This is a genomic window from Collinsella sp. AM40-7AC, from assembly GCF_003468125.1.
Classification (GTDB): Bacteria; Actinomycetota; Coriobacteriia; order Coriobacteriales; family Coriobacteriaceae; genus Collinsella; species Collinsella aerofaciens_O.
Genome location: NZ_QSGK01000006.1, coordinates 115344 through 170235, shown reverse-complemented (window position 1 = coordinate 170235; position 54892 = coordinate 115344). Strand labels below are relative to the sequence as shown.

Here is a 54892-nt window from a genome sequence, read left to right as displayed (position 1 = left end):
CATGCAGCAGGGGCTCTCAATGTTTTTATGTCCTGCTCATATCGTCTGGTAGGTAGAATAACCCATAAGGTAAGTATGTTTCTGAGTTATTTCGTGTTGACCCATTTGAGCGCGATAGGGTATAACTCTACTCAACCGCTAGGGATTTTATTGAGAAAGGTGTTCTACCATGAGCAAAAACCTCTCCCAGCAGGTCGTTCTCGACCGCCGCGGCTTCGTCGCCGCCACCTTCGCAACCGTCGCCGGCCTTGGTCTTGCCGGCTGCTCCGACACCAGCGCCGAAGCCGACAAGGGTTCCGCCGCCGGCTCCTCCAAGAGCTCCGAAGATACCGAGGCTTCCACCATACTCGATGCCAAGGCATTCGACAAACTCGTCGACAACGGCCCCAAGGCCGATGACGACGCCATCGCCGCCAGCACCTGGGCCACGGCCGTCAAGGACGCCGGTGTCTTTAAGATCGGTGGCGTTCAGACCTCCACACTTTTCTCCCTCCTCAACGAGAAAGACGGTCAGACCCGCGGCTTCGACGCCGGTATCGCACAGCTCCTGTCCAACTACATCCTGGGCGAGAACAAGGTCGAGATCACCCAGGTGACCTCGGACACGCGCGAGTCCGTCCTGCAGAACGGCCAGGTTGACGCCGTCTTTGCCACCTACACCATCACCGATGAGCGCAAGAAGCTCGTCTCCTTCGCCGGTCCCTACTACTACACCCAGCAGGCTATCCTGGTGCTCGCCGACAACGACGACATCAAGGGCGTCGACGACCTGGCCGACAAGAACGTCGCCGTCCAGTCCGGCTCCAACGGCCCCGCCATCCTGGAGGAGTTCGCCCCCAAGGCCAGCCAGCAGGAGTTCAAGACCGACGAGGAGGCACGTCAGGCACTCCAGCAGGGCCGCGTCGATGCCTACGTCATCGACAACAACATGCAGCAGAGCGCCCTGGTCCGCGAGCCCGGCAAGTACAAGATTGCCGGCAAGCCCTTCGGCAGCAAGGAGCCCTACGGCATCGGCCTGCCGCTCGATTCCGACGGTGTCGCCTTTGTCAACGACTTCCTTAAGAAGATCGAGGATGACGGCACCTGGACCGAGCTGTGGCAGATCTGCATTGGCGACCGTACGGGCGACACCAATGTTCCCGAGCTGCCCGAGATCGGCGCCTAGGCAGCGAGCCTAGTAACGGCCGCTACGAAACCATACGGAAACGCACGATGCGCTTTATTGCGCTAAACTGTTTCCTCACTGAGTTGTCGGGGCTTCCGTACACACGGGAGCCCCTTTCCTTACCGGCGGGAGGTCCGCATGAGTCTCTCCGAGCTCTGGTCGCTCTATGGCCAGAACTATATCGACGCGCTGCTAGCAACCTGGGGCATGACGCTTGAGTCGTTTGCCATCGCCATGGTGCTGGCCGTCGCCGTCACCGTGATGCGCGTGTCGCCGCTCAAGCCGCTGCGCGTCTTTGGCGACCTGTATGTCCAGGTCTTCCGTAACATCCCCGGCATCGCGCTGCTCATTATCGTCGTCTACGCGCTGCCGCCGCTCAAGGTCGTCCTGCCCTACCGCACCTGCGTCATCGTCGCCACAGTGCTCTTGGGTTCTGCCTTTGGCTCCGAGAACTTTATGAGCGGCATCAACACCGTCGGTGTCGGCCAGGTGGAAGCCGCCCGCTCGCTGGGCATGAGCTTCAGCCGTATCCTCGCCAAGATCGTGATTCCGCAGGCGCTGCGCTCGAGCGTGCTGCCCATGACCAACCTCTTTATCGCCGTCATGCTCACCACCGCGCTCGGCAGTCAGGTGCCGCTTAAACCGCAGGAGCTCACCGGCGTGGTGAGCTACATCAACACGCGCTCGCTCGGCGGCGTCGCCGCGTTCTTTATCTCGGCGCTCGGCTACCTGGGCACGGCCTTTGTGGTGAGCCACATTGGCAACTATATCGATAAGAAGGTGAGAATCCTCCGATGAGCAAGCACTCCACCTCCGCGCTCACCATGCGCGATGCGCTCTACGAGGCTCCCGGCCCCAAGATGCGCGCCAAGATTCGCGTCGGCACCGCCATCTCACTTGTTGCCGTGGCCGCGCTCATCGCTCTGGTACTGCAGCGCTTTTATGTGACCAGCCAGCTTTCGGTCCATTACTGGTACTTCTTTACGCACCTCACCACCTGGAAGTTCCTGCTTGCCGGTTTTGAGGGCACGGTAAAGGTCGCGCTCACCGCCGGCGCCATCGCGCTGGTACTGGGCTTAGCCCTCATGCTCGGCCGTACCAGCGACATCAAGCCGCTGCAGCTGGTCTGCCGCGTGCTCACCGATTTCTTCCGTGGCGTACCGAGCCTGCTGTTCATCTACTTCTTCTTTTTGGTGCTGCCTCAGTACAAGATTTCACTGCCGTCGTTTTGGATGCTCACGCTTCCCGTCGCGCTCGCCGCAGCCGGTGTACTGGCCGAGATCTTCCGCGCAGGCGTCAACGCCGTGCCGCGTGGTCAGGTCGAGGCAGCCCAGGCGCTCGGTCTCTCCAAGGCCAAAATCACCTTTAAAATCGTATTGCCCCAGGCGATTCGGTTTATCATTCCGTCGTTGATTTCGCAGCTCGTGGTCGTAGTCAAAGACACCACCGTCGCCTACGTGGTGAGCTACCCCGACCTCATGCAAAATGCCCGCGTGCTCATTACCAACTACGACGCCCTCGTGTCGGTCTACCTGGTTATCGCGGTCATCTACATCCTCATCAACGTCGCGATCAACAAGGCCGCTGTCTACGTTTCGCACAAGACCGGCGCGACCATCATTCGCTAACGATTTACCATTTCGAGTCATAAGGAGCCGAGCACCATGGCACAGAGCACTTCTTCTACCGGTAATCAGCCGCTGATCGAGCTCAAGCACGTCGATAAGCACTATGGCGATCTGCACGTCCTCAACGACATCAATCTCTCGGTCGACCGCGGCGAAGTCGTCGTCGTGATCGGCCCCTCGGGCTCGGGCAAGTCGACCATGTGCCGAACCATCAACCGCCTGGAAACCATCGACTCGGGCGAGATCCTCATCGAGGGCGAGCCTCTGCCGCAGGAAGGCAAGGATCTTGCCCGCATGCGCGCCGAGCTGGGCATGGTGTTTCAGCAGTTCAACCTGTTCGCGCATATGACGGTGCTGCAGAACGTCATGCTGGGGCCGGTCGACGTGCTGGGCGTGTCCAAGGAGGAAGCTCGTGAGCGCGCCATGGACCTGCTGAGCCGCGTGGGCGTTGCCGAACAGGCCGACAAGGTGCCCGCTCAGCTCTCGGGCGGCCAGCAGCAGCGCGTGGCCATTGCCCGCTCGCTCGTCATGCAGCCCAAGGCCATGCTCTTCGACGAGCCCACGAGTGCCCTTGACCCCGAGATGATCAACGAGGTGCTCGAGGTCATGGTCCGTCTGGCCCAGCAGGGCATGACGATGATCGTGATTACGCACGAGATGAACTTTGCCCGCCGCGTTGCCGACCGCGTCGTGTTTATGGCCGACGGCCAGATCGTGGAAACCGGCACGCCCGACGAGTTCTTCGACCATCCCCAGACCAAGCGCGCCCAAGACTTCCTCAACTCCATCAAGGGCCACTAGCCCAATTGCCATATCCGCTCGCCATGACCATCCAAACTCGAAAGCAACACCTATGATCGGAACTCGCACTTCATCGTCATACACCCCGCACGTCAACGTCGACCCCGCCGACCGTCCGCTCATCCTGGTGGCGCCGCGCTGGGAAGAGGCGAAGCCATTTTTTAGCGAAACGCTCTCCCCCAACGAGGAAATCGCAAGTGTCTTTGTCGATGCCATCCTTGCCGCCGGCGGCCTGCCGCTGCAGATGTCCATCACCGAGGACATTGAGGTCATCCGTCATTACGTCGATATCGCCGACGGCATCGCCATTCCCGGCGGCCCCGATGTCAACCCCAAACGTTGGGGCGATGATCGACCCTACGACCCCACCCTCTGCTGCGAGATCCGCGATAGCTTTGAGTTTAAGCTGGTCGGCGAGGTACTCCGCGCCAAAAAGCCGCTCTTTACCACCTGCCGCGGCACGCAGTTGCTCAATGTCGCCACTGGCGGCACCCTGTGCATGGACGTGCCGAGCCTGGGCGCTCGCGAGGGCCGCACGCAGTGGCGCCATACCCACGTGCTCAACGACCCCGTGCATCCCGTCGAGGTCGTGCCGGGCTCGCTGTTGGAGCGCGCGCTTGGCGGGCACAGGCTGATCCAGACCAACTCCGCACACCACTGCTGCGTCGATCGTCTGGGTAAGAGCACGCGTTTGGTCGCCAAGGCAACCGACGGCGTTCCCGAGTGCATCGAGGTCGAAGGCCAGCCATTCTGCTTGGGCGTGCAATGGCACCCTGAGTACACGTGGAAGACGCTCGAGACCGACTTTAACCTGTGGAAGTCGTTTGTCGAAGCAGCGGCCAAGGTAAAGCAGGCCCGCTAGCTCGCGAACCACTCAGGTTAAAGCCTCCTAAGCCAGGGGGGCGGACACCAGCTACGGTGCCCGCCCCCCCTGTATTTGATATGCTCGGTATAATTATCCCTCACAAACAATCAGAGAAATCTCGACCGCAATCGGTCGACAGTAAAGCAAATGGCAACAACGCTTACTACGTTTATGAGACAGTCAATTAAAATCGAAATGCATTGACCATTCCCCAACGGGGTCACGCCGCAAATCCACATGAGCATCGAGGCTGGAAGCGGAAGCATGGAATTGGCCCCGATCTGTATGTAGATCGCTACGACGTTGACAAGCAGCAGCATGCCAATCGGACCGAAGCCGGACCCAAAATAGGAAACAACGATTACGCAAGAAACCACGTATGCAAGGCAGGCAGCGGCAGCAAGAACAAGTCGATAGCAAAATACATGCAGGTTGAAATACTGCTGAGCATCCGAAACGATTGCGCAGTTAAGACAGTACAAAACGACACTCGACAGGACAAACGCGCCCAAAAGGGCAAAAGAAGATAGCACCACTCGCGCAACGATAGCGCACACACGCTTCCCTCCCCGAGCCTCCGACAACCCCCACGGTTCCTCAATAAAGCCCGAACTGACAAAGCGCGGCACAATGCAAGCCGCGATGAACGGAAAGAACAATGCATGGGCCAACGGGGCTACGTTGAACAGCAGACCGCGAAAAACCTCTGCATTGCCAAATAGAAGGACATCCTCCGCCGATAGCCGAAGCGTCGGGTCTGGGAAAAAACCCAAGAAACTGTTCTCACGGAGGCTACAGAACCACATCGGGAAAGAATTAAGCTGCAATATCACCATGTACGCATAAATTACCAGGATTAAGGCGTACGCCCATTTGCTCACATGCTTCAATTCTGACTGGAGAAGTCTTTTAATCTGACGAGCCATTGAGCACACCCCCAGCGCGAAAGCTCAAGAGAGCGTAAATCAATACCGATAGACAGCTGGCTGCCACGCCATATCCCAGAAGCGTCAGCTGCCCCATATCGCTATACCCAAGGGCACATCCGACTCCAAGGTACGGCCCCGGAAGAAAGAAAATCCATCGCAAGGACGGTATGGGCGTCTGAAGGTAAGTTCCGTAGAGCGTCAAGCTCATGACAAATCCGATTATTACCACAGCCCCGCTCAATACAGCGCTGCTTGTAATCCGATAGATGGTCACCGTCTCCAACGCAACTGATATCACCAATACGGCGTTGATTATCATCGCAGGCAAAAATGCAGCCAGTATGTCGTGCGCACAGCTTTGCCCACCACGTATTATGGCTATTGAAAAAAGAAGAAGGCAAAGCGCACTATATGCTGCGCCGATTATTAAAGCAGACGAAAGTACATGTGCCAGAGCCCCGTTAAAGCGGGCAAGACCTCTTGCTGAAGAAATTCGGCATCCCTCTTCATAGCCGCGCTCCTGTAAAATCGCCAGGCAAACGATGAGTGGAACGAACAGGGAGGTACCGGCAAAAGCACTGCGCACAAGGGACTCATCAGGCGCAGTAGGATCGATTACATTCCAGCAGAAGCCAATATCCTCCCCAAAAACGCTATTGCCAAAGGCGAGCAACGTTGTTCCGTTTTTCAGAAAGATGCCGAAGAGAAGACCGGACGCCAGCATAAGCGCAAGACCAAACTTCGCCGGAAATATCCTGTGCAAACGCATCATATCTGCCTTTATGGGATGGATCGCCCGCTTCATAGCGAGACCGCCTTCATCAAGCACCTGTAATACTCTTTTAGGGACGACGCCTCATCCCTTATGACGTCCATCGATTCCTTTTTCAGCAGTTCGCCGTCATGAATAAACAGGCAGCTTGTTGCAACCGATGCCAGCTCATCCAAATCATGACTAGAGATGAGCATGGTCTTACCCTGCTCTCGATTCAATCGGCCGATAAGGGTCCATATGCTCTCAATGCCCAACGGATCCAATCCATTTGCCGGCTCATCGAAAATCAGCAAGTCGATGTCGCCCAACAAAGCCGTAGCTATATCCAATCGCCGTTTCATTCCCAGAGAAAAACTGCTCACGCTCTTTTTCTCATCGGCATCCAGCCCGACTAGGCTCAAAACGCGAGGAATCTCACGCTTCTCATCGAGCCCCCATTCCACACATCGGATTTGAAGATTCTCAACCGCACTGAGGGATTGGTATGCTCCGCAGGAATCTGGCACATAGCCGACACGCGTCCGCATCAGGCTCAGCTCTTTTTTCGACTTGCCTCCAAAGAGCTCCACGCTCCCCGACGATGGCTCACAGAGGCCCAATACGATTTTAATAAGCGTGCTTTTGCCCGCCCCGTTTGCACCAACAAGGGCGCAGAGCTCAGACTGATGTACCTCGAAGGAAACGTCATGCAAAACGCGGCGCCTCCCATAGCGCTTTGACACCCTTGATAGCCTTATCGTTGATACGTTCATTGGCCTCCCGTTCCGCTTGATAGCAAAACCGCTCATATCGTTCCTTCTTTACTTTATCGTTTTCCATAGTTGTTATTGTTTTTCGATAACTCATATTTGTCAAGATAATCTAAAAGAAAGAACCTGTGTTAGACACGGGTCCCTTCACGCTGATATTTCGTTTTAGTTGTTCGCCTTAAGCTACTCGTCGCTCAAATCGACAGCAAAGACTGATGTCGGAAGCGACGCCTCATTGCCTCCGCCGTCCCGCATCTGCCTCACAACGTTTTTTGCACGCTCAACAATAAGCTCCTCAAGCTCTTTCTCACTCACGCGCTGAATAATATCTCCCGGTTGACAATCAAGCTCATCACAGATATCGAGGAGCGTCTTTAGGCGAATAGCTTTTATCTTTCCGTTTCTAAGCTTTGAAATATTAGCCGGAGTATGCCCCGTCGCTCGAATCAGATCAGCACTGGTCTTTCCGGTCTTAAGCAGCTGCGTCTCAAGCTCGATGATGAGATAGCTCATGTTTCCTCCTACACAAGCTCGTCAGACTGCTCTTGGAGCAGCGAGGCATAACTCCAGATCGCCGAGATAAACAGACAGACAACTGCGCCGATAAACGACCCCGCATCAAAGGTAGCGCCTTGGCAAATCTCAATAACGAAGGAATGAGGCACGATGTAAAGCTCCAGTCCGCCAATGGTGAGATTGACCGATCCATAGGCACCAACAAGCGAAACCGCGGCGTTAACAGCAAAGGCAAGCGCGAGAACACGGATAAGCCGCACATGCGTCTTGGTAAAGGGCGAGACGCCCCGAGAGATGTTATGGCTGATTCCGCACAAAACGACAAGCGAAACACCCACGACGAGTGCCAGGCACAGCCCGCTTGGGATAACGATGCTCCCGCCATCGAGAAGCGTCACGACACCGAAAGAATCGACAGAAACAACGTTTGCAACCGCATACCAGATCACGTAAACAACCAACGCGGCAAAAGCGACGAGCATTCCCGCAAAAACGACCGCCATGCAAAAGCCAAGCTTCCTTACAGTCTCGCCCGCCTTGGCCATACGCTGAACGCTGTTGGACATACACTCACCCTCATCGAATCTATCGTTATCCGAATAGTTTATCGAACAACGATATGGATTGCATGCGGAAAGCCCCGCCAGTGCGCATAGGCCATTCACCAATCAGAAGGGGTGAGAGTGGATTTTTGGACACGTATCGAACGAGAGTGGATAATCTCCCACTTTGAGGTCGCCACCGGGCCTAAAACGGGAGATTATCCACTCTCATAGCCATCAAAGCTCGCGAGCTCTTACTCGGCCACCTCGCGCAGGGCCGACATCGTAGCCGCATATTGCTGCTGCAACGCATGCATTCCCGCGCGAGCGCCGTCAACGGCATCGGCGCCGCGCAGCGCCTCGGTCACCACGACCGCCGGCTCGTACAGATTATCGAATCCCAGGTTCTGGCTCACGCCCTTGAGCGTGTGAGCTGCCATAAACGCTTCCTTGGCGTCTCCTGCCGCCATGGCGGCCTCCAGCTTGTCCATGCTCTCGTCATCCAAAAACTTGAGGGCAAAGCGGGCAAGCATCTCCTCGCCCATCAGCCGAGTGCAAGCGTCATCATAATTGGCGCCGATCTTCTCATACGCTTCACGCATGGAAATCATGGATTCAAACTCCTTTGGTCAAACTAAATCGTAGGAAGCGCAACGACCTCGGCAGGGCGCGCCAATGTTTCGGCAATACGGTCTTGCACCTCGAGCAGACAGTCGAGCAGCAGCTGGTTAAAGGTGCCGCACTTACCGTCCAGGATCATCTGGATCGCCTCCTCGTGCGGGATGGCATCCTTGTACACGCGCACGCTCGTCAGCGCATCGTATACGTCGGCCACCGAAACCACCTGTGCGGCGATGGGGATATCGTCGCCCTTAAGGCCATCGGGATAACCCTTGCCGTCCCAGCGCTCGTGGTGCCAACGCGCAATCTGGTACGCATATTCCATAAGCGCATTACCGGCGTGATGGCTACCCAGCTCAAGCAGCATGTCGGCGCCGATCGTGGTATGCGTCTTCATAATCTCGAACTCATCGGGCGTAAGGCGTCCGGGCTTGTTGAGGATCGCATCGTCAATCGACATCTTGCCGATATCGTGCAGCGCCGAAGCCAGGGCGATCGTGGAGCGTTCCTCATTGTCGAGGGAGATCGTGCCGCTACGCTGGACCAGATAGCCAAGCAGCAGCTCGGTCAGCTTTTCGATGTTCGTAACGTGCCTGCCGCTCTCGCCGTTGCGAAGCTCCATGACGCCGGCCATGATGTCGATGAGCATGCGACTGTTCTTGACGCGCTCGTTGTACTGTTGGGACAGCAGGTTCGTCAGGCGGCGCTGTTTGGCGTACAGGCGGATGGTGTTGCTTACGCGGCGGCGCACGACACGGGAGTCAAACGGGCGGTTGATATAGTCCGAGGCGCCCAGCTCGTACGCGCGCAGAACCGCATCATCGGAATCTTCGCTCGAAATCATGATGACAGGCAGATTATCGATACCCGATCGGCGCGACAGATCGGCCAGCACCTCAAAGCCGCTTATGCCCGGCATCACAATGTCCAACAGCACGAGCGACAACTCATCGCCATAGCGGTCGACCATGTCGAGCGCCGCACGACCGTTATCGGCCTCGAGGATGCAATGCTCGTCCTTGAGCATCTCGCTGAGAATGGCTCGGTTCATCTCGGAGTCATCGGCGATAAGCACCAAAGGCTTTTCGCTTTGGAAGGCCTCGATGGAATCGGCATCGGTCACGACCGTACCGGCTTTTGCCTTAGCGCGGCTCAGTAACTGGGCAGCGCGGCCAACGCCCTCATCGACCGTCTCGCCATGAATGCGAACGCCACCAACACATGCCGTCAAGCTCACGTACTCATGGCCCGGAATAATCGTGGAATGAACGGCATCGGACACCTGATGCAGGCGACGGGTGAAGTCATCGGAGGGAATATTGGGCATGACAACCACAAACTTGTCGCAGCCATAGCGCACAAGCTCGTCAGTCGAACGAATTCCGCTGCGTATGGCTGTCGCCACAGCACCGAGCGCAAGGTCGCCGGCATGACGGCCACACGTATCGTTGAAGGCCCTAAAATCATCAACGTCGATCATCGCAACGCCGGCATTCATGCGGGCGCTGCGAAGCTTTTCCTCGTAATATCGGCGATTGCGCACGCTCGTCAGCACGTCGGTGTAGACAAGGTCCTCTTCCGCGGCCTCTTGCTCATCAATCGGACGCACCATCAGCAAGACGTGAGGCTCGCCCTCGACCTTCAGAGGGCGTAGACGGGCGCGGTACTCAGTGCCATCATTGAGCAGTTGCTCCGACACCTCATCGGAGTCTGCCAAAGCCTCAAGACTCGACTGACGCAGACAAGGGCAGCGATCGCCGGCGAGCAAGCAGTTAGGCTCGCTCTTAATCTGATCGGCCGACAGCAAACGCACCACGGGGTAGTTCTTCGCGACACGGGCGACCTCAGCGGCAGCCTCCTCGTCGGTTAGATTGACCTCGTGATTATTGAGCATATGGGGCCCTTTCGATAGTTTCGCATGGTAGCGGTGGGTTCCAAATGCTACAAGGTTAACACCTTGTCGATGCAGGTAAGTACGTGAATGCTGTTACATTTTTATGAGTTGGCAGGCGGCGCGATTGAAGTCGCAGACGTGAGGTTTTGAGCACATTTGTTAACACGGCCGAAACGTTTGCGGGTGAAGCCTGCTTTGGCCATTGCGGGTGTTAGAGCCCCAGGATGCCACGGACAGCCCGGGCAGCCGCTGCCGGGCGATCGCGCAGACCGTTATGCGCGCCCGGGATCGTCACGAGAGGGCAATCGAGATATTCGGCAGCCGCTCGCGTGCCAGCCTCGCGGGGCGTGCCAATCGAGAGCTCGCCCAGGAGCACGGCGGCCACCGTTTTTGACGCGCGAACGCTATCCCAATCGGGAACGCAGGTCATAGTAATCCCGTATTCATTGGCCATGAAGCAACGACCATTGCGCAGGGCATGTTTGGCTTCCGCTTCGGTCGTTCCAGGAGCCTCGGGGTCCAAGTCGCCGAGGGCTCCCAAGAAAAGCCGGAGCGCCCTTGAAACCTTTCCAGCCGCAATCATATCGAGCAAAACCGGGGCTGCGCCCATGCCGACGCCTTCGGCCGACACAGCCGGCTCATGCAGAATCGCACGGGCGACGAGATGGGGTTCGGTACGAAGAAGCTCCAGCGCCACCAACGTACCGGCGCTGTGCGCAAGCACATTTGTCGGAGCGCCAACGTGTTCGATCACGGCTTGCAGATCGGCGGCCTGAGCGGCAAGATCATAGCTGCCGTCTGCCGCATCGCTGCTGCCACCACAGCCGCGGCGGTCGTAGGCAATTACGCGGTAGTTGCGACTGAGCTCACAAGCGATGCCGTCGAAAAATGTGCCGTCGACACAAGCGCCGTGCACGCACACCAAGGCAGGAGCATCAGGCGACACATCCGGGTCGGCATATTCGCGACAGGCAATCGTGGTGCCCGCATTCTCGACCGTAAAATCCATGTTGTGCCCCCATCATCAATGCTCATCCAGTTGCACGTCAGCACGGTTGGATGGACCCGCATTGCTTTACACCTTGTTAACAGATTAACTTTACCCGACCCGAGGCTTTTCATGGCACGGCATCATGAGCGACGTGAAAAAACGAAACTTGTAAAGCAAGAGCCCACACCTTGCTTTGGAGCCGATGCTATGCTTAGGCACAATTGTCTTGAGGAGCATATGCCTATGTCTACGTTTTTGAATGCCAGCCCCATCTTTGGGCCCGTTCGCAGCCGTCGCCTTGGTCTCTCGCTCGGCGTCAACATGATGCCGGCCAGCGGCAAAATCTGCACGTTCGACTGCATTTACTGCGAAAACGGCCTCAACGCCGAGCGCCCCTGCCACGAGCCGTATAACACGGCTGCCGTGGTGCTCGATGCACTCGAGGCAAAGCTGCGCGAGATGGCAGCCGAGGGCGAGCTCCCCGATGTGATCACCTTCGCAGGCAACGGCGAGCCCACCGCCGCACCGGAGTTTCCGCAGGCCATTGCCGGCGCCGTCGCGCTGCGCGACGAGCTTGCCCCAAACTCCAAGATCGCCGTGCTCTCCAACGGCACGCGCGCCGACCGCCCCGAGGTGCACGACGCGCTCATGATGGTCGACGACAACATTCTTAAGCTCGATACCGTCGACCCGGCGTTTATCCAGCTGCTCGACCAGCCCGTTGGCCCCTACGACGTCAAGCACCAGATTGAGACGTTCGCAAGCTTTAACGGTCACGTTATTATCCAGACGATGTTTTTGAGCGGTGAGTACCGGGGCAAGCCCATCGACAACACCGGCGAGGAGTACGTTGCCCCCTGGCTCGCGGCGCTTGAGCGCATTCGCCCGCAGGAGGCGACCATCTACACGGTGGCGCGCGAAACACCGATCGCCGGCCTTGCCAAAGCAGTGCCCGAGGTACTCGACGCCATTGCCGCGCGCGTGCGCGCCCTCGGTATTCCCTGCCAGGTGAGCTACTAGCGCGGCCGCCCGCCAGCAGCTAAATTAGCCCCATCCCAAATGAGCTGGTCTGCGGGTGGGCTATACTAGCTGCGGATGAAAGGAAGTTAGCCATGTATGACAAAGGACCCGTGCCCGGCCGCAACGACGCTTGCTGGTGCGGCAGCGGCAAGAAATACAAGAAATGCCATAGCGCCTTTGATGAGCGCCTCGAGCGCTTGTGGGAAGAAGGCTGGGAGGTTCTGCCTCGCACGCTCTACAAGACTCCCGCCGATATCGAGGGCATCAAGCGCTCGGCAGCCATCAACGTGGGCGTGCTCGATTATGTGGGCGAGCATATCGCCGCAGGCATGACCACCAACCAGATCGACCAGATGATCTACGACTACACCGTCGAGCACGGTGGCACGCCGGCCGACCTCAACTACGAGGGCTACCCCAAGAGCGTGTGCACCTCGATCAATGATGTGGTCTGCCACGGCATTCCCTGCGATACGGACGTGCTGCACGAGGGCGACATCATCAACGTGGACTGTTCCACGATCCTAGACGGCTACTTTAGCGACTCGAGCCGCATGTTCTGCATCGGCGAGGTCTCGGCCGAGCGCCAGCGCCTAGTCGACGTGACCCGCGCCAGCGTGGAAGCGGGCCTGGCCGCCGTCAAGCCGTGGCTGCCGCTCTCTGTTATGGCCGAGGCCGTGCAAAAGACGGTCGAGGACGCCGGTTTTAGCGTGGTGTGCGAGTACGGCGGACACGGCATTGGCAAGGAGTTCCACGAGGACCCGTTTGTAGGCTTTACCACCGAGGCGCCCGATGTGGACACCATCATGGCTCCGGGCATGGTCTTTACCATCGAGCCCATGGTCAATGCCGGAGCGCCCGACATCAAGATTAGCAAGGGTGACGGTTGGTGCGTGCGCACCAAGGACGGCAGCGATTCGGCCCAGTGCGAGGTACAGCTCGTGGTGACCGAGGACGGCTACGAGCTGCTGAGCTGGTAGCCGTGGATGCGCCGGATGCTGACGGGCACGCTCGTCTAGCATCCGGCGTTTTTGTTTGAACGTTTTGCCTGATAAAACCCGCCAAAATAAACCTGTCCCTTTTTGGCGGGTCAAGCGGAAAGGACTGCTTGTGAACATCTTGGTTTTGCTGCCCGTCAACGACCACCATCGCGCAATTCTTGAGTCGAGCGCTCCGGGCGAGGACTTTATCTACACGAGCGCCGACGCTATCACGCGCGAACAAGTCGCCAACGCTGACGTGATCTTGGGCAACATAGACCCTGCCCTGCTTACCGCATGCGAGCACCTCCAGCTGCTGCAACTACAGACCGCGGGCTATGACGATTACTTGGCCGCCGGCACAGTGCCAGCCGACGCCAAACTGTCTTGCTCGGTGGGCGCCTACGGCCAGGCCGTGAGCGAGCACATGTTTGCCATGGTCCTTTCCATGATGAAGCGTCTGCCTGGCTATCACGACTTGCAGCGCGAGCATCGCTGGGAGGATTTGGGGCCGGTCACTTCGCTCAAAAATGCCAATGTGCTCGTGCTGGGCGCGGGCGATATCGGCGGCCACTTCGCCACGCTCTGCCGCAGCATGGGTGCACACGTCCGCGGCATCAAGCGCCATCCGCTCGTCTACCCCATCGTGTTTGAGGACATGGACGGCATGGACGCCCTACCCGAGCGCCTGGCCGAGGCCGACATCGTCGCATCCTTTATGCCCAGCACGCCCGAGACCCGCGGTCTGGCGAACGCCGAGTTCTTCGCCGCGATGAAGCCGGGCGCCTTCTTTGCCAACGGCGGCCGCGGCGACCTTGTGGTTGCCGACGACTTAGTTGCGGCACTCGAGTCCGGGCACCTTGCCGGTGCCGCGGTCGACGTCATCGACCCCGAGCCGCTGCCCGCGACAAGCCCGCTGTGGGATGTGCCCAACATGCTCATCACGCCGCACGTCTCCGGCTGGTTCCACCTGGCAGCCACGCTCAACAACGTCGTCGACATCGCCGCGGAGAATCTGCGTCACCTGCAGGCCGGCGAGACGCTACATTGTTGGATTGAGCACTAAGAATTACGCCGTTTTACAAACGGCGTAATGAGCCGACGCTGCGACTGGGGAGGCCGGGGCTATCCGTCTTCTTGCTGCGGGTGCCTGGGGCGGGGTTTGGCGTGCATTTTTGGGAATATTCAGTGCCCGAGGGGGCTGCATACCGGATTCTGGGCGAAAGGCAGGCGCCGCGGGCAGCAACCTGTGGAAAATGAGCGGTCCTCGGGGCGTTGGGGGTGCGAAATCGGGACATTCGGCGCGGTTTCGCGCGCCCGTTCTTGCGCCTGTGGGCCCCGGATGCTGAATATTCCGGAATTTGCACGGCGCCCCCAGGGGTACCTGTGGGCGGAAAGCGACCGACCCACCGAAATATGCAATCGGCGGGTCGGTTTATGCATATATCCGATTGCGGACGCGTCGGCAGCACCTCAGAACCTGAATCCCTAAACATGTCCCTTCTTGATAGGTTTTAGAGCTCCACGCTTTCGGCGCCGTTGATGGTTAGGTTGCGCTCGTAGAAGGCGGTGAGGGCGCGGATGGCGTACATCACGTCGCGCACGCCGCCGGTCTCGTAGCTCGAGTGCATGGCAAGCTGCGGCAGGCCCACGTCCACGGCATGCATGCTCGCCTGCATGTTCGACAGGTTGCCGAGCGTGGAGCCACCCGCCATATCGCTCTTGTTTGCGAAGGCCTGCGTGGGCACGTCGGCGTCATCGCAGATGGCCTGGAACACCGCGCGACTAAAGGCATCGGTGCAGTAGTGCTGGTTGGCGGCCTCCTTGATGACGATGCCGCCGTTGAGCACAACCTGGTTGCGGGCGTCGCACTTCTCGGCGTGGTTGGGGTGCACGGCATGCGCGTTGTCGCAGCTCACGAGCATCGAAGCGGCAAGCGCACGGTGGTACGACTCGTCGTCAAAGCCCAGCGAGCCGTTAATGCGGCGCAGTGCATCGGCCAAGAACGTCGACATGGCGCCCTGCTTGGTCTCGGAGCCAACCTCCTCATTATCAAAGCAGCAGAAGACCGAAACGTCGTGCGCGTTCTCGGCACCCAAAAATGCCTGCAGCGAGGTGTAGGCGCAGGCCAGGTCGTCGAGCTTGGGCGTCGAGATAAACTCGTCGGCCCAGCCCCAAATGCGCGCATCCTGACGATTGACCAGGAACAGATCGCGGCCCAAAATTTGCTCGGGCTCAACGTCCAGTTCGTCGGCGATCAGGGCGTCAAAATCTCCCTGCTTAAGGTCACCGGCGCTGATGAGCGGGCACAGGTCGACGGCGCGATTGGGAGCAAAGCCCTCGTTAACGCCGCGGTTCATATGGATAGCAAGGCTCGGGATAATAGCGACCTCGCGCTCGGTGGCAAGCAGACGACTCTCGATACGGTCGCCCTCGCGTACCAACACGCGGCCCGCGAGTGCCAGCGGACGATCGAACCAGGTGTAGTCGATCATGCCGCCGTAGGCCTCGGTGTTCAGGCGCAGCGTCTCGCCCGCGCCGTCAAGCTCAGGCACGGCCTTGACCTTAAACGTCGGCGAATCGCTGTGCGACGCCGTGAGCTGAAAATGATAGTCGCCGGCAACGCCGTCCTCGCCCCACGTAGCAGCCAGGTCCTCGCCCACCTTAAAGGCAACAACGCTCGAGGTATTGCGCTGCGTGTAATAACGCCCGCCTGGTTCGATGTCCCACGCCGCATTCTCGGGCAGGTAGGTAAAGCCCGCCTCGTCGAGCTCGGCCATAATGGTCGCCGCCGTATGGAACATGCTGGGGCATGCCTCGATAAAGTCGATAAGGTCGTTGGCGGCCTCGATATCATCGGCCGTCACATGCGCGCGCTCGGGCGTTTCCTGATCCGTCATGCTCTCCCCTTTCGCTGGGTTGATGGTCCCCTCCAGCATACCCCGCCGCGCCAGTGCCGTGCCTTTCATTCCATGTTTAATCCCGCGCCGCTCGCCAAGTTGAGCCATCATGCCCGCACTCCTTTTGCGACAATTACGCTAACAGGACGAAAGGAGCCGTCATGAAGCCACGTAACATTGCCATCGCCTGCGGTGTCGCGGGAGTCGCCGTCGGCCTTGCCGCTGCCACCGGCACCGTTTATCACAAACAAATCAAGTCCGCCGCGTCACTCAAACGCTTGACCGGCTACACGGATGGCTATGACCTGTACGCAATCGACATCGCCTACGACTACGATCTTGATCGCATCATCGCCGCTGGCGTGCGCGATGACCGGGCCTACATCGATGCCGTGGTGGCGCAGGTGCTGCCCGGTGTGCCGGCACATGTCCAGGCGCCCCAGTTTGCCTGCAGCGCTTTTGTCGCCGTAGATGCCGAAGGCCGCGTGCGTACCGGTCGCAATTACGACTTTAAGGACGACACCTCGGCGCTGCTGGTGCGCAATCACCCACGCGGCGGCTATGCCTCCATCGGGTTTGCCGCCCTTAACAACCTGGGCGATAACACTCCGCTTGACTCCGTCGCCGGACGCGCCGCCGCACTCATGGGCCCGTTTGCCCAGCTCGACGGCGTCAACGAATGTGGCGTGTCCATTGCCGTGCTCACCCTGGATTCCAAACCCTGTGACCAGGACACGCAGCGCCCCGTCATCAATACCTCGCTCGCCATCCGTCTGGTGCTCGACCGTGCCGCCACCACGCAAGAAGCTGTCGACCTGCTTTCCGCCTACGACATGCACGCCATGGCAGGACGCGATTACCACTTCTTTATAAACGACGCCGCCGGTGACGCGCGCGTAGTAGAGTGGGATCCGCGCGATCCGGACCGCGCTTTCAAAGCGACTCCTGTAACCCAGGTTACGAACTTCTACGCCTGCTATGGCGACGAAGTGCTGCCTAACCAAAAGAATGGCGAGCTAGGCCATGGTAAAGAGCGCGCCGCCGCAATCGCCGATGTCCTCGACGCCCATACCGGCGCCCAAGACGAGGCAGTCGCTTGGAAGGCCCTACGCGCTGCAGCGCAAGAGCCCAATCCGGAAGACATCACCAGCAACACGCAGTGGTCGGTCGTCTTTGACAACACCGAGCCTGCTGCCGCCATCACGCTGCGCCGCCACTGGGGCGACATCGACGCATTCGCACTGTAAGGAGCCAGGCCCGTCGACTTTACGCTCGCCTGGCGTTGTTTACATTTCTATACGCTTGAGCTAACACGTTTTACCCCCGTATCAACAGTGTGCGGGGGTAAACTTATGCGCATGTTATAACTTGCCCGGAAGGATTCATCATGCTTAGGATCGGTCTTCTTACCAGTGGCGGCGACTGTCAAGCGCTCAACGCCACCATGCGCGGCATTGTCAAAACGCTTATGACCAATAGCGAAGAGCCTATTGAGATCTATGGTTTTGAGGACGGCTACCAGGGCCTTATCTACAGCAGGTTCCGCGTCATGACGCCCGCCGATTTTAGCGGCATCCTCACCCGCGGCGGCACCATCCTGGGCACGAGCCGCACGCCGTTCAAGCGCCTGGACATTCCCGAGGCCGACGGCGTCGAGAAGGTGCCCGCAATGGTCCACACCTATCATAAGCTGCAGCTCGACTGCCTGTTTATGCTGGGCGGTAACGGCTCCACCAAGACCGCCAACCGCCTGCGCGAAGAGGGCCTCAACGTTATCGCCCTGCCCAAGACCATCGATAACGACACCTGGGGCACCGAGCTGACGTTTGGCTTTACGAGCGCCATCGACGTCGCCACCAAGTGCATCGACGACATCCACACCACTGCCTCGAGTCACGGCCGCGTGTTTGTCATCGAGATCATGGGCCACAAGGTCGGTTGGATTCCGCTGTATGCCGGCGTCGCGGGCGGCGCGGACGTCATCCTGATTCCCGAGATCCCCTACGACATGGATAACGTCATCAAGACCATCGAGCATCGCATGGAGACCGGCAGCCGCTTTACCATCGTAGCCGTCGCCGAGGGCGCCATCTCCAAGGAGGACGCGGCACTGTCCAAGAAGGAGTACAAGAAGAAGCTCGCCGAGCGCACGAGCCCGTCAATCGTGTACGACATCGCCAAGGAGATCGAGGCCAAGACCGGTCGCGAGACCCGCGTCGCCATCCCCGGTCACACGCAGCGCGGCGGCCAGCCCGACGCCCAGGACCGCATCTTTGCGACCCAGTGCGGCGTCGAGGCAGCGCTTGGCTGCCTACGCGGCGAGTTTGGCTACATGATTGCCCTGCGTGACGGCAAGATGTGCCACATGCCGCTCGAGGAGGTCGCCGGCAAGCTCAAGTTTGTCGACCCCCAGAGCGATCTGGTACGCGAGGCCAAGGCGTTGGGCATCAGCTTCGGCGACGAATAGCCTCGGCTGGAATCCACCCCATCGGGCCCTCCGACCCCGCCCGACGTATTTCGATTTGGCTCCTCCCTTGACTCCGTCAAAGGTCGCCAATCGAAATCGTCGGGCGGGGTCGGAGGGTCCTGCGTTTACATACTCGCCGGGGCTATTCGTCTTCTTGCTGCGGGTGCCTGGGCTGGAATTGAGTTGCGGTGAAATAGTTCCTGCTTAGTCCACAAATGGCTGAATCCAAAAACTATTCCACCGCAACTTACTGAGTGGGGGCTCTTGGCTGCTACTTGCACTGACATTTGTCCTGAAATGGCTGGTCGTTAGGGATTGCTACCGGTAGTTGCGGTAGGGTTGGGGCAGATTCTAACTAGAAATGGTGGTCGCTACCGGTTGTTCTCGGCATACTCGGCTCATTCGATTCGACCATCAAACGAAAGGAACCACCATGGATCTTGCGATGGCGCAGCGGCTCGTTGATCGCCGCAAGGCTGCCGGGCTTTCTCAGGAGGCGCTTGCCGCCCAGCTGGGTGTGAGTCGTCAGGCTGTCAGTAAATGGGAGCGCAGCGAATCCTCGCCCGATACCGATAACCTTATTGCGCTCGCCGCGCTGTATGGCGTGTCGCTGGATGAGCTGCTGTATGGGGAGGCGGTGGCTAGCGCTGATGACTCACAGGCTGATGATGAGGCGCAGAACAGCAACGCCGGCACCAAAGCTTCAGATAAGGCTGAAGAGGCTGAGGCTTCTACTGAGCACGCTGATTGCAGCGATAAGCCACTTGTCGATATTTCCCTCGCGCGCGGTATCCACGTCATTGATCCCAATAAAGGCGAGGAAGTCCATGTTGGTTGGAGCGGCATCCATGTGACCAACGAGCGCAAGGGCGAAGAGGTGCATGTGGGGCCGGACGGCGTGCATATCGATACGCTTGAGGACGATGGACATAGCGTACGCACCAATGACGACGGCACCGTCACCATCGACGGCGAGACGTTTTCCAGCTGGAAGGAAGCACACGACAAGCTCGACCATCATGGCAAGCATTTCCACACCAAGGTCGGACGTGCATGGAACAAATTCCCCTTCCCCGCACTTGTCACTCTCGCCTATCTGGTGCTCGGCATTGTCTACGGCACATGGGGCATGGGGCTTTTCCTCGTCTTTCTGGTTCCCGTCTACTACGCGATTGGTGACTTTATCGATCGGCGCCACCTGTCTAAGCTGATCGAGGCCATCTACCCGGCAGCCGCCATCGCTTGGTTCCTCTACATGTGGCTCTGTTTGGGACAGCCCCATCCTGCATGGATCATCCTCATCACGATTCCCGTCATAAAGGCGCTCATGCGCTGGTGCCGCAAACAATGGAAGCACCGCAAACAGGCCTAACACGCTCCGACCCACCAGCACCCAACCGCCCCCGCCCTTCTCCTAAGTTGCGGTGAGATAGGGACTGTTTTGAAGCTCCAAAGCGCCAAACAGTCCGTATATCACCGCAACTTACAAACAACTGGGTCAGTTCCGGCACGGAGATTAGCATTGAGCTGACCGCGCGCCAAGAAAAGGGCCTATTTACTACGTTTAACTCGAGAGGGCCGACCATACCCGCCTTTTCCGAAAACTGGCAAGCCATCTACCTGCGGTTTTAATTTCATAATCTTTGTCACGGTCGAGGGTGTGGTAGCAAACGTAGTAGATAGGCCCATTTTGTGGCATACGACCCATACAAGCCCAATCTCGAAGGCCAAAGAGAGTCTCTCATCCACGCCTGCGAGCGAAAACCAAATAGAATGAAAGGCAAATGGAAAGCCCGTTTGACGGGGCAAACGCCGGGCCACCTAATGGTTGTCCGGCGTTTGCCCCGATAAAACCTGCCAAAATAAACCTGTCCCTTTTTGGCAGGCTACTCGGCGCTCTTGAGGGCGCCGACCATGTCGATCTTATTGAGGGTGCGATTGGTAGCGAGGTTGACGATGATCGTAAAGCCGAAGGAAAGCACCACGGCAAGCACGTAGCTCAGCGGCTCGACTTCGACGTCAAAGTACAATGACGGCATCTGCAAGATGTACGTAAAGCTCTCGGCCAGCGCACCACCCAGCGGTACGCCCAGCGCGGCGCCAATCGCCGTGAGGATCAGCGTCTCCTTGTTAACGTAGTGGTGTACCTCACCACGACGGAAGCCCAGCACCTTGATAGTCGCCAGCTCGCGTTCGCGCTCCGAGATGTTGGTGTTAGACAACGTGAATACCACCACAAACGACAGGCACGCCGCCATAAAGGTCACAAGCACCACGACCGAATTGATAATCGTAAAGTTTGCCTCATAGTTTTCCCAATGCTCGGCGGTACTCGACAGCGTAATCCAACCATCGCTCTTAAGACGGTTGGTAAACGCAATCTGATCGGCCGACGAACCCTTAAGCAGCGCAAGGATGCCGTTGAGGCGCGCGCTTCGACCGAATGCGCGCTCATAGGTGCTCTGCGTCATGTAAAGCGTGTTGCCCAGATAGTTGAGCGAAATGTCGCTGACCTTGACCTTGGCAACATTGAGCGACGAATCCTGGACGTGTGCCGTATCGCCCGGCTTGATCCCCAGCACCAGCTGAGAGCTCTTGCTCAAATACACATCTCCGCCACGCAGGGCGAGCAGTTCTTTGGACTCGTCCTCGAGACACACGTAGTCGTCCAGGTCGTTCGCGCGGTCATCGGGCACCACGATCAGTTGCACGGTCTCGCTCTTGCCGCCAAATGTAAAGGTGACGTTGTCGGTCATAATCGGCAGCGTCGAAGTCACGGTCACGTCGGAATCCTTGGCTGCGCTTCGCTCGTCGAGCGCCGCGCACGTCTGCGAAAAATCGTCGGGATTGGCGACCGCCAGCAGGTCGTAGCGCGTGATATGCCCGTACTGCTTGGGCGAAAGCGCCACCGACGTATCGCGGATGCCCATACCGCAGATCACGAGCGCCGTGCAGCCAGCGATACCGAAGATGGTCATAAAGGCGCGCTTTTTGTAGCGGAACAGGTTGCGTGCAGCGACCTTGTTCAAAAAGCCCATGCGGTGCCAGATAAAGCCAATGCGCTCGAGCAGAATGCGCGAGCCGGCGCGCGGAGCCTTGGGGCGCATGAGCGAGGCAGGGGTCTCGGCCATCTCGTGGCGGCAGGCGATAATCGTGGCTCCCACCACGCCCACGGCAAACAGCGCCACCGAAACGATCGAGGACACGATGTCGTACGAAAGCAGCATCTGGGGCAGCGAGTACATGTCGTCGAACACCGTAAACAGGAACAGCGGCAGGCCCACAAATCCGATGATGTTGCCAAGCACGCCGCCGATCAGACACGCCCACAGCGAGTAGTCCACGTATTTGGACAGGATACGCCCACGTGAATAGCCGAGCGCCTTGTACAGGCCAATAAGTGTACGCTCCTCCTCAACCATGCGCGTGGCGGTGGTGAGGCTGATGAGCACAGCGACGACAAAGAAGATAAATGGGAACACCGTGGCGATGGCCTCGATCGAAGAACTGTCGCTCTCGACGCTCGAGTAGCTTGCGATGTTACCGCGGTCCTGGATGTACCAGGAGCATTCGCCCAGATCGGAAAGCTCGGCGCGGGCATCGGCAAAATGCTGGTCAGCGGCGGCGCGGCGCTGGTCCAACTCGGCCTGAGCCTGGACGCGCTCCTCGCTGCCCTCGGCCATGCGATTGATGTTGCCCTGTTCAATCCCAAAGAGCATATTCGCCTCGCGCTCGGCCGTATCCAAGCTTGCCGGCGTGTCGACCATCAGCTCCTGAGCACGCGCCTTCTCACGCTCCTCACGGATTTTCTCGATATTGCCCTTGACCTCATTGATCTTTGCCGCGTAGGCATCCGAATAGGAGTTGAGACTCTTGGCTCCCTCGACGATCACGTGGACCGCGGAGTAGGAAGAAGATGTCGCGGCGTCCTCGCTCACATAGAACTTATAGTCCGCCGCCGAAGCAGCGCGAAAGGCGTTGACTGTCGAGTCGGAGCTCACATCAGTGGGATCGAGGACCTCGGCCGTAATGGTGTAATCGCCCGCGGCAAACTGATCCTTGGCGCTTTGGTTCGATGAACTTGCGTCATTGGCGGCAAAACTCACCGTATCGCCGAGCTTTTTGCCCGAAGCCTTCAGGAACTTCGAAGTCACCGCAACCTCATCGGCGCTCTCGGGCAAATCGCCGCTCACCAGCACCGGCTGATCGATGTTCTCCTTGGAGAGACTCTGCACGACCACGCGCTCGCGCGTTGTGCCCACGGCGGTGTAGGCGGTCTCGGTGTAGATACCCTCGGCCGTCTCGACGCCGTCGACCTCTTGGATGGCCGCGAGATCGTCGCGCGTAAGGCCATAGGTCGACTGCACGTTAATGTCATAGACATTCTGCTGGTCAAAATAGGCGTCGACCGAATCGCGCAGGTCCTCGCAGCCCGCCTTAAGGCCGCACATCACGCTCACGCCGAGCGCGGTGATGACCACGATGGACAAAAAGCGCTTAAGACTGCCTCGGATTGTGCGGTAGATGCCGCGGCGAAAAACCGTCGGCACCATATCGTTTGAGCTTTGAGCGGTACGGTAGGTCGTAAAATCCTGCTCGCGCTCCGTATTCTGCGCGTCGTGGCGTAGGCTGTTTTGGCGATCTTGGTCCATGGGCGCTACCACTCGATCGTCTCGATAGGCACGGGATTTTGCTGGACCGTCTCGCTCTCCACGCGGCCGCTCCTAAAGCGGATCAGACGATCGGCCATGGGCGCCAGCGCGGAGTTGTGGGTGATGATGATGACCGTAATGCCCTGCTTGCGGCAAGTGTCCTGCAGCAGCTGCAAGATCTGCTTGCCGGTTTTATAGTCAAGTGCGCCCGTGGGCTCGTCGCACAAAAGCAGCTTGGGGTTCTTTGCCAGCGCGCGGGCAATGGACACGCGCTGCTGCTCGCCGCCCGAAAGCTGCGCGGGGAAGTTGGCGAGGCGCTCACCCAAGCCAACCTGGCAAAGCGTTTGCTCGGCATCGAGCGAATCGGGGCAGATTTGCGCCGCAAGCTCAACATTTTCGAGCGCCGTCAGGTTGGGGACCAGATTGTAGAACTGGAAGACAAAGCCGACATCGGCGCGGCGGTATTCCACGAGCTGAGCCTCGTTGGCGGAGCTCACGTCGCGCCCGTCCACCGTCACGGTGCCGGAGGTCGCCGTATCCATGCCGCCCAGAATGTTGAGCGCCGTGGTCTTGCCGGCACCCGAAGCACCCAGAATGATGGCGAGCTCGCCGCGCTCGACCGTAAAGCTCGCGCCGTCGAGTGCGTGAATGCGGGCGTCGCCCTCGCCGTATGCCTTGATGACGTCTTTGAATTCGATATAAGCCATCGATCGGTTCCCATCTGGTCGGATAACTCTTTAGTATTACCCATTTCGCACCGACTAAAAAGGGACGGGTTTATTTTGGCAGGTTCTATATGGGGAAACGGCAGCTATAGATGAGGCGCCGGGGAGGCAGAGAAATCATCGATGGGGTCAGGCCGACCGCCAAACACAACGCACGCATCTCAATCTGTCAGCCAAATCATTCGAACAACTGTTCGTTTCTATGATATGATTCCGCTATCTAAGCAGGCCAATACGCAGAAAGGCGGCCAACATGGCGTTCGACTTTAAGAAGGAATGCAAGGAGCTCTACAGACCTGCAAGCAAGCCGAGTATCATAACTGTCCCGCCTATGAGCTACGTTGCCGTTCGCGGAAAGGGCGACCCAAATACCGAAGGTGGCGAGTATCAAAATGCCCTGCCGCTGCTTTACGGCATCGCCTATACCGTCAAGATGTCAAAGAAAGGCTCAAGGAGTATCGAGGGCTATTTCGACTTTGTGGTACCGCCGCTCGAGGGCTTCTGGTGGCAAGACTCCCCGAGCGGCGACATCGATTATGTACGCAAGGACGATTTCAACTTTATCTCGTGCATCCGCCTGCCCGATTTCGTCACTCAGGATGACTTTGACTGGGCGGTCGCGGAAGCCACGGCCAAAAAGAAACTGGACTTTTCTGCCGTCGAGCTGCTTAAAGTTGACGAGGGTCTCTGCGTTCAATGCATGCATACCGGACCCTACGACAGCGAGCCGGCAACCGTAGACGCCATGCATGAATATGCGACCGAGCAGGGCTATGTCCCCGACTTCTCAGATACCCGTTTACATCACGAAATCTATCTCTCCGATCCACGCAAGTGTGCGCCGGAGAAACTTAAGACCGTGGTTCGTCATCCTATCAAGCGCGCTGAATAGCGTGGAGCGTCATTTCACGCGCTAGGTTTTAAGCCAGCCAACCAGCCGCCTCCTAGGCTGTCAAGCAATTATCTTGACGCGGCCCGTCGCATCTTATAAGTTTGTTTTGCTAAAGCTGGAAAGCCTCTCAACGATGCGCAACTCCAGCTCTTTTTCTATCAAGAGAGCAAGTGTCGGAAAGCAAAATGTCGGAAAGCAACGCATCGAGCAGAATCAAACGCTTGCTCAACACCTATAGCGGCCTCGTGCTTATGGGTGCCGTCGGAATCCCTATCGGCATCATCGTTGGCGCCATCTGCGCACTCTTTGGACGCGTGCTTCTGGCAATCGGCGCCTTCCGCGACGAACACATCGCACTGCTCCTTCCCTTCCTCGCCCTCATGGGCTTGGCCATCGTATTTGCCTACCGCACCTGGGGTAAAGGCACCGATCGGGGCATGAGCCTGGTATTTGACGTAGGTCACGGACGCGAGGATGCCATCTCCCCGCGTTTGGTGCCGCTCATTATGTTGAGCACGTGGGGGACGCACCTCTTTGGCGGCAGTGCGGGGCGCGAGGGCGTGGCCGTGCAGATTGGTGCAACCGTCTCGCACTGGATCGGCAGGCGTCTACCTTTCCGAAACCCCGGCAACACGTTTTTGCTCATTGGTATGGCCGCTGGCTTTGCCGGACTCTTTCGAACGCCGCTCGCTGCTACGGTCTTTGCTATCGAAGTGCTGGTCGCCGGACGCATGGAATACCGCGCGTTGCTCCCCGCGCTTACGGCTTCACTTGCCGCAAGCATGACCTCCGGCGCCCTGGGGCTCGAGAAGTTCGAGGTCGCCGTTACCGCCTCGTATGCGCTCGACCTCCCCGGTCTTGGACGGCTGGCACTGTTGGGCATCGCGTTTGGTATGGTGGGCGGCGCCTTTGCCTGGTGCCTTGCACATGCCAAAACACTTGCGGCGCGGCTGTTCCCCAACCCCTATGCACGCATCGCCGTTATGGGCATCGCGTTATCGGCGATTCTGTTCGCACTATGGCAGGGTCGATACTGCGGGCTTGGCACCAATCTGATATCCGCGGCGCTCGACGGTGACGGCAAGGTCGCCATCATACCTTGGGACTGGGCACTCAAATTCGCACTCACCATTACCACGCTTGCCGCAGGATATCAGGGTGGCGAGGTGACGCCGTTGTTCTCCATCGGAGCCAGCCTGGGTGTCGTACTCGCCGGGATTCTCGGCATGCCCGTCGAGCTCTGCGCCTCACTGGGCTACGCAGCCGTCTTTGGCAGCGCCACCAATACGCTGCTCGCACCCATCCTTATTGGCTGCGAAGTCTTCGGCTTTGGTAACTTGCCGATGTTCATTATTGTCTGCGTTGTGGCTTACCTGTTCAACATGGATAAGTCCATCTACGCCCTGCAGGAGCGGGCGTAGATCGATGTCCAGGCAGGTGGTCTCAGCCGGAAACGGCGTCCCACTCTGAGGCTGTATTCCGGGACACGGTTTCCGCTTGGAACGCCATTCGGAAAGCGCATCCCGCTTTAAAACGGAATTCCGGGACGTAGTTTCCGTCTGAGCCTCCATTCGGAAAGCATGTCCCGTTCTTTCACGGCATCTTGGCTATGCAAAGTGCTCGAACGTTAGTCCTCGTACGCGCCCTCAAGCCGAAGCAGCCACTCCTTGCGGTCAAGCCCGCCGGCATACCCGTTAAGCGAACCATCGGCGGCAACCACGCGATGGCACGGCACAATAATCGAAATGGGATTGCGCGCGACCGCGGCCCCCACGGCACGGGGAGACGCAACGGGTGCTTCGTTTCCCGGTACACGATGTCGAGCCGTAACACGCTGGGCGATCTCACCATACGTAGCGACCTCGCCACGCGGGATAGAAAGCAGCTCAAACCAAACCTCGCGCTGAAACGCCGTACCAATCATATGCAACGGCGGCGTAAACCGAGGCTCCTGCCCCGCAAAATAAGCATTCAGCCAAGCCCAAGAACGCTCAAGTACCGACGAGGCAGCACCGTTTGTCGGATTCACCGAAGACATGCCGCCAGCACCAGAAACCGCATCGGCGCCTTCAACATGTTCGGGATCTTCTTTGAGAAGCGTGGAGCCAAAGTGCTCCTGCCCCTCAAACCAAAGCCCCGTCAAACCGCGGCCATCAGCGGCAAGCAGGATTTCGCCCAAAGGCGAAGCAAACGTCGTCGTGACCACCAGCGGCTCCTTTCAAAACTCCGCAACATAATACCGCGAATTGTGCAGACAACCCCAATCGACCCCACAGTCCCCAAAGGCGGCAGGCGCAAAGCGCCGAGGCCGCCGCCGGGACCAGGGCTCGCAACAGCCACGCGCCCCCACATCAGCCCAGCGGCCTCAACCAACAACAGCCCCATCGCAGGCCGCTCGCAGCAGCGTCACCGCAGGCGGGGGCCGGGCTTAGTTTTCAGAACACTCCGCAGACCAGTGTGGCGCCTTGTCCGCGGCTCCGAAGGAGCAGGACAAGGCGCCACACATGGTCGAGGACGTTCTGAAAACTAAGCCCGGCCCCCGCCGGACAGGTCACACTACTCGCAGAGCAGCTTAGCGATCTGGACGGCGTTGGTTGCCGCGCCCTTACGGATTTGGTCGCCGCAGCACCAGAAGGTGATGCCACGCGCAGCCTCGGGGTTCGAGATGTCGCGACGCACGCGGCCGACCCAAATCAGGTCCTGGTCGGAGGTGTCCATCGGCATGGGGAAGCGATCGTGCGCATCCTCGGCAGCCATATCGTCAACCAGCTTGACGCCGGGAGCGGCAGCCAGCGCAGCACGGGCCTCCTCAACCGTTATATCGCGCTCAAACTCGAGCGTAATGCTCTCGGAGTGCGAACGCAGCACAGGAACGCGCACGCAGGTGCAGTTCACGCGCAGCTCGGGCAGGTGCATAATCTTGCGGCCCTCGTTTTGCAGCTTCATCTCCTCGGAGGTAAAGCCCTCCTCCTTGACGCCGCCAATCTGCGGAATCAGGTTGCTCGCCAGCTGGGCGGCAAAAGCGCGCGGCTCGGGAATCTCCTCGCCACGGCCCAGGGCGGCCAGCTGGGCCTCGAGCTCGGCCATACCGGGAGCGCCAGCGCCCGAAGCCGCCTGGTACGTCGAGACGATCATGCGCTTCACGCCGGCGAGCTGATGCAGCGGCCAGGTGGGAACCAGGCCGATAATGGTCGCGCAGTTGGGGTTGGCGATAAGGCCGTGATGCCACTTGATATCGTCGGCATTGATCTCGGGTACGACCAGCGGCACCTCGGGATCCATGCGGAAGGCATGGCTGTTGTCGACCACGACAGCGCCGCGCTTGACGGCCTCGGGCAGCAGCTCCTTCGCGATATCGTCGCCGGCGGCTCCGAGCACAATATCGCAGCCCTCAAAGGCCTCGGGGCAAGCCTCTTCGATCACGATTTGCTCGCCGCGGAACTCAACGGTCTTGCCCGCAGAGCGCGCGCTCGCCAGCAGCTTGAGCTTACCGACCGGAAACTCCTGCTCGTTGAGGCACTCGAGCATCTGGGTGCCTACAGCTCCCGTCGCGCCCAAAATAGCAACCGTGTACTGTTTCATGCTTCCCCCTTTAAAGGTTGTGGCTTTTGCCCGCACGCCGAGCAGGCCGATTATTGTTGCCAGTGTATACAAGAACGGGGCGGGCACGAAACCCGCCCCGTCGAAACGAAACCGAAACGAAACGCCCCGCCGTAGATTTTTGAGACATGTCCCAAAAAATCAACGGGATGGCAGCTACTTGTGGAGCGCGACCAGGGCGGGATCGACCGGCGCGGGAGCCTCCAGGTCGGAGACCTTCACAATGCCGTTTTCGTCGGAGAAGGCACGGTAAATGGTCTGAATCGCTAGGTCGAAGTCCTTCTCCTCGACACCGATAATGATGTTGATCTCGTCACAGCTCTGCGAAATCATACGCACGCTCACGCCGGCCTGGCCAAGCATGCCAAACAGGTGACCCGAAATACCTGCGCGCCCGCGCAGGTTACGGCCGACGGTCGCGATAAGCGCCAGGCCCTCGACGACCTCGATCTCGAGCGGCTCGACCTCCTGCTGAATGTCGCCCACGAGCGAGTACAGCGAGTCGTGCACATCCTGCTCCTGCACCACGGCGCCAAAGCGGTCGACACCGGTGGGCATGTGCTCGACGGAGACGTCATAGCGTTCGAACACCGAAAGCGCACGGCGCATAAAGCCAACACGGGGCTTGGTGCGGTCGCGGGCGACGTTGATGGCGACAAAGCCGCGCTTGCCGGTCACGCCGGTAATGATGGGCTCCGCCTCGCCCTCATCAGCCGTCTCGCTAATGATGGTGCCGGGGTCCTGCGGCGCATTGGTGTTCTTGATGACCAGCGGAATTCCCGCCTCACGCACAGGGAACACGGCCTCCTCGTGCAGGACGCTTGCGCCCATGTACGAAAGCTCGCGCAGCTCCTCGTAGGTAACGCGCGCAATGGGCTGAGCCTCGGGCACAATGCGAGGATCGGCAGAATAGAAGCCCGAAACGTCGGTCCAGTTCTCGTACAGGTCGGCGCCTAGGCACTTGGCCAGGATCGAGCCGGAAATGTCGCCGCCGCCACGGTCGAGCAGCTTGATCTGGCCCTCGCGCGTCGCGCCGTAGAAGCCAGGCATAACGAAGCCGCCCTGCTGACCGTACTCTTGCACCAGCTCGGAGGTGCGGTTCATGCTGAGCGTACCGTCGTGATGGAACGCCACAACCGTCGCGGCGTCCAGGAACGGTAGGCCCAGGTACTCAGCCATCAGGCGAGCGGTGAAGTACTCGCCGCGGCTCACGAGCTCCTCGGTGGAGTAACCGCCCGAGCGGGCGCGCTCGGCAAAAGCCGCGAACTCCTCACGGATGGGATAGGTGAGCTCCAGCTCGTCAGCGATATCAAAATAGCGCTGGCCGATGTCCTCGAGCAGCTCCTCGCACGACACGTGGTACTTAACGTGCGCGTTAACCAGGTAGAGCAGGTCGGTCACCTTGGTGTCGCCCTTAAAGCGGCGACCACAGGCGGAAACCACCACAAAACGGCGAGCCGGGTCGGCATCGACGATGGCCTTGATCTTCTTAAAGTGTTCGGCGTCGGCGACCGACGAGCCGCCAAACTTGGCAATCTTAATCATGGGCTGGAGGTTACCTTTCTAAAAAGCCTCTGCGAACCTATTTTGCGCGCTCTGATACCATGGTTTCACCGATTGGGACCAAGGCATCCGAGGAGCAGTGTTATATGGGAACTTATCATAGTACACGAGGACGCACTTTATCGTGCTCAAGTAAGGTGGCAATCCGCACCGGCATCGCTCCCGACGGGGGTTTGTTTGTCTCGGACGAGCTTGGCACCCAGCAGGTCGATATCAGCTCGCTTGCAGATAAATCGTACTTTGAAATCGCTCAAGATGTGTTGGGAATGTTACTGAATGATTACACGGCCGAAGAAATTTCGGCGTGTGTCGACGAGGCATACCGCGGCACGTTCGCGAGTGAAGAGGTTACGCCGCTCGTCAAACTCGACGCAGCGCCGGGTGCTGACGCCCCTCAGACCTATGTGATGGAGCTCTTTGGCGGCCCCACAAGCGCCTTCAAGGACGTCGCCCTACAGATGCTCCCCCGCCTCATGGCCCGCACTTCCGCCAAGGACGGCGGCGCTGAGCGCATCATGATCGTCACCGCCACGTCGGGCGACACGGGCAAGGCCGCACTCGCCGGTTTTGCCGACGCTCCGGGCACGGGCATCACCGTCTTTTATCCCGAGGGCAAGGTCAGCCACGTCCAGAACCTGCAGATGTCCACGCAGGAGGGCGACAACGTCGCCGTCTGCGGCATCCGCGGCAACTTTGACGACGCCCAGAGCGCCGTCAAGCGCATCTTTGCCGATAAGGAGCTTGCCGAGCGTCTGGAAGCCGCCGGCACGGTGCTTTCGAGCGCCAACTCTATCAATGTCGGCCGTCTGGTACCGCAGGTTGTCTACTACTTTGCCGCCTATGCGCAGCTGCTGCGCGCCGGCGCTATCGAGGCTGGCGACGCCGTAGAGTTCTGTGTGCCCACCGGCAACTTTGGCGATATCTTGGCCGGCTACTACGCCAAGCGCATGGGCCTGCCCGTCGCCAAGCTCATCGTCGCGAGCGACAAGAACAACGTGCTTGCCGACTTCCTGACCACCGGCGTCTACGACCGCAACCGCCCGTTCTTCACGACCATTTCGCCGTCGATGGACATCCTCATCAGCTCCAACCTCGAGCGCATGCTCTACTTCCTGTCCGACGGCGACTGCGAGCTCGTTGCCGGCCTTATGGAGCAGCTGGCACAGACTGGTCGCTACGAGGTGCCCGCCGAGCTGCTGGCCAAGATTCAGAGCGTCTTTGGCTGCGGCTGGGCCAGCGAGGACGAGGTCCGCGCTGCCATCAAGAGTTGCTGGGACGCCAACGGCTACGTGATCGACCCGCACACCGCTTGCGGCTATCACGTCTTTGAAAAGGTCGCTCCCGCCGAGGGCGCCAAGGCCCGCGTGCTGCTTTCGACCGCCAGCCCCTACAAGTTCCCGCGCGCCTGCTGCGATGCCCTGGGCCTCAACGTTCCCGAGGACGATTTTGAGGCTATGCGCGTGCTCGAGCAGGCCACCAACACGGTCGCCCCGACCCAGCTCGCCGAGCTCGAGTCCAAACCTGTCCGCTTCGAAGACGTCTGTGACGTCGACGAAATGGCCAGCTACGTCGAGTCCGCAGCAAAACGAATGAGCACCAACTAGATCCCTTATTAAGCGCCGGCGAAAGCCGGCGCACCTTCTTTCATCAGATAACCCTCGGGATGATGACGAACGCGCGCAGCGTGCCTGGCTGTTTAGTTCGTCGTGAGTTCCGCACGCAAAGGAAAGCACTTAATGTGCTTTCCGTCTTGCGCAGGACTGTCCGAGCAGCGAACTAAACAGCCAGGCACGCCAGGAGGACCCACATGATCAAAATCACCGTCCCAGCAACAAGCGCCAACCTAGGCATCGGCTACGACACCCTCGGCATGGCCGTCGGCCTCTACTCGCACTTCACCTTCGAGCGCGCCGACAAGCTCACCATCACGGGCTGCCCCAAGGAGTTCCAAAACGAGAATAACCTGGTCTATGTGAGCTTTGTCGATGCGCTGGCCGCATGGGGCGAGCCGGCCTTCCCCGTCGCTATCGACATTCAGACCGACGTCCCCGTCGCCCGCGGCCTGGGTTCCAGCTCCACCTGCGTCGTCGCCGGCATCATGGCTGCCGCCGCGCTGACAGGCCACACCGTCGACCGCGCCGAACTCGTCCGCATCGCCACCGAGGTCGAGGGCCATCCCGATAACGTCGCCCCCGCCATCCTTGGCGGCGCCGTCTGCTCCTTTACGCCGACCGATTCGCTCCCCCAATGTCTGCGCTACGAGGTGAGCGATCGCTTGCGTTTTATTACCGTGATTCCGCCCTACGAGGTACATACGAGCGAGGCGCGCAAGGTCGTGCCGCAGGAGATTCCACTCTCCACCGCCGTATGGCAAATGGGCCGCATCGCCGGCATGACGCGCGGCCTGGAGACTGGTGACCTGGACCTGATTGCCGCTGCCAATGACGACCGCATTCAGGAGCCTTATCGTCGCCGCCTGATTCCCGACTACAACGCCGTGCGCGACACCTGCCTTAACGGCGGCGCTAAGACCATCTGGATTAGCGGCTCAGGCTCGACCCTCATGGCTGTGACCGACGACACCATCGTGGCAAAGTTTCTGCAGGTCAAGCTGCGTGAGCAGTTCCCCAAGTGTGATACGCATATTCTGACGTGCGACACCGAGGGCGCTCAAATCGAGTACCTGTAGACATCGCCGATCGGTCTGTCCGGGCCACCCGGGGGCATCCCCTTAAAAACGTCCTCGCACTTGAGGCCCGCTTATCCTGCTCCTTCGGAGCATCGGATAGGCGGGCCTCGTGCTGCGGAATGTTTTTAAGGGGATGCCCCTGGGTGGCCCTATGGTAACGTGACTAGCGATGTCTACAGGGACCCACGCTTTGAAGGGGCGCCGGGCTGAAATTATGGCCTTTTATTGGTAGGGGCTCTTGCTAGGCTGGAGCCCTTACTAGAGGCAGGCCTCGGCGATGCGGCGTTTGAGTTCGTCGATGCCGGTGCCGGTTTGGGAGCTTGTGATGATTACGTTCTCGGCCGGGACGTTGAGCTGCTTTTTGATGGCTGCTGACTGGCGGGCCTGCTGGGTACGGCTGAGTTTGTCGGCCTTGGTGAGGCAGACGATAAAGTTGAACTCGTTGCCCTGCAGGTAATCGATCATGTCATGGTCGAGCTTACTGGGGTCGTGACGAATATCCACCAGCGATACGACCAGGTTAAAGCTGCGCTCGGAGTCGAAGAAGTCGCCGATAAGCTCAGCCCAGCGGTCGCGCTCGGCCTTGGAACGACGGGCGAAACCGTAGCCCGGCAGGTCCACAAAGTGCACGTCGTCGGCCTCGAAGAAATTGATGTTGCTCGTCTTGCCCGGCGTACTCGAAACCTTGACCAGGTTCTTGCGGCCAAAGAGTTTGTTCATGATAGACGACTTGCCCACATTGGAGCGGCCCACAAAGCTCACCTCGGGACAGGTGGACTCGGGGATCTGCGAAACCTTGCCGTAGCTGGCAACAAACTTGGCAAGCTGATAGTTAATGGAATCGGCCATGGACACTCCTTGGTCGTAGGTTCTTACAAAACGGGCGTGCTATTGCGCGGCGGCGATACGACGAACGATGTCAAGCGTGATGCCGCTCGCGGTGCGAGCGTACTCGTCCAGATCGAACTCGCGCTCGCAAAACGCGTCATATGCCTCGTCACAATTATCGCTGATAGCGCGCAGTACCAGGCAATCGACACCATTCTTGGCCGCGATGTGCGCAATTGCCGCGCCCTCCATCTCGACGCAATCGGCATGCGTGGCCTCAATCGCAGCGTTACGCATGGCGTCACCCGTAACAAAGCGATCACCCGTGGCGATAGTGCCACACAGGAACTGCTTGGGGTCCTTCTCCGCAGAAGTCTCATCCGCCGAGGCATCCACAAATCCATGCTCGGCAAGCACGGCGGCGGCAACATCAGCCAACGCCGGTGTCGAGACAAACTCCTCGAGCCCCGGCGCCGACTCGGCGATGAGTGCCGTATCGGTATCCAGATAGCGCAGGCACTTGCCTATAACCACGTCGTTAATATGGAGTTTAGGGTTTAGGCCGCCCGCAATGCCCGAAAACACAACGGCCTGCGGGGCGTATTTGCTGATGAGATGCTGCGTTGCGGCAGCGGCGTTCACGGTCCCCATGCCTGCCGTCGTGGCGACTACTGTCAGACCCGAAAGCCCACCGTTCACAACGGTCAAGCCCGCCTCCTGCGACTCATGCGTGCCACTCAGCTCTTCCTTAATCTGCGCAACCTCTTTTTCGAGTGCGCCTATGATCGCGATGGTTGCCATGCCATCCCCCAAATCCGTGCAAATTGCTTATCCACGGTATGGTACCAGCATTTTGGCTCAACCGTGTCAGCACCAAGCCGTTAGGCCAGTACAGCTCGGGTATCATAAAGGGGCAAAAATGGCTTGTTAGCCGATGGCCGACCTGAGCTCCGCACGGCGCTTTTTCATACCGGCCATAACGGCATTGCGCAGCTCGGGCATGCGCGCGGTATCCATCTGAGGTACGCCCTCAAGCTTATAGGGAATGCCCAGTTGCTCGTACTTGACGACACCCATCGTGTGATACGGCAGCATTTCCAGGCCCACCACGTTGTGCCATGGAGCGATGAGGCGACCGAGCTTCTCGCACTCCTCCACCGTGTCGGTAATGCCCGGCACCACCACGTGGCGGATAACGACCTTGATCTTGCGACGTGCAAGTTCATCGCCGAACGCCAAGATGCGTGCGGGATCGCAACCGGTCAGCTTTTTATGCTCGACCGGGTCGGCATGCTTAATATCGAGCAGTACCATGTCGGTCTCGTTGAGCACGGCATCGAACTTCTCGGGGTGGTTGGGGTCAAATGCATAGCCACAGCTATCTAGGCAGGTATGTACACGGCCATCGGGGTTGTTATGCATAGCACGAAACAGATCGGCCAAAAACTCGGGCTGCAGGAGCGGCTCGCCGCCGGACACCGTAATGCCACCGCTGCGATAGAACTCGTGGTTACTCTGGAACTCATCCATCAGGTGTTCGACGGTCACCATGGTGCCGCCGTTGACCGACCAGGTATCGGGATTGTGGCAATACGCGCAGCGCATGGGACAGCCCTGAACAAACACCACAAAGCGGATGCCGGGTCCGTCGACCGTTCCCATCGTCTCGATCGAATGCACGCGGCCAAGGGCAAACGCAGAGTCCTCGGGACGAGCGTCCACACCCTCAAGCGTCATTTCTGCCATTCGCGCTACCTTGCCTCTCCTTGGATGCAACCAATTAAAATGCCAGAGTCATTCTAGCCCATGCGTTTGCGTTTAAACGTCTCGGACTAGAACGGCACGTTTTAATCTATCCCCCATCACCATGGCTGGGGGCTACGTCGAGATGTCAGGCTGAAGAACGCTCGCCTGCGGCCTTTACGCCTTAAGCGTGAGCACCGCACCGAAGGCGGTCGGGCCGCAATGGCTCGAGATGACGCCGCCGACCTGAGTCCAGGTAACGTCCTTAAAGCCCAGATCATGCGCATAGACCTCCATGTCATCGCGCAGCTCCTGGGAAAGGCCCACCGAATACGCCAGGCCAATGTGCGAGTAGTCAATCTCGCCCTTCGCAACCATGTGGTCAATAAAGGCGCGGGCGCACTTGAGCATAGAGCCGCGGAACTTCTTGGTCGCCACGAACTTGCCGCCCGTCACCTCAATGCAGGGCTTAATCTTGAGCAGATGGGCGCCAAGGAATGCGACGTTGGACAAGCGACCGCCCGCCTTAAGAAAGGCAAGATCGGTAGGAACAAAGCCCAGCAGCACGCGGTCCATGACGGAATTCGTAAATGCAAAGATCTCGTCGACGGTGGCATCGGGGTGAGCCTCGATGTATTTGGCGGTCTCGACGACAACGAGCGACTGGCCTACCGAGACAAAGCGCGTGTCCATAGAGAACACGTAGTCGCGACCCTTGGCGGCGATCTTCGATGATTGATGCGAGCAGGTCGTGGCCTCGGAATACGCGAGATGCAGAATAGTCGCATCGGGCTGCTCAGCGTGAATGCGGTCGTACACGTGAGCAAAATCCGCAGGCGCGCAGCCGCTGGTCTTGGGCATCACGCCAAACTCGTTGCAGCGCGAATAAATCTCGAGCGGATCGATCGAGCCGTCCTCGACGGTCTCGTCACCAATCGTGACATGCATGGGCACGCGCACGATGCCGTAGCGCTCGCAGAGCTCCGGCGTCACATCCGACCCAGACTCAACCACGATTACGTACTTGCCCATTATTATCACGACCCATCTCGACATTGGCTTTTCAATACATGGCACGCGCCGCCGCACTGTTGCACAACGGCGTCCAAGCGCCAAAGAGACGCCGCCCCTTGCACACAACAAAGGACAGCGTCTCCCTGGAAAACTCCGTGCTTATCTAGGATTCCACACGGTTTATTAAGGAGGGTTACTTATTCCACAAACGGTCGCTATATGCGGTAAGCGGTAGTTGGCCGCGACAACTGCGACACATTCCGTCCAGCAAATCCAATCGTGCTCCACGCACGGTTAATGCACGAGGCGGTAGAAATTCATCGATGCCGCACCCTCGGCGTGCAGCTCCATCGCCGGAACCGCCGGCGAATAGGTACGGCTCGTAAGTGCCGCCTCGCCGCCATTTGCAAAAATCTCGACCATCGTAGTGTCCGAAAGCACGCGCAGGTCGCGAAGCTCGCTGAGCTCGATCAACCTCTGGTCGCGCCCATAGCCTTCGTCACCCATGTCGAGGGTAAGCATCCCGTCTGCATAGCGCACAAAGACACCCTTGCGGATTTCGAGCTCGATCACCTGGGCGCCCTCACAGGAAACCACAAGATCAAACAGGCGGCCCGGCTCCTCAACGGTTTCACCGCCTGTCGCGCAAACGCAGTCGCCGCGCATCCTCTCAATCTCGTGCACCGGCTGCTGACAGAGCTTACCATCGCGCATGCTCAGTTTTCTCGGCACCGTCAACGCGCACTGCCACCCGCGTGCCACCGTCGGGCTTTTTGCCGTCGCATCGGGGCAACCCGACCACCCGATCATCAAACGCCGACCCGCAGCATCCTCAAAAGACTGCGGTGCGTAGAAATCAAAGCCGGCATCGACCATCGGGGGCATGCCCTGCCCGGCGATCTTAAAACTCGGCGCCTCCCAATCGGCCTCGATGGGAAACCACACGCACTGGTGCGGATTGCGGTAACGCCATCCATCGGCGGACACACCCTGCGGACAGCAAACGAGAATAAGCTCACCATCGAGCTCAAACAGATCGGGGCACTCCCACATAAAGCCAAACTTCTCGCCCAACTCAATGCGCGTCGCATAGCTCCAGTCCTCTAGATTGCTCGAGGTATAGACAAGCACGCAGCCGCGGTCGTCTTTCGTACGAGCGCCCAGAACCATGTAGTAGATACCATCGTGTTCAAGGATTTTGGGATCACGCACGTGCGTACCGATATCGTCGGGGTAATCGACCGGCCCAACAGCTATGCGCTTCTCGCCCAATTCGTCGGGGTTCTCGGCAACCACATGAATCTGGTTTTGCTCACGGCCCGTCAACACGTAGTCGTAATCATCGCGGTCAAAATGCTTGACGTTGCCGGTATAGAAGTAGTGAATCTTGCCGTCGTGTACAAAGGCAGAACCAGAATACGCTCCGCTCGAATCCAAATCGGAATCGGGGAACAGCACAGGGCCGCGATTCTCGTACGTCACAAAATCCTTTGTTGTCAGATGATTCCAAAGCACTGGACCGCCATGCGCAGCATCGAATGGATCGTATTGGTGATAGATGTGATACGTATCACCGATCTGCACCAAACCGTTGGGGTCGTTGAGCCAGCCAAGCTCAGGCTCCACATGGAACAGGAGCCTATCGGGGTCGGACGCGATGCGACCCGCCGTCTCATCCTGTCCGGCACGCCACTGCTCATAGTCCGCGCGTGTCACCTTATTTTTTTGATTAAACATCGCCGTTGACTTTCTCGTCTATGGGGAAGGACGCTCGACTCACACGAGTCGAACGCCCTTCCCCAAATGGACTTATCCTCAGATTACGCTGAACGGCTCAACTAGAAGCTGACATCAAAGCCAGCACCAGCGCCCTCTTCATCAGTGGTCGGCACGCCCTTTGCCTTGTTGTAGGCAAAGATCAAGACGATCGGCACGATAAAGGCGATGAGATTGCCAGCCACATACCACACGAGCGTCTCGGGCGTGACGATGAGCAGGCCAAGCACGCCGGTCAGACCCTGACCGATGGCGCGCACCTCAAAGAGCTTCACGAAGGCACCGCCGCAGCCTGCACCGATGCAAGCGCAGATGAACGGGATGATCGAGTAGCGCATGTTTGCAGCAAAGATTGCGGGCTCGGAGATACCGACCAGCGTCGGGATAAAGGACGACATGCAGATGTTGCGCTCTTTGGAATGCTTCTTGTGAATGAGGTACATGCCGATGGCGCCGCCGCCCTGGGCGATGATGGAAACCGACCAGATGGCCTGGATGTAGTTGAAGCCAGTCGTGGCAACGAGGTTTGCCTCGATACCCTGGATGAACTGATGCGTACCGGTAACGACGAGCGGCTGCAGGAATGCGGCAAAGACAAAGGCACCGAAGACGCCCATCCTGTTGTACAGGATATCGATTACGCCGGCGAGGACGTCGCCGATCAGGTTGCCGAGCGGGCCGAACACGGTGAACAGGGCGACGTTAGCAAGAATCAGGGTAACGGTCGGGACAAAGACGAACGAAACGACCTCGGGGATGTACTTCTGGGCAATCTTCTCGACCTTGGCCATAAACCAGGCAGTCAGGATTGCAGGGAACACGCCGCCCTGGAAAGCAACCATGGGAATGGAGAGCGGACCGAAGTTCCAGTACTCAGCACCCGTCGGGTCCATAACGAACGTGTTACGGTTCATAAGGCTCGGGTGAACCATGACGATACCGACGAGGATGCCCAGGATCGGGTTACCGCCAAAACGCTTGACCGCGCTGTACATAACCAGGACAGGTAGGTAGTCGAAGGTGGTGGCGATAATGGCAAAGAAGCTTGCGAGGTTCTTGAGGAACTCGCTGTGATCGGCGAGGCTGCCCTCCATGCCAAAGAGGCCGTTGGCAACGATCAGCGACTTAAGGCCGATGATGATAGCAGCGCCGACGAAAGCGGGAATGATGGGGATAAAGATGTCCGAGAATACCTTGAGGACCGAGAAGAACTTGCCCTTCTTGTCCGCCTCGGCGCCCTTGACCTCGGAAGCGCTGATCTCCTTAACGCCCGTCAGAGCCATAAACTCATCGTAAACCTTGTTGACGGTACCGGTACCGAAGATGATCATGAGCTGGCCGCTGTTGTACAGCACGCCCTTGACGCCATCGATGTTCTCGAGCTCGGCCTTGTTGTACTTGCTCGTATCCTTGAGCACCAGACGCAGACGCGTAACGCAATGCGTGGCGCCCTCGATGTTCTCCAGACCGCCGACGTTATCGACGACTTGCTGAGACACTACTTTGTAGTCCATGTTCCTCTCCATTCCTTTACGAAAGCATAAGACGTTTTGATGCCATTACAGAGACGCGATCGTTGCATTTGCGCACTTAAGCGTACCGTCGGTGACCGTCAGCGCCACACCCTGGCCCTGCTTATTGCAGAATCGAGCGTTAAGCGCAACATCATCGACAAAGATGGTCGCGATGTCGTCGTCGACGACCAGGCGCACATGATGAGTGCCCTCGCCCTTAAAGAACAACGGACGCTCGAGGCCCATGTTGTTGACCTGGAACCACGGATACTGGGGGGCCGCCGTAAACTCGAGCTTGCCCTCACGCAGGTTGGCGCGGAACTCATAGGCAAGACCGGACTCGGCGTCCTCGGCAAGCTTCACCGAGAAGCCGGCAGCGTCACCGGCGAGCTCGATGTCGGCATCGAGCATATAGGTGGAACCGGCATCCGCGGCGAGCACCTGCTCGACCTTGCCCGACTCGCAGGAGAGCTCAAAGGCCTCGACTGCCTTAGCCTCGCCAAAGGCGCCAAGCATGCTATCAGGAAGCTTGGTGCCGAGCGTTCCGTCGGCACGCTGAACGATCTCGAGGGGCATAAAGGTGCCACCCCACAGGTAAGAGCTGGGGTCGCCGCCCTCGTCACGCGTAGGAACCCAACCAAAGAGAACGCGGCGCTCGCCGTCAAATGCGGTACGCGCGGCATAGTACGCGCGGCCATCGAAGGAATCGTCCGCAGGAGTGATCCAAGGACCGTTGATAGAGCGAGACATGCGGTAACGGGTCTTGTTGCCATCACTGTACTCGGAGAACACCAGATACCACCAGTCGCCCATCTTAAAGAGATCAGGCATCTCGAACATGGTGTACAGGCCCGGATTCCACCAGTCGCCCTGGAACTCCCAGGTATCCAGGTCCTTGGAGGTGAACTTGACCAGACGACCGGTCATCAGACGCTTGTCCTCGCCCACACGCGTGCCGAGGATGAGCATGTACTCTTCGTTCTCCTCATCCCAAAGCACAAAGGGATCGCGCCAGTTGCGGTCATCGTAACCCTCCTGGGGCGGAAGCAGCGTCTCGGCGATGTTCTTCTCCCACTTGACGGCGTCGTCACTCGTTGCGTGAAGAAGAACCTGCTTCATCAAGCGTGCCTTGACCTTATCGCGATTGCAACCAGTGTAGAGCGCATGGTACTTGTCGCCCACCTTAAACACCGTGCCGGCATAAACATACTGGTCGACTTCCTCGTCGCCGCCACGCTCAAGGCTCTCGCCAAAGTCTTTGTAATTGACGAAGTCCTTGGTTGTCGCGAGTGCCCAGCCAAACGGCTCTCCGAAAGGTCCGGGGTTTCGCGTGTCACGCTGATGATAGAGATAGAACGTGCCGTCCTCGCCGTACGGCATGATGTCGCCTACCCAAATTCCCTCAGGCTGGTAATACACCTTGTGCATCCGAGACTTCCTTTCTCACGAGATACTAACTCGGTACAACTGCAAGATATGTCAATCGTTTTCATATGTCAAACGTTTTCACACCAATACGTCTTTTCGCAGTTCCAGTCGTCGGCAAACGGTTGACATATGCCGGCGAACGGTCATCAGAGGTGTTTGAGGAATTCTTTTGGCACGGGATGAACTACGCGGTTTTACCCTCAATGAGTTCAACGGGGAGCTTGATATTCGATTCGGGCTTTTCGCCGTTAATAAGAGCAATGATGGATTGCGCCGCGAGCTCTCCGATGCGATCGATATCTTGGCGTACGGTTGTTAAGTCAGGCATAAACGTCATAGTGCGGCGGGCACCATCCGCGCCCACGACCTTAATATCGCCCGGAGCGCTCAAGCCGCGCTGCTTCATCACGTTAAGACAGATAGCCGCCATCGTGTCGTCTCCCGCAAAGATGCCGTCAATATCGGGGTTCTCATCGAGGATCTTCGCAACGACCGCGCTCTTTTCGTCGTCGGGCTTAACGAACTCGACCTCACGGACAAGCGCGGGCAAACCGGCCTGCTCAACAACATCGAGGTAGGCATCGGTACGCTTATTGGCAGGCATGCGCATGCGGCTATTGCTGCGCAGGCACAGGATGCGCGAACACCCGTCATCGATCAGGCGACGCGTGGCAAGTTCGCCGATACTATAGCTGTCGCTCGCAATCTGAACAGAGGCCTCGCCAAGGTCGCAGTCGATACCAACCAGACTCAAACCCATCTCGGCATACGCCTCGGCACCGATATTAAGCGAGTTGACAATGACGCCATCAACCATATTGCGCCGAAGCATATCGATATAAGAACGCTCAAGATCAGGTCGATTGGCACTATTGCACAGCAGCATCTTAAAACCGTTTTCGGCCAGGGTACGCTCAACGGCTTGAACCGCTTGTGCATGAAACGGGCTGCTGACATAGGGGACGATCATACCTATTAGATTCAGGCGACCGTTGAGCATGGCACGGGCGATATCGTTGGGCGTATAGTTGATGCGCTTCATCGCGGCATGGACCTTATCGCGGGTCTCTTGGCTAATATAGCCGCGATTATTAAGCACGCGAGATACCGTAGTAGGCGAAACCCCCGCCACCGCTGCAACTTCCTTGATGCCAGGCTTAGCTGAATCCTTAGAACGAGCGCCCTCGCGAGCCATAGCAACCTCCCCCATCAACATGTCATACGTTTACATACGAACAAAGCATACCCCAACAACAGCGGGAAGACGGTAACAGCACAAGTAAGTAAACGACTCATCCAAATAATTAGGAGAGTTCCGCCTAAAGGGTGACTCCAAAGGACCCCACATGGCCGGTTTTGGGTTATTTTCCAAAACATCCCGCAGGACGCAAAGAGGCTCCGCCGCGCAACGCGCGCAGCGGAGCCTCTTTGCATGTCCGAGGACGTTTTGGGAAATAACCCAAAACCGGCCCCAGTAATCCTACAGGAGTTGAACCCTTTAGAACTTGTCGTGGAAGGTACGCGAAATGACCTCGTCCTGCTGCTCCTTGGTGAGCGTGTGGAAGTTCACGGCGTAGCCGGAAACGCGAATGGTCAGCTGCGGGTACTTCTCGGGGTGAGCCTGAGCGTCGAGCAGCGTCTCACGGTTGAAGACGTTGATGTTCAGGTGGTGGCCACCCTTCTCGGCGTAAGCGTCGAGCATGTGGACCAGGTTATCGGCCTGAGTCTCGGAAACTTCAGAAACCTTCATAATGTGTCTCCTTCGATCGATAGGCGCCGGCCGAAACCGGCGCACTAATCAGTAATCGTTATTGTTAGTATAGCACTAACAATAGTTACTCGCCCAGCTGATCAAGGTCGATATCGCCAAAGAACACCTGGTCCTCCTTGCCGAGCGCACCCGGGATGATGGAGAAGGTGTTGGAGATGCCGTCCTGAGCATCGCGGAACGGGAGCTTGGAAACCGAAGACAGCGAAGCGATGGCGCCGTGGCTATCGCGCTTGTGCATGGGGTTAGCACCCGGGGCGAAGGGCTGGCCAGCCTTGCGGCCATCAGGCGTAGAACCGGTCTTCTTGCCGTACACGACGTTGGAGGTGATGGTCAGAACCGAGGTCGTGGGCACGGAGTTGCGGTAGGTGTCGTTCATGCGGATGTACTCCATGAACTGGTGCACAACGTCGTGAGCGATCTGGTCGACGCGGTCGTCGTCGTTACCGTACTTGGGGAACTCGCCCTCGGTCTCGAAGTCGACGATGATGCCGTTCTCGTCACGGACGGGGTGGACCTTGGCGTACTTGATGGCGGACAGGGAGTCAGCCACGACGGAAAGGCCAGCGATACCCGTAGCGAACCAGCGGTGCACGTGCTTGTCATGCAGAGCCATCTGGATGCGCTCGTAGCAGTACTTGTCGTGCATGTAGTGAATGATGTTCAGCGAGTTGACGTACACGCCAGCGAGCCACTTCATCATGTCGTTGTACTTGGCCACAACGTCGTCGTAATCGAGCGTATCGCCCTCGACGGCGCGATACTTGGGGCCGACCTGCTTCTTGGAGACCTCGTCAACACCGCCGTTGAGTGCGTAGAGCAGGCACTTGGCCAGGTTGGCACGGGCGCCGAAGAACTGCATCTCCTTGCCAATGCGCATGGAGGACACGCAGCAGGCGATGCCGTAGTCGTCGCCGTGGTAAACGCGCATGAGGTCGTCGTTCTCGTACTGGATCGAGGAGCTGGCGACAGAAGTCTTGGCGCAGAACTTCTTGAAGTTCTCGGGCAGACGGGTCGACCACAGAACGGTCATGTTGGGCTCGGGGCTGGTGCCCATGTTCTCGAGCGTGTGCAGGTAGCGGTAGCTCATCTTGGTAACGAGCGTACGGCCGTCAACACCCATGCCGCCGATGGACTCGGTGACCCACTGCGGATCGCCGGTAAACAGGGCCTGGTACTCGGGGGTACGGGCAAACTTGACCATGCGGAGCTTCATGATGAAGTGATCCACGAACTCCTGGATCTGCTCCTCGGTGAAGGTACCGTTGGCAAGGTCGCGCTCAGCGTAGATGTCGATGAACGTAGAGGTACGGCCGATGGACATAGCGGCGCCGTTCTGCTCCTTGACGGAAGCCAGGTAGGCGAAGTACATCCACTGGATGGCCTCCTGCGTGTTGGTAGCAGGGTTGGAAATGTCGAAACCATAGGTCTCGGCCATCATCTTGAGCTCACCGAGGGCGCGGATCTGCTCCTGCAGCTCCTCACGATCGCGGATGTTGTCGGCGGTCATGACCGTCGGGGTGGAAGCCTTCTGGGCCTCCTTGTCCTTGATCAGGTAGTCGACACCGTACAGGGCGACACGACGGTAGTCGCCGATGATGCGGCCGCGGCCATAGCCATCGGGCAGACCGGTGATGATGTGGGCCGAACGGCAGGCGCGCATCTCGGGGGTGTAGACATCGAAGACGCCGGCGTTGTGGGTCTTGCGCTCGAAGGTGTAGCGCTCGACAACGTTCTCGTCGATCTTGTAGCCGTGCTGGCTGGCAGCCTGGCAAGCGATGCGGATACCGCCGTTGACGTGCAGCGCGCGCTTGAGCGGCTTGTCGGTCTGGAGGCCGACGATGGTCTCCTTGTCGCGATGGGCGTTATCGATGTAGCCAGCGGGGTGGCTCACGATACCCGTAACGGTCTTGGTGTCCATATCGAGGACACCGCCCTGCTCGCGCTCCTTAAGCAGCAGGTCGAGAACCTCGCCCCACAGCTCCTTGGTACGCTCGGTTGGGCCGGCGAGGAACGACTCGTCGCCCTCGTAGGGGGTGTAGTTCTTCTGGATGAAGTCTCGGACGTCAACTTCTCCCGTCCAGATGCCTTCCTTGAAGCCTTCCCATGCCTCCTGCATTGTGTAACCACGCTCCTAGTTACGTGTAATGCGGCGCTCTCTCACACCGCTGCTTATTGAATTCTTGAATGTTCGGCTTGCACTACCGGCTTCTTCCGTTCTTCACCACACGTTGGTGCAGGGAAAACGTTTGTCCACCTTGGAACTACAACCCAAAACCCAAGATTTCACCCGTTTGAGAAGGATAACATAGCGACCCTCTCCATCTGGGCTGTTATATGTTTCTTTTTTTATATCATAAAGGCGTTTTTTACAAACCCGCAGGAAATGCGAGCGCTAACAACTACCGTTCACCGATTTGTTTGGTATTTTTCCTTGCCTTTGTACGACGTTCACTCTAGCTGTTATGCCAGCTTTAGCAGGGTAAAGTGTTCCAGAGACCCTACAGAAACTGCAGGGCGGCCACGGGATCCCCCGTGGCCGCCCTGTGGCGTGACTAGTTTTTAGCTTTGATTGCCGCTTGGCATTAGGCGGCTGAGGCGGCCTTGTCGGTCGTTGCCTTGCTGTTGCTCTGCTGGCCCTCAAAATGCTTGTAGCACCAGCTGGTGACCAGCGGGGTCAAAATAGCAGTCACGATTGCACAGGCAGCAATCTGTGCCGTGGCCGTCGCGAGCACCACACCGCCGTACAAGGCCTCGTTGACGCTTGCCATGGCAGCAGGCGTGGCCACATTGGCTCCGGCGCAGCTCGAAATGGCCGCACCTGCGACACCCGTACCGCCTGTGAGCTTATCGACCGCGATAACGGGAATTGCAAAGACCACCGAGCAGATCACGCCGAGCAGAATACCGGGGAGACCGCCATTAATGAGCTGGCCAAAGGTCATGGTCGAGCCCATGGCAAAGAAGACGAGCACGATGACGGCGGAAAGTGCCGGTGCCATCATCTTCTTAAAGCTCGGAAACAGGTTACCCAGAATAATGCCGACGACGATTGGCAGGATGGCACCCACCAGCGACCAGCCGATCGGGGCCTGGCCGGCGGCGCCGAGCACGATCATCGTTACCGGAGGGCCGACAACCAGCGTGGTGATGGCGACGGCGCCACGCTCGGCTTCATTGCCCATGGTGCCCATCAGTCCAGCGTACATAGCGTTGTTGGCGCCGGTGCAAGCCGCCAGCATCACCATGGCAGAGATGCCAAACAGGTTGTCGTTGAACACATAAAGGATGAGCAGCGACACGGCAACGACCACAATCTGCTTGACGGCGATGATGATGGCGCCGCGGGCAGCGGCGGCAGGAGCACTCTTAAACGAAATCGTCGTACCGACGATAAGCAAAAAAGCGCCCACGAGCGGGCCTGCGCCCTGCTGGGTCATGCCAAGCGTAAAGCTACCGAGCGTTTTGAATAGGTCGGGGAATAGCGTGTTGAGCAGGCAGCCCAGCAAAAGCGGCACCAAAATATTGGCACCCGGGATGGAGGACATCTTAAAGAACGGCTCCTTTGCCGCCGGCGCCTCCACCGCAGTCGATTCACTCATATATATCTCCTTTGGATGCATGCGAATCGTAGCCGCACGCGCCTTTGTCAGAAAGAAGGCGACGGTCCCGAGTCGCAGGAGCCGTCGCCGAATTAACGTCGCGGGGTATTACCCGTCCAGAACGATGCCACCGTCGCAGTCACCGATCTCGCCGTTCACGAAGCTAGCGAGGTCGGAAGCGAAGAAGAGCACCATCTGCGCAGGCTCGCTGGCCTGGGCGGCGCGGCCCAGAGGAATACCGTTGATGATGCGCTGAGAGTTCTCGTCAGAGAGAATCGAGGTCATATCGGTAAGGGTGAGCGACGGGCACACGGCGTTGCAGCGGACGCCAAACTTGCCGCCTTCCTTGGCGACTGCCTTGGTTAGACCGTTAACACCGGCTTTGGAGCTGGCGTAGGCAGCGGTGCCGAGCAGGCCGCCGCCGATCTTGCCAGCAACAGAGCTCACGTTGACGATAGTGCCGGCATGGGCCGCCTTAAAGTGCGGGTACACGGCGTTCATCATGGTAAAGGTGCCGTTGAGGTTGATGTCGATGGTGCGACGCCACTCGGTGTCATCGATCTCGTCGAACTTCTTGGTGCTGATGACGCCAGCGCAGTTGATCAGGATGTTGGTTTGCGGCAGGTCCGTAAAAATCTGCTCGACGGTCTCACGCGCCTTAGGCGCATCGGCAACATCGAGCTGATAGAACTTGTTGCCCTCGCCAAGCTCGGCCACAGCGGCCTCGCCCTTGGCAGCGTTCCTTGCGATGAGCGCGACGTGTCCGCCGCCCGCGACGATGCCCTTGGCGATCTCGAGGCCAATGCCCTGAGTGCCACCCGTGACAATCGCGGTCTTGCCCGTGAAGTCAAATGCCATGACTCCATCCCCCTTTATATAAGGTGTCTCCTTGCGGGAAGTTGGAGCATCGCACGTGGCGATAAATGAGTCCCAGTCGTCATGGTGGTGACAACCCCTCGCCTAACCGCGGGCATAATAGTTCTTTGAAACGCTTCAGCAATTGAATTTTTTAACTCTTTATGCGCTCTTTATATTGCCCACTGAATGAGGCCCGAATATGCGGGTATCATCTTTCACCGAAAATAGTTTCTAGTGTTAGGGGTTTTCGGTGGAAGATACCGATTTCCATGAGCTTGGGCGTCAGCTCTTAACTGAGTTTGGCAGCATGCATCATCGCATTTCACGCTCTGCGGACAAAGCTCTCGGCGGCGAGATGGCTGTCATGCGCGCCCTCATGCTCGCTGGCGGTTCGCTCACGCCGAGCGAACTCGCAAATTGCGCCTGGGTCTCGAGTGCCCGCATCGCCAATATCTTACGCACTCTCGAAGCCAAGGGCTGGGTCGAGCGCGAGCACTCAAAGACCGACCGTCGTCGTGTACACGTCACGATGACCGATAAGGGATTCCAGAATCTCGAAATCAAACGTCGGGAATTCGAGGAGCGCACCGCGGCCTTCCTCGAGCAGCTCGGCGAAACAGATACCCAAGAGATGGTGCGTCTTCTAAGGCGTGCCAACGAAATTATCGACCGCAATCAAGAAAGGAGAGATGCCGAGTGAGGATTCTCAAGCTCTTTAAAAAGCATGTCCTGGCACTGTTCACAGCCATCGTACTTATCGTAATCAGCTGCAACGCCGATCTGGCACTGCCTACCTACATGAGCGACATCGTCGACGTGGGCGTACAGCAAGGCGGCATCGCCTCGCCCGTGCCCGACACCATTCGTGCCGAATCACTCGATGACCTTGAGCTCTTTATGAGCACCAAGGACGCCAAAGCTGTGGAGGCCGTGTTTAGCAAGGCTGACAAAAAAGGCATTCGAACGTACAAGGGCACCGAGGAAGAGCGTGCCGATGGCGGCAAGATTGCCGACATTATGAGCCTGCCCGAGACCGTCGTCCTTTCTCTCAACCAGGGCATCGACGCCAGCTCCATGGGCGACATGACCGGCGCATCCACCGAGGCAAGCAATGGCGGCGGCGCCCAGGCCATGCCCACCCCCGAGCAGATGGCGGCAATGACGCCCGAGCAGCTCGCCGAGATGCAGCAGAAGGCCACAGCGGCGCAAAACATGCAAAAGCAGATTGATGCCGACGGCGGCAAGATCACCATGAAGAGTCTGCGCCTAGTTGTCGAGGGCGGTCTGGTAGACCAAAGCAAGCTCGTCGAGGGCGCCAACCAAATGGCGGACAAAATGGGCTCCATGTCGGGCTCCATCGTGACCCAACGCGCCGTGAGCTATGTGCAAGACGAGTACAAGGCGCAGGGTATCGACCCCGCCGACGTGCAGAACGCCTACCTGGGCCGCATGGCGACCACGATGTTTGGTCTGTGCCTGATCTCACTGGTCGCCACCATCCTAACCGGCGCCGTGGCCTCGCGCACCGCCTGTTCCATCGCACGCGACCTGCGCCGCGAGACCTTCAACAAGGTCATGCACTTCTCGCCGGCCGAGGTGGGCAAGTTTAGCCAGGCCTCGCTCATCACTCGCTGCACCAACGACATTCAGCAGATTCAGATGGCCGCAACCCTGTTTATCCGCATGTGCCTCATGGCGCCCGTCATGGGCATCGTCGCCGTCATGCGCGTCCTGGCCAACCACACCGGCCTGGAGTGGACCATCGCCGTGGCCATCATCGCGGTCTCGGCCGTCGTCGGCGTGCTTATGGGCCTCACCATGCCCAAGTTCAAAAAGATGCAGAGCTTTGTGGACCGCGTGAACCTTACCGCCCGCGAGCTGCTCGACGGCCTTATGCCCATCCGCTCGTTTAACCGCGAGGAGCATGAGCTCGAGCGCTTTGACCAGGCGTCCCTCGACCTGATGACCACGCAGCTCTACACCAACCGCGCCATGAGCTTTATGATGCCGCTCATGATGCTCGTCATGAACTGCATCACCGTGCTTATCGTCTGGTTTGGCGCGCAGGGCGTGTCCGACGGCGTGATGCAGGTCGGCAACATGATGGCGTTCATCTCCTACACCATGCAGATCGTCATGGCGTTTATGATCCTCACCATGGTTTCGGTTATCCTGCCCCGCGCCGAGGTCGCAGCAGAGCGCGTGGAAGAGGTCATCACCTGCCCCACGAGCATCAACGACCCTGCCTCGCCCAAACTGCCCGCAGCCAGCGCGCCGCGCGGTGAGCTCACCTTCCGCGACGTGAGCTTCCAGTACCCCGATGCCCGCGCCGATGTCATCAGCGGCGTGAACTTCACCACACATGCCGGCCAGATGCTCGGCATCATTGGCTCAACGGGTTCGGGCAAGTCCACGCTCGTGCAGCTGATTCCGCGCCTGTACGACGTCACGGGCGGCAGCATTTCGCTCGACGGCATCGACGTGCGCGACATGACCCTTTCCGAGCTGCGCCACCGCATTGGTTACATCCCGCAGCAGGGTCGCCTGTTCTCGGGCACCGTCGAGAGCAACCTCAAGTTTGCCGGCGACATGGTGAGCGATGATGATATGCGCCAGGCGGCACGCATCGCCCAGGCCGAGGACTTTATCGCCGAGCGCGAGGGCGGCTACGACTCCCCCATCAGCCAGGGCGGCTCCAATATTTCGGGTGGTCAGCGCCAACGCCTGGCCATTGCCCGCGCGTTGGCCAAAAAGCCCGAGGTCGTGGTGTTCGATGACTCGTTTAGCGCCCTCGACTACAAGACCGACGCGCGCCTGCGCGAGGAGCTGGCCAAAAACGTCACCGACGCCGCACTCGTGGTCGTGGCCCAGCGCATCGCGACCATCATGCACGCCGACCAGATCATCGTGCTCGACGACGGTCACGTAGTGGGCACCGGCACGCACGAGGAGCTGCTGCACGGCTGCCCGGCGTACCTGGAGATTGCACAGTCGCAGCTTTCCGCCGAGGAGCTGGGGCTTACCCAAGAAGAAATTGCAGCCGTCATGGAAGGAGGCGAGCGCTAATGGCAGACGAGACCAAGACTCAGATTCCCAAGCCCACCCGCCAGCGTGGTCCCATGGGCCGCATGGGTGGCATGCGCCGTGGCGAAAAGGCCAAGGACTTTAAGGGCACCATGAGGCAGCTGCTCGGCTATATCGGCCAGCACAAGATTGCCGTGTTTGCCGCCGTCGCCTTTGCCGTGTGCTCGGTCATCTTTAACATTGTGGGGCCCAAGGTGCTCGGCCAGGTTACGACTAAGCTGTTCGAGGGCTTGGTTGCCAAGGTCAACGGCACCGGCGATGTCGACTTTGCCTGGATCGCCAAGACGCTCGGCTTTTTGCTCTGTCTGTATCTGGCGAGCTCTGCCTGCAGCCTGATCCAAGGCTGGCTCATGACCGGCGTCACGCAAAAGATTTGTTATCGCATGCGCAAGGAGATCGCCGCCAAGATCGCCGTCGTTCCGATGAGTTACTTCAACGGCCACAGCAAGGGCGACGTACTCAGTCGCATCACCAACGACGTCGATACGCTCGGCCAGTCGCTCAACCAGAGCGTGACGCAGCTCATCACGTCTGTCACGCAGATTATCGGCGTGCTCGTCATGATGCTGTCGATCAGTCTGCCGCTCACCGGCGTCACCGTGCTCACGCTGCCGGCAGCCGCGATTATCCTGACCGTGATGATTCACTTCTCGCAGCCGTACTTCCGCGAGCAACAGCAAGTCCTGGGCGCCGTCAACGGCATTATCGAGGAGGACTTTGCCGGCCAGAATGTCATTCAGGTGTTCGACCGCGCCGAGGCCTCAATCGAGGAGTTCGACCGTCAAAACGACCGCCTCTTTATTAGCGGCTGGCGCTCGCAGTTCCTGTCGGGCCTGATGATGCCGCTTATGAGTCTGGTGGGCAACATGGGCTACGTGGGCGTCGTCGTGGTGGGTGCGCAGCTCGCGCTGACCGGCAACGCCACGCCCGGCGACATCCAGAGCTTTATCCAGTACGTGCGCAACTTTACGCAGCCGGTGCAGCAGCTGGGCAACGTGAGCAACACGATGCAGTCGATGGCCGCTGCCACCGAGCGCGTCTTTGAGTTCCTCGCCGCGCCCGAGGAGGAGCAGAAGGCCGACGCCCAGATTCCCGAGAAGCGCCCCGGCCACGTTGAGTTCGACCACGTCAAGTTTGGCTACACGCCCGACAAGACCATCATCCACGACTTTAGCTGCGAGGCGCAGCCCGGCCAAACCATTGCCATCGTCGGCCCCACCGGCGCCGGCAAGACCACGCTCATTAAGCTGCTGCAGCGCTTTTACGACGTGGACGGCGGTTCGCTGCGCGTCGAAGGCGTCGACGTGCGCGACTGGGACCGCGCGGCGCTGCGCGGCGAGTTTGCCATGGTGCTGCAGGACACCTGGCTGTTTAACGGCACCATCCGCGAGAACATCCGCTACGGACGCCCCGATGCGACCGACGCCGAGGTCGAGGCCGCCGCACGCGCCGCACGCTGCGACCACTTTATCCATACGCTCGCCGGCGGCTACGACTTTATGATCAATGAGGAGGGCACCAACCTCTCACAGGGCCAGCGCCAACTCGTGACCATCGCCCGCGCCATTTTGGCCGACCGTCCGGCGCTGATTTTGGACGAGGCGACTTCCAACGTCGATACCCGTACCGAGGAGCTTATTCAGCGCGCCATGGATGCGCTGATGCAGGGCCGCACGAGCTTTGTCATCGCGCATCGCCTGTCCACGATCCGCAACGCCGACGTGATCTTGGTGATTCGCGACGGCGACATCGTCGAGAAGGGCACGCACGACGAGCTGCTCGCCCAAGGCGGCTTCTACGCCGACCTGTACAATTCGCAGTTCGACGAAGCGGCGTAAATTCTGCCGCAGGGAACGAATAACGCCCGAGAACGGGGGCGCAGGACAGCCTGCGCCCCCGTTTTTTGTTCTGCGGCCCTCGAACCGCCTCCCCTGGGACCTGATTGACGCCCTCCCTCAAGGCCCCGTGGACAAAAAATGGCAAATATGAGTACTGTCACCTTTTTAGTAACAGCCAAAACTGCCCCAAACGACCTCATTGCGGCCTAGATATGCCTTCAAATTGATCAAAATGCCCGGTAGCATGCTTCTGTGTGCCAACGTTAATGAACATATTTACTGTTGTGTCTAATATCTTATAAGGTCGATATGATACTAAGCTAGCAACAGTACTCATATTTGCCATTTTTTGTCCACGGGGTATGCCGCAGAAGATCCAACTTGCTCCAGCATGTCGTACGCCGGTCCCCCCTTCCGGCGAGTGCCGACATTTCCCCAGATAAAACCGACCAAAATAAACCTGTCCCTTTTCGGCAGGTTTCGCTTGCACTTTAGCGTGCGACAGCGGATAATGCCGAGCATTCGAGAATTCGCCAATTGTTGCTGTTAATTGATAAAGGAGGCCCCGTATGGCCATGGAATTCAAACGCAGGCTGCCGATTCCCATGGAGATCCGCGAGGAAATGCCGCTTTCTGCCGAGCTTACCGCCAAAAAGCAGGCATTTGACGCCGAGGTCGCCAAAGTCTTTACCGGCGAGGACGCACGTAAGGTGCTCATCATCGGCCCGTGCTCTGCCGACCGCGAGGATTCGGTGCTTGAGTACATGAACCGCCTGGTCAAGACCGCCGAGGAGGTCAAGGACAAGCTCATCATCATTCCGCGCGTCTACACCAATAAGCCGCGCACCAAGGGCACCGGCTACAAGGGCCTTCTGCACAACCCCAACCCCGAGGCTCCCGACGACCTGCTCGAGGGCGTCAAGGCCATCCGCCATATGCACCTGCGTGTTATTGAGGAAACGGGCTTCTTCACCGCCGACGAGATGCTCTATCCGTCCAATTACCAGTACCTCGTTGACCTGCTGAGCTATGTTGCCGTGGGTGCACGCTCGGTCGAGAACCAGGAGCATCGCCTGGTGTCGAGCGGCATTTCGGTACCCGTGGGTATGAAGAACCCCACCGCCGGCTCCACCACCGTTATGCTCAACTCCATTTACGCCGCGCAGGCGCACCAGAGCTTCATCTTCCGCAACTGGGAGGTCGAGTGCGACGGCAATCCGCTCGCGCACGCCGTTATGCGTGGCTACATCGGCCTCGATGGGCGCACCTACCCCAATTACCACTACGAGCATCTGGAGCGCATGGCCGAGCGCTATACCGAGCACGCCGGCTATGCCAATCCCGCAGCGGTCATCGACTGCAACCACGACAACTCGGGCAAGCGTCCGCTGGAGCAGTATCGCATTTGCAAGGAGGTGCTCGACAGCTGCCGCCGCAACGAGTCCATCTCCAAGCTGGTCAAGGGCTTTATGATCGAGTCTTACCTTGAGGACGGCAACCAGCCGGTCGATGGCGGCGTCTTTGGCAAGTCGATCACCGACCCGTGCCTGGGCTGGGAAAAGACCGACTACCTCATCCACGAGATCGCAGAGCGTGTCTAGGTTCCGCCGTTCTACCGAACGGCGGACCTGCCGACGCTGCAAACCCGCCAGAGCGGCAATCTGCCTTTCAACTTCGGCGGCATGACCAGAAGGTCAATGCCGCCTTGTTTCAAGGCACCTTGCTCACTCTGGCGGGTTTTCGCTGACTTCGCCAAAACATCGGCGTTGCAAAACTTGGCGAGGTGGCACTTGGGGATGCGGCAGTTGGGGACGTTCCTTTCCTGCCGGCAGTCTGGGACATTCCTTAGGGTAGTCGTTGGGGACGCTCTTGTTTGACTAGTCGTTTAAGAACGTCCCCAATGACTATCTCTCCGCCCCCGTGGAATCGGGGGTCGTCTACCGAATGGTTGATGCGGCGGCCCTGCGGCCATGCCACACTCATAGATGGCCTGACCCAACTTGGAAGGAGCCTCCATGAGCCTTGACAACGTAACCCTGCGCGCCGCCACGCTCGATGACCTTGCCGGCATCGCCGCCATCTACAACCGGCTGTGGTGCAATACGCTGCGCAACCGCGGCGACGTCGAAGCCGCCGATTTCTGCGCGCGCTTTAACATTGCCATGCAGCTGCAGCGCTCCCCCATCGCGCTTGTCGCCGAGGCCGAGGGCCGCATTATCGCCGCCTGCTGCATCGGCATCTTCGAAGACGGCAAGCCGCGTACCAGCCCCACGTGGGTACCCTGCTACGACGAGATGTTCGCCCAGGCAACCGAGATGGCGAAGACCGCCGACGCCAAGCTCGAGGGCTCGCTCTTTGGCGACAGCCGCGAGAAGGCCACGGCCGACCGCTTTGCCGCCACGGGCAATGAGTATGCCCAGGGCCAGCTCAACCTCATCATCATCGTGCCCGAGTGGCAGGGCAAGGGGCTCGGCC

General features: G+C 58.9%; 46 protein-coding genes (1 of these 46 running past the window's edge). 20 read left to right on the top strand and 26 right to left on the bottom strand.

The genetic code is table 11. The annotated features are described in order from the left end of the window. Positions 1 to 169 precede the first annotated feature (169 nt). The 5 genes from DW892_RS06890 to DW892_RS06870 all read left to right on the top strand — a co-directional run bounded on the left by DW892_RS06890 (position 170) and on the right by DW892_RS06870 (position 4456). Complete coding sequence (locus DW892_RS06890; protein WP_117766573.1) at positions 170 to 1165, top strand: glutamate ABC transporter substrate-binding protein; 996 nt, start codon at positions 170 to 172, stop codon at positions 1163 to 1165. 138 nt (positions 1166 to 1303) lie between these two features. Beyond that, entirely contained in the window at positions 1304 to 1963 is a 660-nt protein-coding gene (locus tag DW892_RS06885) for an amino acid ABC transporter permease (RefSeq protein ID WP_022094657.1), read from the top strand. Further along, the gene (locus DW892_RS06880; protein ID WP_117766572.1) at positions 1960 to 2793 is read left to right on the top strand and encodes an amino acid ABC transporter permease; all 834 of its coding nucleotides are present in this window, start codon (positions 1960 to 1962) and stop codon (positions 2791 to 2793) included. The genes DW892_RS06885 and DW892_RS06880 overlap by 4 nt, the downstream gene beginning before the upstream one ends. A gap of 36 nt (positions 2794 to 2829) precedes the next feature. After that, positions 2830 to 3594: an amino acid ABC transporter ATP-binding protein gene (locus tag DW892_RS06875; protein ID WP_117766570.1), complete on the top strand. Its 765-nt coding sequence runs from the start codon at positions 2830 to 2832 to the stop codon at positions 3592 to 3594. A gap of 52 nt (positions 3595 to 3646) precedes the next feature. Then, positions 3647 to 4456, top strand: a complete 810-nt coding sequence (locus DW892_RS06870; protein ID WP_117766568.1) for a gamma-glutamyl-gamma-aminobutyrate hydrolase family protein — start codon at positions 3647 to 3649, stop codon at positions 4454 to 4456. Between the two features lie 110 nt (positions 4457 to 4566). On the opposite strand, the gene DW892_RS06865 is transcribed toward DW892_RS06870, so the two are convergent. The 8 genes from DW892_RS06865 to DW892_RS06830 form a co-directional block, all read right to left on the bottom strand. After that, positions 4567 to 5385, bottom strand: a complete 819-nt coding sequence (locus tag DW892_RS06865; RefSeq protein WP_117766566.1) for a hypothetical protein — start codon at positions 5383 to 5385, stop codon at positions 4567 to 4569. Continuing rightward, on the bottom strand, positions 5369 to 6193 hold the full coding sequence (locus tag DW892_RS06860; RefSeq protein ID WP_117766564.1) for a hypothetical protein: 825 nt from the start codon (positions 6191 to 6193) through the stop codon (positions 5369 to 5371). Before DW892_RS06860 ends, DW892_RS06865 begins: the two co-directional genes overlap by 17 nt. Continuing rightward, positions 6190 to 6951, bottom strand: a complete 762-nt coding sequence (locus DW892_RS06855) for an ABC transporter ATP-binding protein (protein ID WP_117766562.1) — start codon at positions 6949 to 6951, stop codon at positions 6190 to 6192. The genes DW892_RS06860 and DW892_RS06855 overlap by 4 nt, the downstream gene beginning before the upstream one ends. 144 nt (positions 6952 to 7095) lie before the next feature. After that, complete coding sequence (locus tag DW892_RS06850) at positions 7096 to 7425, bottom strand: helix-turn-helix transcriptional regulator (RefSeq protein ID WP_089572320.1); 330 nt, start codon at positions 7423 to 7425, stop codon at positions 7096 to 7098. Between the two features lie 8 nt (positions 7426 to 7433). Beyond that, positions 7434 to 7994, bottom strand: a complete 561-nt coding sequence (locus DW892_RS06845) for a hypothetical protein (RefSeq protein WP_117758381.1) — start codon at positions 7992 to 7994, stop codon at positions 7434 to 7436. 230 nt (positions 7995 to 8224) lie between these two features. After that, positions 8225 to 8581, bottom strand: coding sequence for an Hpt domain-containing protein (locus DW892_RS06840; RefSeq protein ID WP_117758380.1), 357 nt, complete (start codon positions 8579 to 8581; stop codon positions 8225 to 8227). A gap of 23 nt (positions 8582 to 8604) precedes the next feature. Next, positions 8605 to 10485: a diguanylate cyclase gene (locus tag DW892_RS06835; protein ID WP_117766560.1), complete on the bottom strand. Its 1881-nt coding sequence runs from the start codon at positions 10483 to 10485 to the stop codon at positions 8605 to 8607. A gap of 211 nt (positions 10486 to 10696) precedes the next feature. Continuing rightward, complete coding sequence (locus DW892_RS06830) at positions 10697 to 11494, bottom strand: alpha/beta fold hydrolase (protein WP_117758378.1); 798 nt, start codon at positions 11492 to 11494, stop codon at positions 10697 to 10699. Positions 11495 to 11719: 225 nt separating this feature from the next. Here DW892_RS06830 and DW892_RS06825 point away from each other — a divergent pair, with 225 nt between their 5' ends. The 3 genes from DW892_RS06825 (at position 11720) to DW892_RS06815 (ending at position 14542) form a co-directional block, all read left to right on the top strand. Beyond that, positions 11720 to 12496 (top strand): radical SAM protein, encoded by a 777-nt coding sequence (locus tag DW892_RS06825; protein ID WP_117766558.1) that lies wholly within the window; start codon positions 11720 to 11722, stop codon positions 12494 to 12496. Positions 12497 to 12588: 92 nt separating this feature from the next. After that, on the top strand, positions 12589 to 13476 hold the full coding sequence (map, locus tag DW892_RS06820; RefSeq protein WP_117766556.1) for a type I methionyl aminopeptidase: 888 nt from the start codon (positions 12589 to 12591) through the stop codon (positions 13474 to 13476). A gap of 130 nt (positions 13477 to 13606) precedes the next feature. Continuing rightward, positions 13607 to 14542, top strand: coding sequence for a D-2-hydroxyacid dehydrogenase (locus tag DW892_RS06815; RefSeq protein WP_117766554.1), 936 nt, complete (start codon positions 13607 to 13609; stop codon positions 14540 to 14542). Positions 14543 to 14990: 448 nt separating this feature from the next. Here the strand turns inward: DW892_RS06815 and DW892_RS06810 are convergent, their stop codons facing one another. Then, positions 14991 to 16376, bottom strand: a complete 1386-nt coding sequence (locus tag DW892_RS06810; RefSeq protein ID WP_187364998.1) for a M18 family aminopeptidase — start codon at positions 16374 to 16376, stop codon at positions 14991 to 14993. Positions 16377 to 16537: 161 nt separating this feature from the next. Between DW892_RS06810 and DW892_RS06805 the strand changes: the two genes are divergently transcribed. The 3 genes from DW892_RS06805 to DW892_RS06795 all read left to right on the top strand — a co-directional run bounded on the left by DW892_RS06805 (position 16538) and on the right by DW892_RS06795 (position 20215). Further along, positions 16538 to 17623: a carcinine hydrolase/isopenicillin-N N-acyltransferase family protein gene (locus tag DW892_RS06805; RefSeq protein ID WP_117766552.1), complete on the top strand. Its 1086-nt coding sequence runs from the start codon at positions 16538 to 16540 to the stop codon at positions 17621 to 17623. Between the two features lie 140 nt (positions 17624 to 17763). Next, entirely contained in the window at positions 17764 to 18843 is a 1080-nt protein-coding gene (locus DW892_RS06800; RefSeq protein ID WP_117584154.1) for a 6-phosphofructokinase, read from the top strand. Positions 18844 to 19276: 433 nt separating this feature from the next. Further along, positions 19277 to 20215 (top strand): helix-turn-helix domain-containing protein, encoded by a 939-nt coding sequence (locus DW892_RS06795; protein ID WP_117563855.1) that lies wholly within the window; start codon positions 19277 to 19279, stop codon positions 20213 to 20215. Between the two features lie 514 nt (positions 20216 to 20729). Here DW892_RS06795 and DW892_RS06790 read toward each other — a convergent pair. Next, positions 20730 to 23495: an FtsX-like permease family protein gene (locus DW892_RS06790; RefSeq protein ID WP_233504628.1), complete on the bottom strand. Its 2766-nt coding sequence runs from the start codon at positions 23493 to 23495 to the stop codon at positions 20730 to 20732. A 5-nt stretch (positions 23496 to 23500) separates the two neighbouring features. Continuing rightward, positions 23501 to 24202 (bottom strand): ABC transporter ATP-binding protein, encoded by a 702-nt coding sequence (locus DW892_RS06785; RefSeq protein WP_117766550.1) that lies wholly within the window; start codon positions 24200 to 24202, stop codon positions 23501 to 23503. A gap of 271 nt (positions 24203 to 24473) precedes the next feature. Here DW892_RS06785 and DW892_RS06780 point away from each other — a divergent pair, with 271 nt between their 5' ends. Next, on the top strand, positions 24474 to 25112 hold the full coding sequence (locus DW892_RS06780) for a GyrI-like domain-containing protein (RefSeq protein ID WP_117766548.1): 639 nt from the start codon (positions 24474 to 24476) through the stop codon (positions 25110 to 25112). Positions 25113 to 25297: 185 nt separating this feature from the next. After that, positions 25298 to 26533 carry a chloride channel protein gene (locus DW892_RS06775; protein WP_117766583.1) on the top strand — a complete coding sequence of 412 codons (1236 nt, stop codon included), beginning with the start codon at positions 25298 to 25300 and terminating at the stop codon, positions 26531 to 26533. A 206-nt stretch (positions 26534 to 26739) separates the two neighbouring features. Here the strand turns inward: DW892_RS06775 and DW892_RS06770 are convergent, their stop codons facing one another. The 3 genes from DW892_RS06770 to DW892_RS06760 form a co-directional block, all read right to left on the bottom strand. Then, positions 26740 to 27318, bottom strand: a complete 579-nt coding sequence (locus tag DW892_RS06770) for a methylated-DNA--[protein]-cysteine S-methyltransferase (RefSeq protein WP_226790740.1) — start codon at positions 27316 to 27318, stop codon at positions 26740 to 26742. 350 nt (positions 27319 to 27668) lie between these two features. Further along, entirely contained in the window at positions 27669 to 28694 is a 1026-nt protein-coding gene (locus tag DW892_RS06765) for an aspartate-semialdehyde dehydrogenase (protein ID WP_117766544.1), read from the bottom strand. Between the two features lie 174 nt (positions 28695 to 28868). Then, positions 28869 to 30257: an aspartate kinase gene (locus DW892_RS06760; RefSeq protein ID WP_117766542.1), complete on the bottom strand. Its 1389-nt coding sequence runs from the start codon at positions 30255 to 30257 to the stop codon at positions 28869 to 28871. A 104-nt stretch (positions 30258 to 30361) separates the two neighbouring features. Between DW892_RS06760 and thrC the strand changes: the two genes are divergently transcribed. Beyond that, on the top strand, positions 30362 to 31879 hold the full coding sequence (gene thrC, locus DW892_RS06755) for a threonine synthase (RefSeq protein WP_117766540.1): 1518 nt from the start codon (positions 30362 to 30364) through the stop codon (positions 31877 to 31879). Positions 31880 to 32082: 203 nt separating this feature from the next. Further along, positions 32083 to 32964 (top strand): homoserine kinase, encoded by an 882-nt coding sequence (gene thrB, locus DW892_RS06750; RefSeq protein ID WP_055285404.1) that lies wholly within the window; start codon positions 32083 to 32085, stop codon positions 32962 to 32964. A gap of 258 nt (positions 32965 to 33222) precedes the next feature. Here the strand turns inward: thrB and yihA are convergent, their stop codons facing one another. From yihA to DW892_RS06690, 12 genes are all read right to left on the bottom strand, one after another. Then, positions 33223 to 33813 carry a ribosome biogenesis GTP-binding protein YihA/YsxC gene (yihA, locus tag DW892_RS06745; RefSeq protein ID WP_117629919.1) on the bottom strand — a complete coding sequence of 197 codons (591 nt, stop codon included), beginning with the start codon at positions 33811 to 33813 and terminating at the stop codon, positions 33223 to 33225. Between the two features lie 39 nt (positions 33814 to 33852). After that, the gene (gene mtnN, locus DW892_RS06740) at positions 33853 to 34593 is read right to left on the bottom strand and encodes a 5'-methylthioadenosine/S-adenosylhomocysteine nucleosidase (RefSeq protein WP_117766538.1); all 741 of its coding nucleotides are present in this window, start codon (positions 34591 to 34593) and stop codon (positions 33853 to 33855) included. A 126-nt stretch (positions 34594 to 34719) separates the two neighbouring features. Then, a complete protein-coding gene (gene pflA / locus DW892_RS06735; protein WP_117766536.1) occupies positions 34720 to 35538 on the bottom strand; it encodes a pyruvate formate-lyase-activating protein in 819 nt (272 codons plus the stop codon). A 174-nt stretch (positions 35539 to 35712) separates the two neighbouring features. Then, positions 35713 to 36567, bottom strand: a complete 855-nt coding sequence (locus DW892_RS06730) for a DegV family protein (protein ID WP_233504627.1) — start codon at positions 36565 to 36567, stop codon at positions 35713 to 35715. A gap of 276 nt (positions 36568 to 36843) precedes the next feature. Beyond that, positions 36844 to 38286, bottom strand: coding sequence for a glycoside hydrolase family 32 protein (locus tag DW892_RS06725; RefSeq protein WP_117766532.1), 1443 nt, complete (start codon positions 38284 to 38286; stop codon positions 36844 to 36846). 101 nt (positions 38287 to 38387) lie between these two features. Beyond that, a complete protein-coding gene (locus tag DW892_RS06720; protein ID WP_040358954.1) occupies positions 38388 to 39839 on the bottom strand; it encodes a PTS transporter subunit EIIC in 1452 nt (483 codons plus the stop codon). Positions 39840 to 39884: 45 nt separating this feature from the next. Further along, positions 39885 to 41267 carry a family 43 glycosylhydrolase gene (locus tag DW892_RS06715; RefSeq protein WP_117743236.1) on the bottom strand — a complete coding sequence of 461 codons (1383 nt, stop codon included), beginning with the start codon at positions 41265 to 41267 and terminating at the stop codon, positions 39885 to 39887. Between the two features lie 184 nt (positions 41268 to 41451). Next, a complete protein-coding gene (locus DW892_RS06710) occupies positions 41452 to 42462 on the bottom strand; it encodes a LacI family DNA-binding transcriptional regulator (RefSeq protein WP_233504626.1) in 1011 nt (336 codons plus the stop codon). A 303-nt stretch (positions 42463 to 42765) separates the two neighbouring features. Then, a complete protein-coding gene (gene grcA3 / locus DW892_RS06705) occupies positions 42766 to 43017 on the bottom strand; it encodes an autonomous glycyl radical cofactor GrcA3 (RefSeq protein ID WP_117583521.1) in 252 nt (83 codons plus the stop codon). Between the two features lie 85 nt (positions 43018 to 43102). Next, on the bottom strand, positions 43103 to 45154 hold the full coding sequence (pflB, locus tag DW892_RS06700; protein WP_117758359.1) for a formate C-acetyltransferase: 2052 nt from the start codon (positions 45152 to 45154) through the stop codon (positions 43103 to 43105). 466 nt (positions 45155 to 45620) lie between these two features. Next, positions 45621 to 46637 (bottom strand): 2-keto-3-deoxygluconate permease, encoded by a 1017-nt coding sequence (locus DW892_RS06695; protein WP_233546858.1) that lies wholly within the window; start codon positions 46635 to 46637, stop codon positions 45621 to 45623. Positions 46638 to 46745: 108 nt separating this feature from the next. Further along, a complete protein-coding gene (locus DW892_RS06690; protein ID WP_006234857.1) occupies positions 46746 to 47495 on the bottom strand; it encodes an SDR family NAD(P)-dependent oxidoreductase in 750 nt (249 codons plus the stop codon). Positions 47496 to 47745: 250 nt separating this feature from the next. On the opposite strand from DW892_RS06690, the gene DW892_RS06685 reads away from it, so the two are divergent. The 5 genes from DW892_RS06685 to DW892_RS06665 form a co-directional block, all read left to right on the top strand. After that, positions 47746 to 48195 (top strand): MarR family winged helix-turn-helix transcriptional regulator, encoded by a 450-nt coding sequence (locus DW892_RS06685; RefSeq protein WP_117766526.1) that lies wholly within the window; start codon positions 47746 to 47748, stop codon positions 48193 to 48195. Further along, positions 48192 to 50561 (top strand): ABC transporter ATP-binding protein, encoded by a 2370-nt coding sequence (locus DW892_RS06680; protein ID WP_117766525.1) that lies wholly within the window; start codon positions 48192 to 48194, stop codon positions 50559 to 50561. The genes DW892_RS06685 and DW892_RS06680 overlap by 4 nt, the downstream gene beginning before the upstream one ends. Next, positions 50561 to 52417 (top strand): ABC transporter ATP-binding protein, encoded by a 1857-nt coding sequence (locus DW892_RS06675; RefSeq protein WP_117637028.1) that lies wholly within the window; start codon positions 50561 to 50563, stop codon positions 52415 to 52417. The genes DW892_RS06680 and DW892_RS06675 overlap by 1 nt, the downstream gene beginning before the upstream one ends. 569 nt (positions 52418 to 52986) lie before the next feature. Continuing rightward, positions 52987 to 54018: a 3-deoxy-7-phosphoheptulonate synthase gene (locus DW892_RS06670; RefSeq protein WP_117766523.1), complete on the top strand. Its 1032-nt coding sequence runs from the start codon at positions 52987 to 52989 to the stop codon at positions 54016 to 54018. 414 nt (positions 54019 to 54432) lie between these two features. Continuing rightward, positions 54433 to 54892: the 5' portion of a GNAT family N-acetyltransferase gene (locus DW892_RS06665; RefSeq protein WP_117766521.1), read on the top strand. 185 nt of this gene lie beyond the right edge of the window; 460 of the gene's 645 nt are visible here — the first part of the coding sequence; the start codon lies at positions 54433 to 54435; its stop codon lies off the right edge, out of view.

What these genes read in the sequence shown, in the direction of transcription:
- DW892_RS06760 (WP_117766542.1), bottom strand. Translation starts at nt 30,257, where the DNA reads ATGATTAAGATTGCCAAGTTTGGCGGCTCGTCGGTCGCCGACGCCGAA.
- DW892_RS06840 (WP_117758380.1), bottom strand. Translation starts at nt 8,581, where the DNA reads ATGATTTCCATGCGTGAAGCGTATGAGAAGATCGGCGCCAATTATGAT.
- DW892_RS06675 (WP_117637028.1), top strand. Translation starts at nt 50,561, where the DNA reads ATGGCAGACGAGACCAAGACTCAGATTCCCAAGCCCACCCGCCAGCGT.
- DW892_RS06670 (WP_117766523.1), top strand. Translation starts at nt 52,987, where the DNA reads ATGGCCATGGAATTCAAACGCAGGCTGCCGATTCCCATGGAGATCCGC.
- DW892_RS06845 (WP_117758381.1), bottom strand. Translation starts at nt 7,994, where the DNA reads ATGTCCAACAGCGTTCAGCGTATGGCCAAGGCGGGCGAGACTGTAAGG.
- DW892_RS06855 (WP_117766562.1), bottom strand. Translation starts at nt 6,951, where the DNA reads ATGAGCGGTTTTGCTATCAAGCGGAACGGGAGGCCAATGAACGTATCA.
- DW892_RS06885 (WP_022094657.1), top strand. Translation starts at nt 1,304, where the DNA reads ATGAGTCTCTCCGAGCTCTGGTCGCTCTATGGCCAGAACTATATCGAC.
- DW892_RS06865 (WP_117766566.1), bottom strand. Translation starts at nt 5,385, where the DNA reads ATGGCTCGTCAGATTAAAAGACTTCTCCAGTCAGAATTGAAGCATGTG.
- pflA (WP_117766536.1), bottom strand. Translation starts at nt 35,538, where the DNA reads ATGGCAGAAATGACGCTTGAGGGTGTGGACGCTCGTCCCGAGGACTCT.
- DW892_RS06710 (WP_233504626.1), bottom strand. Translation starts at nt 42,462, where the DNA reads ATGGCTCGCGAGGGCGCTCGTTCTAAGGATTCAGCTAAGCCTGGCATC.
- map (WP_117766556.1), top strand. Translation starts at nt 12,589, where the DNA reads ATGTATGACAAAGGACCCGTGCCCGGCCGCAACGACGCTTGCTGGTGC.
- grcA3 (WP_117583521.1), bottom strand. Translation starts at nt 43,017, where the DNA reads ATGAAGGTTTCTGAAGTTTCCGAGACTCAGGCCGATAACCTGGTCCAC.
- pflB (WP_117758359.1), bottom strand. Translation starts at nt 45,154, where the DNA reads ATGCAGGAGGCATGGGAAGGCTTCAAGGAAGGCATCTGGACGGGAGAA.
- DW892_RS06810 (WP_187364998.1), bottom strand. Translation starts at nt 16,376, where the DNA reads ATGACGGATCAGGAAACGCCCGAGCGCGCGCATGTGACGGCCGATGAT.
- yihA (WP_117629919.1), bottom strand. Translation starts at nt 33,813, where the DNA reads ATGGCCGATTCCATTAACTATCAGCTTGCCAAGTTTGTTGCCAGCTAC.
- DW892_RS06795 (WP_117563855.1), top strand. Translation starts at nt 19,277, where the DNA reads ATGGATCTTGCGATGGCGCAGCGGCTCGTTGATCGCCGCAAGGCTGCC.
- DW892_RS06890 (WP_117766573.1), top strand. Translation starts at nt 170, where the DNA reads ATGAGCAAAAACCTCTCCCAGCAGGTCGTTCTCGACCGCCGCGGCTTC.
- DW892_RS06870 (WP_117766568.1), top strand. Translation starts at nt 3,647, where the DNA reads ATGATCGGAACTCGCACTTCATCGTCATACACCCCGCACGTCAACGTC.
- DW892_RS06835 (WP_117766560.1), bottom strand. Translation starts at nt 10,485, where the DNA reads ATGCTCAATAATCACGAGGTCAATCTAACCGACGAGGAGGCTGCCGCT.
- DW892_RS06765 (WP_117766544.1), bottom strand. Translation starts at nt 28,694, where the DNA reads ATGAAACAGTACACGGTTGCTATTTTGGGCGCGACGGGAGCTGTAGGC.
- DW892_RS06775 (WP_117766583.1), top strand. Translation starts at nt 25,298, where the DNA reads ATGTCGGAAAGCAACGCATCGAGCAGAATCAAACGCTTGCTCAACACC.
- DW892_RS06825 (WP_117766558.1), top strand. Translation starts at nt 11,720, where the DNA reads ATGTCTACGTTTTTGAATGCCAGCCCCATCTTTGGGCCCGTTCGCAGC.
- DW892_RS06725 (WP_117766532.1), bottom strand. Translation starts at nt 38,286, where the DNA reads ATGTTTAATCAAAAAAATAAGGTGACACGCGCGGACTATGAGCAGTGG.
- mtnN (WP_117766538.1), bottom strand. Translation starts at nt 34,593, where the DNA reads ATGGCAACCATCGCGATCATAGGCGCACTCGAAAAAGAGGTTGCGCAG.
- DW892_RS06805 (WP_117766552.1), top strand. Translation starts at nt 16,538, where the DNA reads ATGAAGCCACGTAACATTGCCATCGCCTGCGGTGTCGCGGGAGTCGCC.
- thrB (WP_055285404.1), top strand. Translation starts at nt 32,083, where the DNA reads ATGATCAAAATCACCGTCCCAGCAACAAGCGCCAACCTAGGCATCGGC.
- DW892_RS06875 (WP_117766570.1), top strand. Translation starts at nt 2,830, where the DNA reads ATGGCACAGAGCACTTCTTCTACCGGTAATCAGCCGCTGATCGAGCTC.
- DW892_RS06850 (WP_089572320.1), bottom strand. Translation starts at nt 7,425, where the DNA reads ATGAGCTATCTCATCATCGAGCTTGAGACGCAGCTGCTTAAGACCGGA.
- thrC (WP_117766540.1), top strand. Translation starts at nt 30,362, where the DNA reads ATGGGAACTTATCATAGTACACGAGGACGCACTTTATCGTGCTCAAGT.
- DW892_RS06715 (WP_117743236.1), bottom strand. Translation starts at nt 41,267, where the DNA reads ATGCACAAGGTGTATTACCAGCCTGAGGGAATTTGGGTAGGCGACATC.
- DW892_RS06880 (WP_117766572.1), top strand. Translation starts at nt 1,960, where the DNA reads ATGAGCAAGCACTCCACCTCCGCGCTCACCATGCGCGATGCGCTCTAC.
- DW892_RS06785 (WP_117766550.1), bottom strand. Translation starts at nt 24,202, where the DNA reads ATGGCTTATATCGAATTCAAAGACGTCATCAAGGCATACGGCGAGGGC.
- DW892_RS06860 (WP_117766564.1), bottom strand. Translation starts at nt 6,193, where the DNA reads ATGAAGCGGGCGATCCATCCCATAAAGGCAGATATGATGCGTTTGCAC.
- DW892_RS06780 (WP_117766548.1), top strand. Translation starts at nt 24,474, where the DNA reads ATGGCGTTCGACTTTAAGAAGGAATGCAAGGAGCTCTACAGACCTGCA.
- DW892_RS06800 (WP_117584154.1), top strand. Translation starts at nt 17,764, where the DNA reads ATGCTTAGGATCGGTCTTCTTACCAGTGGCGGCGACTGTCAAGCGCTC.
- DW892_RS06730 (WP_233504627.1), bottom strand. Translation starts at nt 36,567, where the DNA reads ATGGGCAAGTACGTAATCGTGGTTGAGTCTGGGTCGGATGTGACGCCG.
- DW892_RS06690 (WP_006234857.1), bottom strand. Translation starts at nt 47,495, where the DNA reads ATGGCATTTGACTTCACGGGCAAGACCGCGATTGTCACGGGTGGCACT.
- DW892_RS06790 (WP_233504628.1), bottom strand. Translation starts at nt 23,495, where the DNA reads ATGGACCAAGATCGCCAAAACAGCCTACGCCACGACGCGCAGAATACG.
- DW892_RS06695 (WP_233546858.1), bottom strand. Translation starts at nt 46,637, where the DNA reads ATGAGTGAATCGACTGCGGTGGAGGCGCCGGCGGCAAAGGAGCCGTTC.
- DW892_RS06830 (WP_117758378.1), bottom strand. Translation starts at nt 11,494, where the DNA reads ATGGATTTTACGGTCGAGAATGCGGGCACCACGATTGCCTGTCGCGAA.
- DW892_RS06720 (WP_040358954.1), bottom strand. Translation starts at nt 39,839, where the DNA reads ATGGACTACAAAGTAGTGTCTCAGCAAGTCGTCGATAACGTCGGCGGT.